At 39.9% G+C, this 57671-nt stretch carries 42 protein-coding genes and 1 pseudogene (2 of these 43 running past the window's edge); 21 read left to right on the top strand and 22 right to left on the bottom strand.

Annotation, left to right across the window (positions count from 1 at the left end; all coding sequences use genetic code 11):
- From neuB to BLT41_RS06060, 8 genes are all read left to right on the top strand, one after another.
- Positions 1–648 carry the 3' portion of an N-acetylneuraminate synthase gene (neuB, locus tag BLT41_RS06095; RefSeq protein WP_092159331.1) on the top strand. 405 nt of this gene lie to the left of the window's left edge, so only the last 648 of its 1053 coding nucleotides appear in the window; the start codon falls outside the window, past its left edge; the stop codon is at positions 646–648.
- A gap of 51 nt (positions 649–699) precedes the next feature.
- Complete coding sequence (locus tag BLT41_RS06090) at positions 700–1581, top strand: sugar phosphate isomerase/epimerase family protein (RefSeq protein WP_092159330.1); 882 nt, start codon at positions 700–702, stop codon at positions 1579–1581.
- Positions 1582–1586: 5 nt separating this feature from the next.
- Complete coding sequence (locus BLT41_RS06085; RefSeq protein ID WP_092159329.1) at positions 1587–3044, top strand: aminotransferase class I/II-fold pyridoxal phosphate-dependent enzyme; 1458 nt, start codon at positions 1587–1589, stop codon at positions 3042–3044.
- Between the two features lie 16 nt (positions 3045–3060).
- A complete protein-coding gene (locus BLT41_RS06080; protein WP_092159328.1) occupies positions 3061–3783 on the top strand; it encodes an acylneuraminate cytidylyltransferase family protein in 723 nt (240 codons plus the stop codon).
- The gene (locus BLT41_RS06075; protein ID WP_092159327.1) at positions 3776–4711 is read left to right on the top strand and encodes a dihydrodipicolinate synthase family protein; all 936 of its coding nucleotides are present in this window, start codon (positions 3776–3778) and stop codon (positions 4709–4711) included. The genes BLT41_RS06080 and BLT41_RS06075 overlap by 8 nt, the downstream gene beginning before the upstream one ends.
- Entirely contained in the window at positions 4701–5738 is a 1038-nt protein-coding gene (locus BLT41_RS06070; protein WP_170830315.1) for an N-acetylneuraminate synthase family protein, read from the top strand. The genes BLT41_RS06075 and BLT41_RS06070 overlap by 11 nt, the downstream gene beginning before the upstream one ends.
- Before the next feature lie 26 nt (positions 5739–5764).
- Positions 5765–7240: a hypothetical protein gene (locus BLT41_RS06065; protein ID WP_092159325.1), complete on the top strand. Its 1476-nt coding sequence runs from the start codon at positions 5765–5767 to the stop codon at positions 7238–7240.
- Between the two features lie 117 nt (positions 7241–7357).
- On the top strand, positions 7358–9373 hold the full coding sequence (locus BLT41_RS06060; RefSeq protein WP_092159324.1) for a glycosyltransferase family 2 protein: 2016 nt from the start codon (positions 7358–7360) through the stop codon (positions 9371–9373).
- A 120-nt stretch (positions 9374–9493) separates the two neighbouring features.
- On the opposite strand, the gene BLT41_RS06055 is transcribed toward BLT41_RS06060, so the two are convergent.
- The 3 genes from BLT41_RS06055 to BLT41_RS06045 all read right to left on the bottom strand — a co-directional run bounded on the left by BLT41_RS06055 (position 9494) and on the right by BLT41_RS06045 (position 13832).
- Positions 9494–10678: an NAD-dependent epimerase/dehydratase family protein gene (locus BLT41_RS06055; RefSeq protein ID WP_092159323.1), complete on the bottom strand. Its 1185-nt coding sequence runs from the start codon at positions 10676–10678 to the stop codon at positions 9494–9496.
- Between the two features lie 19 nt (positions 10679–10697).
- Positions 10698–11771, bottom strand: coding sequence for a polysaccharide biosynthesis protein (locus tag BLT41_RS06050; RefSeq protein WP_092159321.1), 1074 nt, complete (start codon positions 11769–11771; stop codon positions 10698–10700).
- A 138-nt stretch (positions 11772–11909) separates the two neighbouring features.
- Positions 11910–13832, bottom strand: coding sequence for a glycosyltransferase family 2 protein (locus tag BLT41_RS06045; protein ID WP_092159319.1), 1923 nt, complete (start codon positions 13830–13832; stop codon positions 11910–11912).
- Between the two features lie 1487 nt (positions 13833–15319).
- Between BLT41_RS06045 and BLT41_RS06040 the strand changes: the two genes are divergently transcribed.
- On the top strand, positions 15320–16507 hold the full coding sequence (locus BLT41_RS06040; RefSeq protein ID WP_092159317.1) for a tyrosine-type recombinase/integrase: 1188 nt from the start codon (positions 15320–15322) through the stop codon (positions 16505–16507).
- On the opposite strand, the gene BLT41_RS06035 is transcribed toward BLT41_RS06040, so the two are convergent.
- The 3 genes from BLT41_RS06035 to BLT41_RS06025 form a co-directional block, all read right to left on the bottom strand.
- The gene (locus BLT41_RS06035; RefSeq protein ID WP_092159315.1) at positions 16504–16734 is read right to left on the bottom strand and encodes a hypothetical protein; all 231 of its coding nucleotides are present in this window, start codon (positions 16732–16734) and stop codon (positions 16504–16506) included. The genes BLT41_RS06040 and BLT41_RS06035 overlap by 4 nt on opposite strands.
- A gap of 39 nt (positions 16735–16773) precedes the next feature.
- Positions 16774–17214: a phage regulatory CII family protein gene (locus tag BLT41_RS06030; RefSeq protein WP_092159313.1), complete on the bottom strand. Its 441-nt coding sequence runs from the start codon at positions 17212–17214 to the stop codon at positions 16774–16776.
- Between the two features lie 81 nt (positions 17215–17295).
- Complete coding sequence (locus BLT41_RS06025; protein WP_092159311.1) at positions 17296–17574, bottom strand: helix-turn-helix domain-containing protein; 279 nt, start codon at positions 17572–17574, stop codon at positions 17296–17298.
- 113 nt (positions 17575–17687) lie between these two features.
- On the opposite strand from BLT41_RS06025, the pseudogene BLT41_RS17820 reads away from it, so the two are divergent.
- From BLT41_RS17820 to BLT41_RS06000, 6 genes and pseudogenes are all read left to right on the top strand, one after another.
- Positions 17688–17891: pseudogene (locus BLT41_RS17820) on the top strand (helix-turn-helix domain-containing protein); the annotation flags it as partial.
- A gap of 6 nt (positions 17892–17897) precedes the next feature.
- Positions 17898–18095 (top strand): hypothetical protein, encoded by a 198-nt coding sequence (locus BLT41_RS17630; RefSeq protein ID WP_244512204.1) that lies wholly within the window; start codon positions 17898–17900, stop codon positions 18093–18095.
- A 202-nt stretch (positions 18096–18297) separates the two neighbouring features.
- Positions 18298–19272, top strand: coding sequence for a DUF6694 family lipoprotein (locus BLT41_RS06015; RefSeq protein ID WP_092159307.1), 975 nt, complete (start codon positions 18298–18300; stop codon positions 19270–19272).
- Positions 19273–19413: 141 nt separating this feature from the next.
- Entirely contained in the window at positions 19414–20262 is an 849-nt protein-coding gene (locus BLT41_RS06010; RefSeq protein ID WP_092159305.1) for a hypothetical protein, read from the top strand.
- Between the two features lie 478 nt (positions 20263–20740).
- Entirely contained in the window at positions 20741–21307 is a 567-nt protein-coding gene (locus BLT41_RS06005; RefSeq protein ID WP_092159303.1) for a GIY-YIG nuclease family protein, read from the top strand.
- Between the two features lie 8 nt (positions 21308–21315).
- A complete protein-coding gene (locus BLT41_RS06000) occupies positions 21316–22587 on the top strand; it encodes a DNA sulfur modification protein DndB (RefSeq protein ID WP_170830314.1) in 1272 nt (423 codons plus the stop codon).
- A 51-nt stretch (positions 22588–22638) separates the two neighbouring features.
- Here BLT41_RS06000 and BLT41_RS05995 read toward each other — a convergent pair whose 3' ends face one another.
- Genes BLT41_RS05995 through BLT41_RS05985 form a run of 3 tightly spaced genes read right to left on the bottom strand, consistent with a single transcriptional unit; the run spans position 22639 to position 27863 of the window.
- A complete protein-coding gene (locus BLT41_RS05995; RefSeq protein WP_092159299.1) occupies positions 22639–23451 on the bottom strand; it encodes a phosphoadenosine phosphosulfate reductase family protein in 813 nt (270 codons plus the stop codon).
- 1 nt (position 23452) lies between these two features.
- Positions 23453–26848 (bottom strand): hypothetical protein, encoded by a 3396-nt coding sequence (locus BLT41_RS05990; protein ID WP_139167333.1) that lies wholly within the window; start codon positions 26846–26848, stop codon positions 23453–23455.
- Between the two features lie 7 nt (positions 26849–26855).
- Positions 26856–27863, bottom strand: a complete 1008-nt coding sequence (locus tag BLT41_RS05985) for a DUF4007 family protein (RefSeq protein ID WP_092159295.1) — start codon at positions 27861–27863, stop codon at positions 26856–26858.
- 332 nt (positions 27864–28195) lie between these two features.
- On the opposite strand from BLT41_RS05985, the gene BLT41_RS05980 reads away from it, so the two are divergent.
- The gene (locus BLT41_RS05980) at positions 28196–29062 is read left to right on the top strand and encodes a GIY-YIG nuclease family protein (protein WP_092159293.1); all 867 of its coding nucleotides are present in this window, start codon (positions 28196–28198) and stop codon (positions 29060–29062) included.
- Between the two features lie 634 nt (positions 29063–29696).
- On the opposite strand, the gene BLT41_RS05970 is transcribed toward BLT41_RS05980, so the two are convergent.
- On the bottom strand, positions 29697–31223 hold the full coding sequence (locus BLT41_RS05970; protein ID WP_092159289.1) for a metallophosphoesterase family protein: 1527 nt from the start codon (positions 31221–31223) through the stop codon (positions 29697–29699).
- A 2-nt stretch (positions 31224–31225) separates the two neighbouring features.
- Entirely contained in the window at positions 31226–36382 is a 5157-nt protein-coding gene (locus BLT41_RS05965) for a hypothetical protein (protein ID WP_092159287.1), read from the bottom strand.
- Between the two features lie 698 nt (positions 36383–37080).
- Here BLT41_RS05965 and BLT41_RS05960 point away from each other — a divergent pair.
- The 5 genes from BLT41_RS05960 to BLT41_RS05935 all read left to right on the top strand — a co-directional run bounded on the left by BLT41_RS05960 (position 37081) and on the right by BLT41_RS05935 (position 45277).
- Positions 37081–37896, top strand: coding sequence for a Rha family transcriptional regulator (locus BLT41_RS05960; RefSeq protein WP_092159285.1), 816 nt, complete (start codon positions 37081–37083; stop codon positions 37894–37896).
- Positions 37871–38188, top strand: coding sequence for a plasmid mobilization protein (locus BLT41_RS05955; RefSeq protein ID WP_092159283.1), 318 nt, complete (start codon positions 37871–37873; stop codon positions 38186–38188). The genes BLT41_RS05960 and BLT41_RS05955 overlap by 26 nt, the downstream gene beginning before the upstream one ends.
- Positions 38185–39864, top strand: a complete 1680-nt coding sequence (traI, locus tag BLT41_RS17625; RefSeq protein ID WP_244512203.1) for a TraI/MobA(P) family conjugative relaxase — start codon at positions 38185–38187, stop codon at positions 39862–39864. Before BLT41_RS05955 ends, traI begins: the two co-directional genes overlap by 4 nt.
- A 221-nt stretch (positions 39865–40085) precedes the next feature.
- Positions 40086–41798, top strand: a complete 1713-nt coding sequence (locus BLT41_RS05940) for a ShlB/FhaC/HecB family hemolysin secretion/activation protein (protein ID WP_092159281.1) — start codon at positions 40086–40088, stop codon at positions 41796–41798.
- Between the two features lie 11 nt (positions 41799–41809).
- On the top strand, positions 41810–45277 hold the full coding sequence (locus tag BLT41_RS05935) for a two-partner secretion domain-containing protein (RefSeq protein WP_092159279.1): 3468 nt from the start codon (positions 41810–41812) through the stop codon (positions 45275–45277).
- Positions 45278–45568: 291 nt separating this feature from the next.
- Here BLT41_RS05935 and BLT41_RS05930 read toward each other — a convergent pair whose 3' ends face one another.
- The 11 genes in view from BLT41_RS05930 to pilV are tightly spaced (at most 11 nt apart) and all read right to left on the bottom strand, a layout consistent with a single transcriptional unit that may run on beyond the window.
- Positions 45569–47896, bottom strand: coding sequence for a zincin-like metallopeptidase domain-containing protein (locus BLT41_RS05930; RefSeq protein ID WP_092159277.1), 2328 nt, complete (start codon positions 47894–47896; stop codon positions 45569–45571).
- Between the two features lie 4 nt (positions 47897–47900).
- On the bottom strand, positions 47901–48116 hold the full coding sequence (locus tag BLT41_RS05925) for a hypothetical protein (protein WP_092159275.1): 216 nt from the start codon (positions 48114–48116) through the stop codon (positions 47901–47903).
- 5 nt (positions 48117–48121) lie between these two features.
- Positions 48122–50320 carry a DNA topoisomerase gene (locus BLT41_RS05920; RefSeq protein WP_092159273.1) on the bottom strand — a complete coding sequence of 733 codons (2199 nt, stop codon included), beginning with the start codon at positions 50318–50320 and terminating at the stop codon, positions 48122–48124.
- Positions 50321–50322: 2 nt separating this feature from the next.
- A complete protein-coding gene (gene traF, locus BLT41_RS05915; protein ID WP_092159271.1) occupies positions 50323–51012 on the bottom strand; it encodes a conjugative transfer signal peptidase TraF in 690 nt (229 codons plus the stop codon).
- The gene (locus BLT41_RS05910) at positions 51009–52700 is read right to left on the bottom strand and encodes a hypothetical protein (protein ID WP_244512202.1); all 1692 of its coding nucleotides are present in this window, start codon (positions 52698–52700) and stop codon (positions 51009–51011) included. The genes traF and BLT41_RS05910 overlap by 4 nt, the downstream gene beginning before the upstream one ends.
- The gene (locus BLT41_RS05905; protein ID WP_092159267.1) at positions 52663–53058 is read right to left on the bottom strand and encodes a DUF1937 family protein; all 396 of its coding nucleotides are present in this window, start codon (positions 53056–53058) and stop codon (positions 52663–52665) included. The genes BLT41_RS05910 and BLT41_RS05905 overlap by 38 nt, the downstream gene beginning before the upstream one ends.
- Positions 53027–53449 (bottom strand): hypothetical protein, encoded by a 423-nt coding sequence (locus tag BLT41_RS05900; RefSeq protein WP_092159265.1) that lies wholly within the window; start codon positions 53447–53449, stop codon positions 53027–53029. Before BLT41_RS05900 ends, BLT41_RS05905 begins: the two co-directional genes overlap by 32 nt.
- Positions 53436–55388, bottom strand: a complete 1953-nt coding sequence (locus BLT41_RS05895) for a type IV secretory system conjugative DNA transfer family protein (RefSeq protein ID WP_092159263.1) — start codon at positions 55386–55388, stop codon at positions 53436–53438. Before BLT41_RS05895 ends, BLT41_RS05900 begins: the two co-directional genes overlap by 14 nt.
- A 2-nt stretch (positions 55389–55390) precedes the next feature.
- Positions 55391–56611, bottom strand: a complete 1221-nt coding sequence (locus tag BLT41_RS05890; protein WP_092159261.1) for a TrbI/VirB10 family protein — start codon at positions 56609–56611, stop codon at positions 55391–55393.
- Between the two features lie 9 nt (positions 56612–56620).
- The gene (locus BLT41_RS05885; protein WP_092159259.1) at positions 56621–57211 is read right to left on the bottom strand and encodes a phage tail protein; all 591 of its coding nucleotides are present in this window, start codon (positions 57209–57211) and stop codon (positions 56621–56623) included.
- Between the two features lie 11 nt (positions 57212–57222).
- A protein-coding gene (gene pilV / locus BLT41_RS05880; protein ID WP_092159257.1) for a shufflon system plasmid conjugative transfer pilus tip adhesin PilV crosses the window boundary here: on the bottom strand, positions 57223–57671 show its final stretch. Its footprint extends 700 nt past the window's final position; 449 of the gene's 1149 nt are visible here — the last part of the coding sequence; its start codon lies off the right edge, out of view; it ends in the stop codon at positions 57223–57225.

Here is a 57671-nt window from a genome sequence, read left to right as displayed (position 1 = left end):
TTGGCTGTGGAACCATTTTTTTTAGAAAAGCTTGCCAAAACAGGTAAGCCTATATTGCTGTCTACAGGTATGTGCTCGCTTGCAGAGGTGGAAGAAGCTGTGCAAACTCTGCGTAATGCTGGTAATGATCAGATTGTCGTGCTCCAGTGTACAACGAACTATCCCTCCCGTAATGAAGATTGTAATTTGCGTGCAATGCAGCGTATGGGCCAAGGGTTGGATGTTTTGGTTGGGTATTCTGACCACACACAAGGATGCATTGCCGCAACTCTGTCTGTGGGATTGGGGGCATGTGTGGTGGAACGTCATTTCTCTCTCGACAAGAGGTTACCGGGCCCAGATCATTCTAGTTCTTCTGACCCGGAAGAGTTAGCTTTGCTGGTAAATATGATAAGGGAAGCTGAAAAAGTTCTTGGTAGTGGACATAAAAGTCCATGCAAAGCAGAACTCGATAACCGGGAAGCTATGAGGAGGAGCATCGTTGCTGCTTGTGATATAGAATCGGGGACAGTTCTGGATGAAAAACATATTGCTTTTAAGCGTCCTGCGTTAGGGATAAGTCCGAAACATTTTCCGCACATACTTGGCCGGAAAGCCACTTCCGATATTCATGAGGATTCTTTTATTTATTTCCGATTTCTTGTATAGTTATATTATATAGTGAGGCAGAAAATATGTATACAGGAGGCTTCATGTTTTATGTCTAAAGCTATAGATAGGCTTTTCCTTTCGAGCAGTTGCTTCAACGATAAAACGGTTTTTCAGATGATGGATATTGTCTCTTCATTTGGAATGGCTGGCTTGGAGTTGGGTTCTTTTAGCGGACGGGTTCCTCCCTGTGATGAAATACTGCAGGCTTCTAGGGAAAAAGGCGTTCGCTTGCTGGTTCATAATTATTTCCCTCCCGCATTTTCTCCATTTGTTATGAATCTTGGGGCTGAAGATAAAGCTGTGCGTGAAAAAAGTTTGTTGCTGGCAGAGAAAGCCATTTTGTTTTGTGAGCTTGCCGGGATTCCTTTTTACAGTGTTCATGCTGGTTTTTCCTGCCATGCTGAGCCAGAAGATTTAGGTTGTCCTTTGACTTCTCTGCCGCGTTTTTCAAAAGATCAAGCCGTTGATAATTTCATTCTCAGTATCCGTAGATTATGTTCTTTCGCCGTAGCTCGTGGAGTGTCGATTGCTGTCGAAAACCACGTTGTTGCACAATTTAACCTTGTCGACGGGTATAATGTTTTGTTACCGGGGGCCACCCCCGAAGAACTTCTTTATATTTTAAATGAATCCCGGGCAGAAAACATTGGTTTATTGGTAGATTTTGGGCACTTGAAGGTTACTTCGAATACTTTAGGGTTTGATGCCTGTGTGGCATTAAAAAAACTTCTTCCTTATACTTTCGGTGTGCATATCCATGACAATGATGGTTGCAGCGATATACATCTTCCTATCCATGAAAAAGCTTGGTTTATGGATTTGCTTAGAGATAGTAGTTATTCTAATTTTTTGCTGGTTCTGGAAATGCCGGGTTTGTCCTTAGACTCTCTCGATAAACAGATCGCCCTGTTCAATAAGGATGGACGGTAATTTTTATGACAAAAATAAATAAAAGTCTTTGCCCTCTAGAATCAACTTTGCGTCAAGTTATGGAGCACCTTAACAAGGGTACTAATGGAATGGCCTTGTTTGAAGATAGTGCAGGAGTCCTTAAAGGACTAATGACTGATGGCGATATTAGGCGTGCAATTTTAAGTGGAGCAAGCTTGGATGATCTTGCTGTAGATTATTTAAATAGGGATTTTGTTCACTCCATGGCGGGGCGTCCTCAAAGTGAGTATAGGAAAATGCTGAGTAGTAAAATTCAGCATCTTCCTATTGTTGATGAAGAAGGGCGGCTTATCGATATTTTTTCATTTAAAAAGGAAGCATTGTTACCCGTAGCCTCTCCTTCCCTTTCCGGAAATGAATTGAAATATGTTACCGATTGCATTGTTTCAAACTGGATTTCATCTCAAGGCGAATATGTTAAGAAATTTGAAAAGAGTTTTAGTGATTTTCATGGAGGTTGCTTTGCTTTAACAACAAGTAGCGGAACGACAGCCTTGCATCTTGCTCTTATTGCATGTGGTATCGGTCCGGGGGATGAGGTAATTGTGCCTGACAGTACCTTTGCCGCAAGTGCTAATGTAGTCGTTCATACCGGGGCTTGTCCTGTTTTTGTAGATGTTTCTCCTGATCACTGGACAATCGAGCCAAGTCTTATCCGTAAGGCACTTACTCCAAGAACAAAAGCCATTTTACCTGTGCATCTTTATGGACATCCTGCCTGTATGGATGAAATCATGAATATTGCCGCTGAGTATAAACTTTATGTTATCGAAGATTGTGCGGAATCTCTCGGTGCGCGGATAAATGGTAGATTGACTGGAACTATGGGGACAGTAGGGTGTTATAGTTTTTTCTCTAATAAGGTTATCACAACCGGAGAAGGAGGAATGGTAGTAACTTCAGATGAAGCTCTATATCACAAAATGCAGCAGCTCAGGGATCATGGTTTGTCAAAAACTAGACGTTACTGGCATGATTATGCAGGGTTTAATTATCGATTAACAAATCTTCAGGCTGCCGTGGGCCTTGCTCAGATGGAACAGATTGAATTTTTCTTAAGTTCCCGCAAAGAAGTTGTCAGAGAATATCAGAAAGGTTTAACAGGTATTCCTGGATTAGTTCTTCCTGAAGAGCAGTCTGGAATTGAAAGTATTTTTTGGCTTTACACTGTCCTTGTAGACAAAGATGAATTCGGACTCGATCGAGATTCTTTGATATCCCGTTTAAATGAGGTTGGTATTGATTCCCGTCCGTTTTTCCCCGCGCTACATAGTCAGCCTGCTTATAAGAGATGTCATGTGTCGGGCTGCTTTCCTGTGGCTCAGAAATTGCAAGAAGTTGGTATCAGCCTACCTACAGGGAACACCTTGCCGCTTGAAGAGGTTAGGAAGGTCTGCAAATGTATCAAGGCGTTTAGTAAAGGCGGCAAGGGTATAAAGTAGTTAACGGGGAAATTGGATGAAAAAAAGAAAAGTTTGTTTGATACCTGCCAGGGGGGGGTCAAAACGTCTTCCCCGAAAGAATGTCAGAAGACTTGCTGGCCATCCTCTTGTTGCACATACAATTATGGCTGCTGTTAATTCTGGATGTTTTGATGATGTGATTGTGTCCTCAGATGATCTGGAAATTCTTGATATTGCCGTTAGATATTCGGCCTCAGTTGATGCTCGTCCCAAGAATCTTGCCGGGGATACAATTAAAGCTACAGAAGTTGTTAATGAGTTTCTTATGCGCCCGGAAAACAAAGCAAAATGGGATGTAGTCTGTATGTGTCTCCCGACTTGCCCTTTGCGGACTCCGCAACATTTGCAAGATGCTATGGATATTTTTGACAAAAATTATCATAAGACTCCGTTTTTGATCGGGGTTACGCAATATGAGTTTCCCCCGCAGCTTGCACTAGATCTTGACAGCGATGGCGTTATGTCCACTCCTGTTGAAATAGATGCTTATTTGAATACACGCAGTCAGGATATCAAACCATATTATCACCCTAACGGGGCTGTATATATTGCGACTGTTCCCGCTTATCTTGAAAGAAAGACTTTTTTCGCCCCTCAAATGCTGTCATCGATTCTTCCGCAGGAGGCTTCTTTGGATATCGATTATGAGTACCAGTTTGTTTTAATTGAAAGTTTTCTTAAACATTTTGAAAAAAAACAGGCGGTCGTAAATGGTTAATTGTAAAGAAAAAGCTGCGTCTATAAAGGGTCCCGTTTTTCCTATTCTTACTGCTTTTGACGAATCCGGTGATGTTGATTTTCTCTCGATTGAAAAATATGTGGAGTTTTTGATTTCATCAGGATGTAAAAATTTGATGGTTACAGTTGGTACAAGTCGTTTTAATCTCTTGACTGAGCAGGAAATGCTGGATGTTAATTCATGTGTTGTTCATGCCGCGGCAGGAAAAGCCTTTACTATTGTGACAACAGGCCCGTTAGGTTCTGAGCGATCTGCAATAAAATTTGCGCGTCATGCTGAAGATATAGGGGCGGATGCGATTCTTGGTGTATATCCTGAGCGATATTATGGCGATGATGCTATAGCCGGTTTTTTTGAGAATATATGTAAAAGCACTTCTGTTGGGGTTATGGTACACATGGCTCAAATGAATAGTGGTGCAGCAAGGTTTCCTGCAACGCTTCCATATAGTGTTGATTTGCTTGAAAGGCTTTGCGAGCAAGAGAATTTTGTAGGAATGAAGGAAGAAAGTAATTCACCTGCGTTGATTTATGAATATAATCGCAGGTTGAAGGATAAAATGACGATTATTGGTGGAGCTGGAGGTATGCGAGCCTATTTGACTGCATGGAATTGGGGGCAGCCTGCTTACCTTGTCGGTATCGGAAATTTTTTACCGCAAATTGAAATAGATTTTTATAAACATTTGTGCAGTGGAAATATTGAAGCGGCAAAAGAAATCGTGTTCAATTATGAAGGGCCTTTTTTTTCTGAAGCAATCAAAGCAGGATGGCATCCAGCTTTGAAAGAGGCTCTTGATTACATGGGGCTTATGTCGGCCTGTGAGCGCGAACCATTGCAAAGACTTGAAGGGGATGCCCGGGAAAGAGTTAGATCTGTTATTTCTGGAGAAGGATATGCCGTCTGAAATTGAAATTAATGGTCGCAGGGTTGGGGGTGGACATCCTGTTTATATAATTGCTGAGATGGCTTGCGCCCACCACGGCAGCTTTGAAAAGGCTATACAGCTGCTTAAGGTTGCAGTTGAAGCAGGCGTTGACGCGGTTCAGCTACAGTTCTTTTCCCGCGAACATCTGATGAGCCCTGCGCACCCTGCTTATACTCTTTTGGGGCAATTAGCCTTTACTTCTGAAGAGTGGGGTAAAATATATGATGAAGCCCGCCATTCAGGACTTGATGTTTTTGTCTGCACGTATGATGTCCCTAGTGTCGAACTGGCTTTAAGGCTGGGAGTTGACGGCATTAAGTTGAATTCATCAGATCTCTCCAATTTGGAGTTACTTAAAATTGTGGCCCGATCTGGATTGCCTTTTACTATCGGAACCGGAGCTTCTACCATTGAAGAAATTACAGAATCGGTCACTTTTGTTAAGAAGCATGGCGGAAGCAATGCAATTCTTATGCATGGTATGCAGGCCTTTCCCACTGAGATTTCTGACGCGCATATAAATAAAATAAATTTTTTTAGATCATTATTTGATCTTCCGGTAGGCTATCAGGATCATACCAATGCCGATAATCCATTCTCACAGGTTATTGATCTGCTCGCCATTGGAGCTGGGGCTTGCCTAGTTGAAAAGCATTACACGCTGGATCGATCTTTGAAGGAAACAGATTATCAGGCTGCTCTTAATCCAGATGAATTGGCTACTTACGTGAAGACTGTTAAAGCTGCATGGGAGGCAATGGGGTCACTTTCCCTGCAACCTTTGTCAAAAGCTGAGCATAATTATCGTTTGTTTCAGAAGAAGAAAATTGTCGCCTCCCATGATCTGAGTGCTGGTCATGAGTTGGTTTCGGCAGATTTTTCTTTTTTGCGCACAGGAAGCGTAAATGGCTTTTCTCCTAACCAGGCACAATCCATCGTGGGCATGCTGCTTACAAAGGAGATTAAAAAACTGGAAACTTTGCTTCCTGAAGTTCTGGAAGATTAATTTGTTTTATATTTTCAGGAAGGTGCATGGCTGTGGAAAAGTATAATATAAAGTTGGCGACACTTAAAATCGCGGCCGTTGAAAAAGCCTTTAATGTCAATAGGGTGATCTTGAACGGATTGAAAGTGTGGCCTTTAGTCAGGCTTCATTTGTACAGAATCCTTTTCTGGAATAAAAATGATTTCATTCCTCAAGAAATAGTTTGTTTTAATATACCCAACTATAGTAAAGATTTTCCAGAGTTGGCTCGAAATGTTTCTAGGACTGAGTTGTTGTGGTTTTCAGATCCTGAGTATCATAGTGATATGGTAGGCGGTAAATATTACTCTCGTTTTGAAGATCCGTTTATTGAAATGTTCGGGAAGTATGATATAAGAAAAGTTGAGTTTCAAAGTGCGCAGTCGCAGCAAAAACGTCCTCGGTTGCATGAACCCTATTATTTATGCCCAGTGATTGAGTCTGCAGCCGTTGCAGCGCAAAATATCCCTGAGATTGAAAATTTTGAAGAACTAGCTATTATTATTGAGAGCATTTGTGGTGTGAAGTTGGATACGCAGCAGATCTTTAGAAGCTCTGCTATTGTCTTTTTTTATACGGATTATTTTTTAGATTTGTTGAAGAAAGTCAGCCCGAAAGCTGTCTTTTTAGCTTGTTATTATTCCGAAGTTAAGATGGCTTTGATCAGGGCTTGTAACATGTTGGGGATTCCAACCGTTGAGTATCAACACGGAAAGCAGGGCAAATATCATTGCATGTATACCCACTGGACAACTATTCCTCAGGGGGGATACGAACTTTTACCCCGTTTTTTTTGGAATTGGGGAAAGGAGTCTGCTGATAATATATCTATCTGGTTGGATGATGACGAGGTCAATCATACGACTCTGGTTGGGGGCAATCCGTGGCTTGGGTTGTGGGTGAATAAGATGTGGCCTGAAGATTTGGAAATTGTCAGCAGTATAGAGCAAGTCATTCAAGGTAAAAAAGCAATTCTTGTCACTTTACAGCCGTTAGCTGAGATCCTTCCGGATATTTTAATTACTGCTATGCGTAAAAGCCCTGAAGATTGGGTTTGGTTTTTAAGGGTACCGCCAGCGCGTAAGTCTAGAATGGATGAAGTTTTGGCGGTCTTAAAAGCTAATGGCATTGAAAATTATGAGATTGAAATATCTAATAAGGCCAGTCTTTATAGCTTGCTGAAGAGGGTTGATCAGCACGTTACTTGTTATTCAAGTGTCTGCTATGAAGCGCTCAGTTTTGGAATTAATTCAGTACTTATTCATCCTGTGGCAAAGGACCTTTATCCAGAGTATATTGAGCAAAAAATATTTATATATGAATCTGACGGTGAAGCCCTTGTTAGGACTCTAGAAGGCAAAATAAATAGCAAATTTATACCTGAAATGAATCCATATATTGTCACAGAACTTAAGGCTGCACAAAAGAGTGTTGGGGTTATCCTTGCGCAGGACAGATTGAATAAAATAAACATAAGTGAGTAAGGTTATAATTAATATGTTGTTATTCGACTGAACCTGAATGCCTTACCCTGGGTAACTTTATGGTAATGTTTTAGATTCGTTAGACCCTTTTAACCGCACAGTCTTAGGCCTTATTTTATGTCCAAATTAAAAACTCCTCTCGTAACTGCAATTGTTTCAACTTATGCTTCAGAGTGTTTTATGGAAGGGTGTCTTGCCAACCTTGTGGGGCAAACGATCTTTGATGACATGGAAATTATTGTTATTGATGCGGCTTCTCCAGAGAATGAAGGGGATATCGTTCGCTCTTATCAGGAGCGTTATTCTAATATTCGCTACATACGCACACCTGAAAGGATTGGTCTTTATCCCGCATGGAATATTGGTATACGCGAGGCTAAGGGCAAGTATTTGACTAATGCAAATACTGACGACAGGAAGCATCCTCAGTGTATTGAAAAGCTTGTTAAAGCTCTTGAAGAAGACCATGAATTTGTTCTTGCATACAGCGATTGTGTCATTACTGACGAAGCAAATTGTGAGTTTAGTGAAGGGCGTGAAATCGGCCGTTTTGACTGGCTTGATCACGATCATTTGAACCTGATTCGAAGGTGTGAAATTGGCCCGATGCCTTTGTGGCGGGCTTCTTTGCATGAAGAAATAGGTTTGTTTGATGAGTATTTTATCGGAGCAGGAGATTACGAATTTTGGCTTAGGGCTTCGCAAAAACATCGTTTTATTCATTTGAAAGAAGATCTGGGGCTGTATTTACAGCACGATAATAATTTGGAAACGCGCAATATGCGGCGCAAGCTGAATGAAGAGTATTATATAAAATCCACTTATATAAAGTCATTTCTTAAAGATTCTTCTTCATCAAAATTGCCGGCCCTTTTAACGCTTCATACTGATGCTGTTAAGTCTTTTGTACGAAATCAGAAGTCGGTAACAGCAGAACAATTGAATTTATTTGAGTATCATTATTACGCCAGTGCTCTGCTTCTGGCCAAGGTCGGCATGGTGGATGATGCCATCAAAATGCTTGATGACTGGCTCCATTCGGTCAATGTATCGAAAAATATTGGTCATCTTCTTTATGCTCTTCTTCTCTGGCAGAATGAGGAAGTTGATACTTCAGCCAAAATGGTTAGCTTTGTTGTCAGCGACAATGCTCATCCTGAACTTCTGGCGAGGACTCTTGAAAGTATTTTTAAACAGCAACATGAAAACTGGGAGTTAATTGTTCTCTCATCTGATGAAGAGTTAGGTGGACAATTAGAAAAAACTTTTTTTGACAAGTTGTCTGCTCTTGCTAAATATCCAAATTTAAAGGGCCGAATCGAAGCTCTGCAAGATGATAAATTTCATCTACTTTCGTACGGTCACTCAGATGATAACGGTATTTCAAATACTGATGAAGCGTTGCAACAGGTCTTGAATCGTGTTTCAGGTGATTATGTCTGCACACTTTGCTCGGGGGAAGTTCTCACTCCTTCTTATATTTTAAAGGCTGTTTTGAAACTGGGACAGGACAGTGAAGCCGGGTGGGTTTCTCCAAAGGCTTTGTTTTTTGGGACGAGTGCTGCTCCTGCATGGGGAGTGCCTTTTTCATTGAAACAGTCCCTTGCTGAACCTCCTGCTCCAGGCGCAAGTCTTTTTCGGTATAATGCGTGGAAGGATTTGCAAAACTCTTCTTCTGTTTTTTCAACATTTGAAAAATGGGGACTATGGCTTGCCCTTGCTGAGCATGGGTGGAAAGGATTATCCCTTGCTGACTTTGGCGTAATAATAAATATAGTTCATATAAATGATTTATTGGCTGAGAAGCAAAGAGCACTTCATACAGTTATTACTGAACATCCGTGGTGGTATTCAGTGAAGGGAGCCGGGGAAGTTGCAGTTAAAAGTGAGGCTGTAGCTCAGTATGATAATGCCGTAGATAAAAGACAACGAGCAGAAGTTGTTAGAACTTTAATGAGTGAATCCGGCAACAACTCTTCCGTTGATTCAGGGAAATTTCGTTTGGCCTTGCACTATTGGAAAAAGAAAAAAACAGATAAAGCCCTCGAACTGCTTGAGCAAATTCTTTCTGATAATTCAGATAATTCTGAAGCCGCAGAGCTTAAAAAGATTATTATTGCAGCATCAGTGTAAACGTTATTCAACTGATATCTGATTTATATATTGAACATGAAAGAAGAACTGTTAACAGTTCGACTTTTGGAGATCTAATCTCGTTAAGGTTTGTTACTGCTGGAAAAAATAAAATTTACATTACCATTTGATGCCTTTAAATATTACATCCTTGCGGATGTTCTTTTCGAATTTGGCGACCAGTTTAAAAATTGAAGCCATCACTTCTTCAGTTAGATAATGAGGAGTAACTCCGACCTCAAGCAATCCTTGATAGATCGGGTTATAGTAGTGATCTTCTGCTTCTTTTCTTGGGTTTTCCAGCTGTTGAATGTTTACATCATAGCCAAGGTTATTCCCGACTTTTTGCACCAGAGCTGCAATTTCATTGACAGAAAACAGTTCCATGATCTGATTAAATATTTTTAGCTCTCCAGATTTTGCAGGAGAAAGAGCGGCTTTTTCAATACATTGCAGAGTGTCATTAATGTTTATGTACCCTCTGGTCTGCCCGCCTTTTCCGTAAACTGTTAAGGGATATCCGGTCACAGCCTGAACAATAAATCTGTTTATTACAGTTCCGAAAATTTCATCATAATTAAAGATCGTGCCTAGACGTTCGTCAAGGGCTGACTCTTCAGTTTCAAGCCCGTAAACAGGACCTTGCATCAAATCAGTAACTTTTAAGCCCCACGTACGTACACAGAACCACATCAAGTCTGTGTCCATGATTTTGGTCGTATGGTAGAGCGAAGAAGCTTGTCGTGGGAAAAGAAATTTATCTTTGCGGCCTTTGTGTTCTACATCAAGCCAGCCTTCTTCTATATCAATGTTTGGCGTGCCGTATTCTCCCATCGTTCCTATATGAACAACATGTGTTTTCGGACTTAAATCACGAAGTGCAAACATCAAGTTGTTTGTAACCAGAAGATTGTTGGAAAGAGTTTTGTTGGCATATTTGTAGTTCAGCAGAGAATACGGTGCTGATGGCTGCTCCGCATAATGGAAAACAGTGTCAGGGATTTCGCTGTAAGAATAATCCTCGGCCCATTGGTATTCCACTGTTCCATTGAATAGTGATCGCATGATTTCCGGACAGGTCAGATCTCCGATAACGACTTTGATTTCAAAGCCCGTTTTTTCATACCATATTTTTGCTCGCTCCTGTAAGGTCGGGAGAGAATACAACATGCCTACATCGAGTTCTGTGCAGGCGTTGCGGCGCATATAGTTATCAACAACGGTTACCTGATGTCCGCGTTTAGACAGATACATTGCGGTCGGCCAGCCTAGGTATCCGTCTCCTCCGAGGATTAATGCGTTCATGCTATGTTTCCTTTTCAGGTTAGTCTTTGGAATATGGGTTGATTGTGGTTTTCTTGGGTTCTTCAAGGAGACCGTAGTTCAATAGAAAATGTTTTAATTCTGTGGGCGTTAAAGCAATTTCGTTGGCCGAATTGTATGGCCGATCAATAGTTGTGGAAATAGTGCCGGGGTATTTGTAGGAAATGTTTTTATAAAGATCTCTGAAAGCGGGAAGAATCGCAAAATAATTTTCAAGCTCAACGGTTCGACGCGTTTCTTCAAAATTCATAAGCTCTTCATAAAGTTTTTCGCCGGGTTTTGATCCAACAATGTCGATTTCTATGTCTTCAGGATTATGCCCATATCTAGGAGCAAGCTCCTCTATCATTACTTTTGCCAGATCGCAGATGCGGATAATCGGCATTTTTGTGACAAATACTTCTCCGCCTTTTGCATATTGAACCGAGTCAATAACCTGACTCGTAGCCTGACTTATGCTCATAATGAAGCGGGTCATCTCTGGGTCGGTCAATGTGACTGTTTTGCCTTCTTTAATCTGCTCCCGGAAGATGGGGATAACAGAACCTCTTGAACCCAAAACATTTCCAAAGCGGGTTGACGCAAATACCGGCCCTTTTCGTGTTGAGCTATTTGCCGCTGTGATAAGTCTTTCACCCATTAGTTTAGAGGTACCCATGACGTTTGTAGGGTTGACCGCCTTGTCTGAACTGGTAAAAATTACTTTTTCAACTTTGCATTCACTTGCCGCATCGATTATATTTTTGACCCCTAAAATATTAGTTTGAACAGCCTCGAAAGGGGATTTTTCACAAAGAACAACATGTTTATATGCTGCCGCATGAAACAATATATCTATTCCAAGGCATTTTCTGCTTAATTCGTCCTTGTCTCTGACATCTGTAAGAAAGAAATTTGCATTTGGATAGTTTTTGTAGCGTTGTTCCATGAAAAAAAGCTCAGACTCGTTGTTGTCCAAGCCGACAAGTTCACCGACTTCATATACATTTAGCAACTGGTTTATAAGTTCTGAGCCGATAGTTCCGCATGCCCCTGTAACAAGTATGATTTTATCTTTTAAGTAGGAAAGGGCCACGTTTCGTCTCCTGTAAATTCTTATGTCGCGCTAATGTTTATGATTAAGTGCTAAACCTACCAGATTGTTATACCATGCGGCAAGTCCTCTTCGAAGCCGGTAATAATAGAAAATTAAGGTGGCCGGTCATTTTTTACTTCATTTTTGTGATCTCACCCCGTAAAGAGCTTCGCGTATGTCAAGGTAACAGTCATCGTTGTCACTGTTCCACCGGCATGGTTTGTTTATTGGCGGATATGATTCTTTAAGTTTCTGCATGGCTGCAAGAAACTTTTCCTGATTATTAAATAGGGGAACGATTTTATTAATATTATCCCAGTTTAAAAACCAGTCAGGAAAACGGTAAAATGGGAAGCTTGTGAAGGCTTTTTCTCGTATCTCGCGATTCAGATCAAGGCGGAACCACCAAGGGTGAAGGGATGTAATTTCTTCTTTGCTGGAAATATTTGAGATATCGCTTAATCCTGGGCGACGGCAGGCGTGCCGGTATATGAAAAGAGGTATGTCCGTAGTTACGGAGGTCCAACCGTTTTCAACCAGACTTATCCATATCTCAGCATCTTCTCTGTTGGTGAGGTCTTCACGGTATAGTCCTAGCTGTTCTAGGGCACAACGTCGAAGCAAAGAAGAACTGGGAGATGGGCACGCTATAATTGTGTTAATTGGGGCGTATTCATCGCCCCATGCAACGTGGTTGTCTTTTCCAAAAACAAGGGTTTTAGGTGTAATCCATGCGGCCCTTGGATTTTTTTTCATGAGGCTTATACCCACGGCAAAATAATCTGGAGTAATCATGTCATCTGAGTCAAGGGTAACCACAAATTCGCCACTGCTCTCTTTTATGCCTCTGTTGCGGGTTCCGCCTTTGCCTCTATTTTCCTGTGTGATCAGTTTAATTCTGCTGTCATCCAGTCTTTCGAGGAGCTCCTTGGCGGTATCATAAGAATTATCAGTTGACCCGTCATTGATGATAATTACTTCCCAGTTAGTCCAAGTTTGTCTGACGACTGAAGTTACAGCCTCTTCGAGGTAATGTCCCTGATTAAATAGCGGAATTACAACACTTACTTTTTCAGGTCCGGAAATCGGTTGATTTTGTAATGAGAAATTCAGGACTATTTGCTTGTACAGCCTCATCAGCGCAGGGCGTTCACCCACCACACTGAAGCTTGTTTCCATCATCTGACGGGCATTTTCTGTTTCTCCTGAGAATATGGCAAGCAGGCAGTAGCGGAAAATATGTTGGTCATAATCTTCAACTGATTCCAGAATTCCATTTTGCAGTTTTTTAAAAAGTTCCATTGTCTGCGTAATATGGTGCTGATAAATATCGGTCAGTTCTCTGACGGGAAGAGTTGTGAATTTTCGTTCAAAGATTTTTTTTTGATACTTTTCAAGGACGCTGTTTTCTTCGTCCATGATTCGTTGTTCATTTTCTTTTTGAGTTCTTTTGGAGCTGGCTGGAAATTTTTGTATATATGTAGAAGGCAGAATTTTAAATTTTGTTTGTAAAGATAGTCTGAGCAGTAGTTCCGGCAGAGCGAAAAAAAATAAATTCTCACGGAGAATGGATGTATGCGGTTTAAGCAGCTCATTTCGTAAAATTGTTAGAAGCGGGTAAAAAGGATTTTGTAGCATATCCAGAACAAAAGAGCTTGATGAAGGATTCTTTCCGGGAGTATGACTAACAACCGCAAGTCCGCAGTTGGGGCTGTTTTTTATATCCGCAATGGCTGACGGGAAGGCATTTTCGGAAAGATCAGCTCCTCCATTAATAATAATAGTTAGCCCTGTTGGATGGTGTGCAAGTTCTTCCTGTAGGGCTTTTTCTAGGAATACTGTGGAGGATGAAAGCTCGGGGGCAAGAAAAAGGTCTAAGCGGTTTGTTTCTTTTGCAAGTTTTTGTAGCATTAAAACTGTCCGCTCAGGGACACCGGCAGCAGAAATTGCCAGACGGTTGTTTTCAATTCTCTCAAGTATGGTTCTGATGCGTGGTTCTGGAAGATAGGTTCCGGGAGGACAGGTCAATATATACGCGACCGGAGTTGTTTTATTTGTCATTTCCTATGTGTTCCCTTTTTATTGGAATAGTCTGACTGTAAACCTCCCCAAGTTCGTGCCATCCGAAAGTAGCGTTTTCTTGGGGCGAATGTGTTTGGACATATTCGACTGGCGTCATGTCTCCGAGTGGCTCATGTAACCATTCTTTATCATATTCTCTAATTCAGTCTTCGGCAATTATTATGATACGGGCTCTTTACCCAAAGGAGTCGTCATCAAGATTCCCTCCAAGAAATTTATTAATATATCCTTCTGCGTCATAATCTCTTGCAGATGCTTATTCTCAAATGTTTAGCAATTTGAAGTGTTGTTTTGCCTACTGCTATTAACTTTTGTTTGTCTATATTAAATTCATATAGCGTTCTTATTATTTTTTTGTTCGTCAATGTTGCGGATTGCGGATTCATATATCAGTTTAAGTGGTTGAGAATTTGATCATATATAACTGTATGCATATTTTATATCCAACTGTCTGGAAATACAATTAATCATTACTCTTAAGTATAATTGCAATCAAGTTGATAAATTAAAAAAGTTTACAGAATATACAGAGCAAACTTTAATCTACTTAAAATGAGCCGTTGAGATGTGAATATGAATTTATCAGTGTATGATAACTATTTAAAATGATAAGTTTTAATAGATAGAGTCTGGTCTACGTGATAAACTGCGTAGCTTGACTTATTTTAATCATTATTAGTTTGATAAAGTAAAATCGACCACTTAATTTGTTAAATAAAATAGTTGAATTGATATTTAAGGTGAATGCATGCTAACATTCAATTGTTTTTGATGATGACTATGCTATTGGCCAAGAAGCAGGGGAAAGTGGACGAAAAAGCATTACAAATTAACGACAGCACCTTTTAATATTTTTAGCATAAATAAAAGAAGAATATTGTTAATATATAAGGACCTTTATGATGTTTTAACATGGTTGAAATTTTCATCTTCAAAAAAATGTTACAATCGCTTGCTAGCCCTATTGGTAGGCTGATTGACATGGCAAATGTTCCCAAAATAACATTTTTAGATTCCAAGTCGTTTGTTTGGTGTCACCCCGCATAACAGTATGAAATTTGATGAGATCGCCAAGGTTTCCTTGGCGATCTTTTTTATTATGATCCATTAATCACCAATGTCCACATATTCTCCTTATCCATCTTTTCAATCTCTCTGCACGGTTCAGCCGTAAAAGTGGGGACAGAGTGGGGACAAAATTAACTTTCGCCATAAAAAAAGGGTCCACAAGCAATCGTTAAATTGCATGTAAACCCTTGATTTAACCGTGGTACCCAGAGCGGGACTTGAACCCGCACAAGCCGAAGCTCGAGGGATTTTAAGCCCGTTGAAATAATAACTGCCATCTGTGATTTAACGTTCCTAACCGCTTTGAATCCAAAAGATTCATAGTGTAATATCCTGTCTTCACGGTCACTAGTGTTTATTAGTGTATCTATAAAAAGTGGGACAGGAGTGGGACAGAAATGAGCACCAAGAGTTTTGAAGCAACTAAGTATACCGGAGTCAGATTTCGCAGTCATAAAACACGCAGGCATGGAGTTCATCTCGATAAGTATTTTGTGATCCGGTACAAGGTTAATGGCAAGCTGCGTGAAGAAGGACTCGGATGGGCTTCCCAAGGCTGGTCTCCGGCCAAAGCTCATAAGATCAGATCCGAAGTCACTGCGAACATCAAACTTGGTGTCGGCCCCCAATCTCTCGGAGAATTCAGAGAGATCAAAGCCGAAGAGCAGAGAGTTAAAATCGTTGCCAGCAAAGCTCGGAAACCTTTCTCCGAAGCAGGGGAAACATACATTGAAGAGTACGCCAGAAACAATAAGAAGAGTTGGAAGCATGACCGCACCCGCTTCAAACTTCACCTCGTGCCGGTCATTGGAAAAATCAGCCTTGATGATCTGACCTTCCAGCATATTGAACTTCTCAAAAGTTCTGTGACAGGGAAGGGGCTTGCCAAGGCAACGGTTGTGCAGTGTCTCGCGCTTACGCGGCAGATTTGCAATTACTCCATTCAAAGAGGATGGCTGAATGGGGCTAATCCGGTCAAAGGCGTTAAGTTTCCCAGAGTCAATAACCAGAGACTCCGCTACTGTTCTCTTGACGAGGAGACTGCTTTCTTTGAGATGGCTGTTCAAAGGAGATACCTTGATTGCCACGATATCAGCTTGCTCAGTCTTTATACCGGCATGCGGATGGGAGAAATTTTTGCTCTTACCAGACAGGATATTGATCTTGTTGAGAACAGAATCATTATTAAAGGCGAATCCGGTGCTGACGATGGACCCAAGTCCGGAAGAAGCAGAGTTGCGTACATCACTGAAAAGATACTGCCGATGCTGGCAACTAGAATCCCCGATTTGCTTAGTATGGAGTCCTTGCTGTTCCCCGGTCCTTCCGGTGATATGCGGAAAGAAATCGGAGAAAACTTCGCAACTCTGATGAAGCATCTTGGATGGAATAAAGGCGTTACTGATCGCCGGTTGCGTTTTTGTGCTCATTGTTTTCGTCATACTTTTGCTTCCCGTCTTGTCGCCAAGGGTGTTCCTCTTCCTGTTGTTCAAAAAATGATGGGCCATGCTACTATTCAGACCACTATGCGCTACACTCATACTCATGATGATCAGTGCCGGAATGCCGCTCAACTGCTGGTTTAAACCAGCGGGTTAGATTCCTCTATGAACCAGTCAACAAACGGTTCGCGGGTGTAGAAAACTTTACGATTACGTTTAAATCGTCCTTCTAAAGGTCCAGTTCCTTCGCAATCCATCCTGCGCATTGTTTGGGCCTTGATGAGTCCGCCTGTATATTTTTCCACGCCCTGTCTGCATAGAACTGGGGGTAATGTGTTTAACAGGTGTTCTTTGAGTTCTTCTTTTGTCATGTGGCTACTCCATTAGAAGCTAGTTTCTGCTGTTGCACACTAAACATGAGAATTATGCTCAGTAGTTCCATCTAATCCGCATAGAAGTTCTTGAATTGCTGTCAAAGCTTCTTGACCTTCTTTGCGGATTCTTTTTTTGTCATGACTGCTTAACTTACCTTCTTCAATTGCTTGCCCGTAAACAGCTATGAGTTCACCGAATTCTTTGACGGCTTTAACCAGACTTATATTGGAGCAGTTCTCTTCAGGTATTCTTATGAAAAGTCCGCCCATGCTTGCGGCAAGATGGTGTATAGGAGAATCGGAACGGCAAGCCTTCATCAATGGTTCAAGAAGGTCGGCTCCAAGCTTGTGGCTAGTATTCTCAGAGTTTAGTTCATTCATGAGAACATGATATTTTTTGCCAACCATTTCCGCTACAGCTCGTGCTCCGATATCTGAGTCAAGAACCATTTTTCGAACTATATCTATGAAGCTCATGTGATTACTCCTGAAATTTACGCCGCTATTAACGTGACCATGAACCAAAGAGAACGTATTCTACATCCGACTACTTTCTATTTATTTAGTTTTAGGCTTAGGTCCGGTTTTTTCTCTGCTGCGGTCTGGAAGAATATTTGTCGGCATTTCGTATTCATCACGGAGGATATCAATATATTTTTGAGGACATTCTCCACCACGGATAATCGAAGATACCCTCGCAGGGGTTAGATCAAATCGTTTTGCAAGCATAACATTTGTAATCCCAATCTTTTCCATCCATGCACGCCTCAAGAAGTGTGTTGGAATAGTTTCAGTAGTAAAGGATGCTTGCGCTGAGTCGCCAGTTTGGTTAATCATCAATGTAACCTCAATCAGTTGAAGGTTTATTTATTAACTGTGTGTTGTTGAGTTAATATATATTGTAAAAATGAAAACTAAGTCAACAAAAATAACAAAAAGTTTGCAATTTAATGAATAAAAATAATTTTAAGTCTAGATTACAGGATGTTATCTATCATCTTAGGGTCGAAGATCAGGAATTTGCTAAGGCAGGTGGCATCTCTAAGGCTACTCTTTCTGGGTATTTTGGGAGTGATCGCCAACCTAAACAAGATACAATTGCAAATTGGATTAACAAATACGATATTGACGCAAATTGGTTGCTGACTGGCGAAGGGCATATGTTCCGGAGACAAGATGAGATTTCAGTGGTTAATCTACCGCTAATAACCAAGAAGTTGATGGTCGTTGAAAGATCAATGGATAAGGCCGCAAGTCTCGCCAAGCTGGAGGCTATGAAAGCAGTCATTGAAGGCGAAATTCTGGCCGAAAAAACACAACAATCCAGAACCGATGCCGATCAAGTCGCGAATGGATAGAGCGTAAATCTAACTGGCCTGCATACTTTAAAGGTATGTGGGTCAATTTTTTTGACTAAAAATAGGATTATTTTGGTTATTGGTTTTTGTTAATAATTGTAAGAATATTTTGGCAAGGTGAGTGTCTTACCAAAAGTACTGATTGGTAAATGTCTTAAATCGTAAATAATTTAGTTGTATATAGAGTCGACAGGTGATCATAATGATGAAAAATATAGTCTTTTTGTTGATTGTTGCTTTTATTTTGACTGGGTGCGGGAACACTACGCTTGATACGTCATCCGAAGCAAAGTTTAAAGCTTCAGTTGAAACTTTAGTTAAAGAAATTAGTGACTCCGAAAAAGAGACTTTGCGTAATTCCTTTGCCGTGATTATTTCAGGTGGAGAAATAACAAGTTTAACCTCAGATGTGCGTGTTTCTGATCTTTATGCTCTTGGGGAGCAACGGATAAAATGGGGTAACCCTCTTTTCTCTAGTCGATTGAAGGGGATTGATGGCTATACTGCAAAAGATATTAATGAACATGCCGCTGTGGTCCTAAAAGAATACGAAGAGCGTGAACGTAAAGCAGAGATTAGCAGGCTCCAAAAAAGGTTAACAGAGTATAAATCAGAGCTTGCAGAGCTACAAAAATGTAATGCCGCCCGTGAGCAGGCAAAAGAAATTTTACCATTACTTGTCGTTAAGAGTGAATACTACTTGAATGAGTTAATGGATACTTTGGGAAGGCCAATGGGCAGAATTGAGTCGGCTGACGTAACTGCAGTAGTACAAAATGATAGTTCTTATGATGTCAGCTTTATTCAGTTTAGATTTGCTATAAAGTCTGGTGAGCGACAGGTCTATCTTGATAAAAAAATTTCGTTTGCTCCTTCTATTAAGTCGGGGGAATCTAAGACTGTTGAGCAGAAGATGGGGATAGAATATGATTGTTTGAAGTTCAACCCTAAGCAAGTAAAAGTGACAGTTACTCCAATTAAATCTGAAACAACTGAGTCTGCTCTGTTTGCAAGTAAGCATTTTTATAAGACTGAGAGTGAGTATTTAGGGTTGATTCGGGATGTTGAGGGGCGGATTGGAGCGTTGGATGCTACGAAGACTGTCAGTGAAGGTAATAGTCATAACGAAAAAATACAGCAATCCAGAAGCGAGAACGATCAAATAGTGAACGGATAGAGCGTAGGTCTGATTGCCCATATGTCCTGAAGGTGTGTGTGGCAATTTTTTTTGAGTAAAAATGGTGTTATTTTTGTTATTTGATTTAGTTTAAAATTTTAAAGATAGGTATGGTGTAGCGTGAATAACGAGGGCAAGACGATGGAGAGTTCTCGAGGGGATGGAGAAAAGTCACCGAAGAAGACATTTATTTCAACAGGTTTTCAAACTTGGGCAAATGAATTGGTGTCACTAGGTAAAAATTTTTATTGGATTGTACTAACTATAGGTATTCTTATTCTTTGGGGCTACTACTTCTCTATTCATTATTATCCGGTCGGGATTTCTGTGGATGAAGTGTTTTTATTTTTAGGTGTTTCCTTTGGATTTGGTGCACTGTATCTTTTTGGAGTAGCTTATTCATATATAGCATGTATGTGGCTATTTAGAGCTTTTGTTTCTTTTTCACATAATAAAAAGTTAAAAGATAATTACAAGAACTTTTATCAAGGGTGGTTTATAGGTAAGGTTTTTATTTTAATAAGTATTTTGTTGAGTTGTCTTCTTGGTGCTATATTATTATCTTTAAATGGTAATAATAGTGTATCCATTGGGTTGTTTGTTGTTCAAGGTTGTTTTTTAAATCATTATTTTGTTCATGATGTAAAAGAACTTGCTAGGGATTTTAGTAGGAAATATCTGCTTTTGCTAATTTCTCTTCCGCTTTTAGCTTTGCCCGTTTCTGGGGTATTTATAGACAGTACTTTTAGTTTGTTAGGTATTAGAAAAGAGAATGTAAGTGTTTATGTTGATGCTAAATATAACTCCGTATTAGACGCTCAGAGAATTGCTTTTTCTAAAACAAGTTCTCCTAATAATGTGTACATCGAAAAGTGCGTAGTCCATTCAACTGGAGTTGGAACAAAGTCTTATTTAGAGTTTTGGACTAAAGACAACGTGTCTAAAAAGATAGCTCTTCCAACCAAAGATTTAATTTTTGTAGATGGATAGTTTTTGTTAATGAGTCTAGTTTTATTTTTTTGTTTTTCATAATAGCTGAGCAGTCTGGTTTTATTAAGCACAATGTTTGAATCATTTTTCTATCTGAAGCTTCAGTCGGAGCAGGTTGATATGATAGTGTAAACCTCCCCAAGTTAGTGTTACCCGAAAGTAGAGTTTTCCTGGATGTTGACGTCTTCCCTTATTCTGTACCGTCAAGGTCAAGTAGTTAGTGGAGTTTTGAAACAAAATACCTATTAATTCTGTGATAATATTGCTTTTATAATGGTGTTTGGTTAATCTTCAAATTCACATTATGATTAATCGATATACTAGATTTTTTTGGTGATTTTAGGGGCGATGAGGCCTATTTGATCTATTTTATGTTTTAAGAATAGTTTTTTCAGCAGTGAAAGCAAAAAAATGAAAATGAGACAGAAAAAAAGTATTTCACAGTTGAGTTTTAACAGGTAGATGCGGAAAAAATATTATGGATTTTGATAACGAACGACTTAGACAAATGATTCAACATTACTCAGATTTTGCAGCTCCGACGTTGCCTATGTCATGTTCAATCGATAAATTAATTAATTTTGACCTTTGTAAAACGCTCTCTAGTACTTTAATTGACCAGTGTACTACATGGAAAACTGAAAAGGCTACAAGTTGCCTTCATAATCTTCTTCCAAATGCTCCCGGGTTGTATATGTTTGTATGGAGCCCATTAGTTCAATTGAAGTTTGAGGATAATATAGAGCGGACCAAAGTGATCTTGTATGTTGGCAAAGCAGAGAAATCTCTTTCTTCTCGCTATAATCAGGAATACAAGAAATATTTTAATGATAAGTTTGAGTTGTTATGGGATGATAATCCCGACAATAGGCGCGATAAGCTTAATAAGTATATGCAGTTAAGACCTATGTTTTATTGGTATACAGTTGTTAAAGATGTTAAGGCAATAGAGTATTTAGAAAGTAGGTTGATTGACCTTCTCTCTCCCCCCCTAAATTCGCAATGTCCAAAGGTGCGATTAAAACCTCCAGTTCCAGCTTTTTAGGAGAAATTATGGCTAATAAAACATTCATTCCAGCATTTAAGGCAAAAGTCGGAGACTGGAATTATTACATATGTCAGATGAAATATGCTGAGGTTGCACGGCAGGTAAACTTTGCACATGAGTTAAACGGAAATAGTGAGCTCAACAAATTGCTTCAAAGGGGCCTAACTAGCAGGACGGCAGATATTAAAGACTATTTACTTAAATCTGACCATCGTTTTCTAGGATCTCTCATTATTGCTGCCTGGGGAGGAGATCCTCAATATATGGCTGTACAAATTGAAGATAGAGAAAATGCTTTAGAGGGGTTAGATAGAAATTTTGGAATACTTACTTTTGATGGTACGCAGAATTATTTTGCGTTAGATGGCCAACATAGATTGAAGGCTATTAAAGATGCTGTAATGCTTAATCCAGAGCTCGGGCGTGAAGATATTTGTGTTTTGCTTGTTTCTCATATGGAATCAACAGAAGGAAGAGTCCGAACGAGAAGGCTTTTTACTAATATCAATCGTAACGCCAAAATTACAAGTAAATCTGAAAACATAGTCTTGGATGAAGATGATGGTATTGCTATTATTACGAGAAGATTTCTCGAAGAACATCCTTTTTTTAAAGAATCCCAACGAGTTAAAGTTATTACAAAATCTGGGAGTGACGGGGAGTTGAAGATTGCCCCTCCTGGTGTTTCCCCAAGTGATAAATTTTCTTTTACCTCTATCATGACATTATATAAATGTTTAAAGAGTTTAGCATTTGATTTACCTGTAACAGTCAAGAATGATTCTCAAAGACCTTCACCCGAAGTTTTAGAAAACGCATATTCCAAGCTATCGATAAAAATTGATGATTTAATGAAGAATTGTGGAGATGTTGCTAATCTTTTTATGAATGTTTCGTCTGCAAAAGAATTACGTGCCCCTAAAGATAAGGAATACGAGGGGCATGCGTTTACGCGGCCAGTAGTCCAGAATGCAGTCTGTGAAGTCTTAGCTCACGCAGTAGGAGGAGGCGATATTTCATGGGAAGATGCAATGCAAAAGTTGAATCTTTTAGAGTGGAGAATTGGACAAGCCCCATGGATTTCGGTTTTTGCTCCTCCGAAAAAAATGCTGTCTGGAAAAGATAACTCGAACCTACTTTTTAAAATATTATTGGCTCATATTGCCCCAAGAAGTAAGCAGAGTATTAAGGATGCGAGAAAAGAGTTTCAAGAAGTTAGGGGGCAGCAATATCCTATTGCTTATGATGATTTGGTTAAAGATAACTTCGATAATTAAGCAACTTTTGTCAGCGGGCAAGCTTTGCAATATTGCTCGCTGACAAATAAATTACAAACTACAAATCATGCAAGCTTGATCGTCATATTCATCATTGTCAATATCTTCGATTATAGCCTCTTGCCAGGAAATATTTGGATTATGTTCTGGTTTTTTTGCTAAAATTTCATCTTTACGAGCAAGGAGCTCTTTCAAAGTTTCGCCTTCAACCCAAGTATATTTTTTACCTGTTTCTGGATCAATTTTTTCAAAGGCCATAGCTTGTTTAAATAAGCCAGGATGATGCTCGTGCAATCCTATCCATTCATCTCGTCTTTGAAAAAAACAGAAGTAACATCCAGAGCGGCTACGCCATTTGTAGTATTCAGGTATTCCAACTGTTTCTCTTAATATTCTGAAAACATCATCTCTCACGATTCCATCTTCCTTAAATGGATAGACTGGAGTTACATTACTTCCTTGTTTAGCCACATATCCAATACGTTTTTCATCCGCACGAATGCCTATGTAGCTAACAACGTTGTCATTCCCCATGAATTTTTCTAGAGGCTGTATTTTCATCACTTTAGTGCACCATCTAGCTATCGGTGACGGAAGAAAGTTTTCATGCTGGAACATTTTAACTTGCATCTTTAGGTGATCTTCAAAGCTATTTTCACTGCCAAGTTTTATGATTTCAGCATCTAAGTAAGCTTCCATTTTATCTATAAAGGTGTAAACCTCTGGTAGCTCCACTCCTGTGTCTAAAAAGAAGTATTCAATATTGGGGTTAATCCCTTTTTCTTTTAGGTAGATAGCTAAAGCTGCACTATCTTTCCCTCCAGAAATTCCTAGTATATGTCTAACAGCTTTTTCCGAAGTCATTTTATTCTTCTCCGCATTGTTTTAACAGATCATTTACTAGATCAGTTAATACCGCTAATTTCAGTGAATCTGAAGATAAGCTTGATAGTGCGTTGTTGAGAGATTTTTTCACTAGTTCAATCGATCTTTCAGTATCGGAATCAATGCAAATAACTTGATCAAGTTCGTTTTGTCCTGGTTCGACCGTTTTAAGTAAAATTGTCCGAATATTTTTATCTTTATTTTGAGCTTGTTTAAAACAGAGTTTTTCAAGATCTAAAAGTTTTGTAGAATATTTAGACAATTCGAAACTAGCTTTGCTTACATCCGAATCTATCCATTTGGCACACGGTTTTTGCGCAACTAAGGAGAACACGCTTTCAATCCATTGTTCATTTGTGTTCTTTTTTGCAATCAAACATTTTATAAATGTTTTAATGCTATTAGTGTTAACTGTGTTGCGTTCAACATGCTGAAATCTATTCTGAAATTCATGTCGAATGTCTTCCGGTTCTGTCTGCTTTATTTTAAAAGCTTGGCAAAGGGATGCTTGAAGATCTTTAAGTAGATCTTGGTATACATACTTTAGGGCTCGTAGTGCTTCAATTAGTTCTTTGGTGAAAAAGCTTAATTGATCAGGGGTAGTGGTTAAGTTCTCATATCCACAGGCGATTGGTAGTCTCTTGAAGAATAATTCTTCTGGAGATGGGGCTTCAAAGTATGCTTTTCGTATTTGAATTGCCTTTTGAGGTAGTGATTCTGTTTTTTTTGAATATTCCGGTAAATTATGCATAAGCATTGCAAAGGGCCTAGCAATTGCCTGCAGGTCCGTGGGAGAGTTGCCGTTAAAAAATGCTTTGCCATACTGTCTGAATAAAGATTCATTTGCCCCTGAAAGCTTGAAGAGTTGAACGGAAAATAGATCCATTCTTTTTATAAAGAGTTCGTAACGGCTTGGCTGTAGCAATGGCAGGTATTTACCATCTTCATACAAAGCTATTTCCGATCTATTATATAAGTACGCAGCGGCGTATAAGATAGGCAGAACCCCTTCTTTTATTCCAAAGGGAGGTGCTGATAATTCGAAGTTAAGATCTGTAAAAGGTCTGGGTTTATCTTCAGTTTCTTCTAAGAAGTGTTGGATTTTATTCCAAACTGGAAGGATGTTGTACCGGTCATTTTTTTTTGATGGCGGTCCAAATTCCCAGGAGTCACCCGCTTTTTTGTGCAAGCCAGTTGCTTTTAAGACTGCATCATAAATACTTCTTTCGGAGGGGTATTTGATAATTCCTAAGTTTTCTTGGTTTTCATTTTTAAACATGGCTGCAATGAGCCTATTGCGACCAGTGGAAGCCTGAGCAGATGGATTTTGTTTGTTAATTAATTCATTCTTAATGGTTGGGGATAAATTATAAACTTCAGAAAGAATGTTTGAAAGTTTTTTTTGAAAATCTGTTGTCGTTGCGATCAATAATTTTTTATTTTTCCATGTCCAACGGTATTGCTCAGGATTTTTAATCAGCTGGATGAGAAGAGAATCTTCATAGTCCCTTGCTGCAATTAGGCTGTCTTTAAATTCACGCAAAGATACGGGGTCTGAGTTTAATTCATTTCTATTATCGCGTACTCGCCTTAGGGCGATGACTCTACTTACTGCTTTATGAATATCATCATAATTATCGCATAAAGCTAAAACTGTCATATCATCGAGTTTAGCAGCTAGTTTTGTAAACTCCTTTGAACTTGATTCTTTATCAGACGTAAGAAAATAGATGATTTTAGGGGAATTATCATTGTTAATTTTTGAAGCAGAGTGTTTGTCTGCAAAGTAGACCGAATAGAATCTAAAGGTTCCTGTTGTGATTGAATGTCTGTTCGCAACAATTGCTGGTAGCACATTGCGAGAGTTTAGATTCGCAGGAAGATCGAATCCTTTAATTTGGCTTAGTTCCTCATCTACTGCTGTTTCTATATCAAAATCGCTTCCCTGCCAGACTCGATATTCTTCATTAAATTTTCTAAATTGTATTAGTGATTTTCCCTGTAGCGCCGTGATGTCTTGTCCGTAGTTCAGAGTATTATGAGGGGAAGCTGCACGCAGTAAATTGTCTGAAGCTTTGATAGCTCCGTGCGCTCCAATTATATTAATCAGACCAATAGTCTTAAGTAAGTTTATTTCTGAAGGTCGAGCATCCCCGAGCCTTTCAAGGGCTGATACGACCTCTGCCCAACGACGGTGTGTTAAGTGGTCAAATATTGTGGCAGATTGATTTGCAATAAAATAATCATAGATTGCCCAAGGATATATAAATCCTTCAGTTTCTAGATGGTTTTGGAGGTTGTATTTAAATCCAAAAGGCTCATCGCTGCCAAGAAAACTGAATAGGGTTCGTTCATTTTGAGCTACCTTTTGACAAAGCAGAGGAAGTAATATGGCTGTAAGAGGATGAAGTGGATAGCAGCTCTCAAAAAGTTTGTTTGCAGCCTCGTGATCAAGCCCTATAGGGAGCGCCTTGATTTCAGAAATTGCAGAAACCGCTGAGTTTATTTCGTTTGTAAGCTCACTATTAAGGTCTGCTGTAGACTGTATTGCTTTGGCCACAATTTTGAGAGTTTGGTCGACAGGTTCAATGTAGGGAATGTTTTCATATCTACCTTGAATTTTGGCCCATTCTTCCTGTTGACTTTTATTCCCACTGGATACGTATTGATCAAAAGCTTGATGAGTGAGTGTTATAATGTAGGTATTAACTTCAGAGCCTTTATGCGCATATTCAGCTAGTTCTTGCAGAAGATAAATGTCATTATCCGTTTTGTGACGGGCTTCGTATTCAAGAAATTTACCCAATTCATCAACTAGAATTAGTATTCCTTTACTTCCTTTTTGAGATAGTTCAATTTTCAATTGTTCTAAAAAATAGATTATTTTAGACGAGGTCGGTGTGGTTTTTGTTTCTAAAATACTTTTATATATTTGGGGTCTTGGGCCAGTGATTGGAGCCCAATAGTTTTTCACGCTTTGCTGCATGGAGCGAAAAAAATTATTTGAAAAAGGTTCAGAGCTTCCTGTTATAATTATTGTTAGGAACCCCTTTCCACTTGTCGTTTTATCCAGAAAAGCCGAGCTATGTTCTGGGGAAACGGAGACGAGCTGTTTTCTTGCTTCAACGGAAACCCGGGCTTCAGAATTTCCAAGTAATGATGCCAAGAATAACCCAAAGGAAGATTTTCCTGCTCCATAGGGACCAACTAGTGTCCATGATCGTGGTGTATCTTCAAAGGAAATTGTTTTCGCTATGCGGTCAAGCGTGTATAATGATCTAGCTGTCGGGATGTATTCACGGGATAGACAGCTTGATTCTGCATCACGGCTAATATTTACAGATCTGGTATAGTTTCTATCGATATTTATATTCATCGTCATTTTACTGGTCAAAATGCCATTTTAGGAGGTCGTATTTAGAAATTTTCTCATCTAAAAGATAGAGCTGTCGTAGCCCTGAGGACTCACTGTATTCAAAAACATTTGGCATGGCCGCCATTAATTTTTCAACGTGATAAATAAATCCATTTTCAGATAAGCGAAAAATTGAACCAATGGTAGCGTAACCATCTTGGTTATAGATGAGCTTTTCTAAAGGTATTTCTTTGAAATTCATCGCAGAGAATACATCTAGCAACGCATATCCAAATATACCTAAAGGAATATGATCCCTTTTTTCTATTTTTGATTGGTAAGATTTAGCGTCTTTATAGTAGGCTATAAGTTGTAGGCTAGAAAGAGGACAATCTAGCTCTTTTAAATGCTCATTATTGCCACTTTCCCTAGTATGAGAGTACATCCTTAAAAGTATTTGTATATCTTGTTTAAGAGTATTATGAGAGTAGTTTGCTTTTAAATCACTTTCAACAAATTGTTCTAAGGACTTTAGAATGTCATCATTTTTAAACTCAGTCCTATGGAATAGGTTAAAAAACCAATAGAATACAGTAGAAGATTCAGCATTTGTCGCTAAAAGCCAATGCAGTAACCAAATAGTGCCTTCATTTTCTAAATAGTGATCATATCCTTTTTTTCCAAAAAGAAGTTTTCCAATATCAGTTGCACAAATTCCATTCACTTCTCTAGAAATCAAATTTGCAGAGAAAAGCCAATTTTTGATGGACTTAACCATGTTTTTACCGACTCCAAGGATAACCGTGGCGTCCTCGTTCTCAAAAACACTAGGGTCTTCTTGGAATGCATTAAATCCTTTAGTCAGCCATCCGTATCTTAATCCAAAAGATTCATGTCGACCAAAAGCCGACTTGTCAAAATTAAATCTCATATTATGTGCCATTAATTGGTTAAATTTATGATTCTTAAAAATATATAGAACTGTTGAGCAAAAAAATAAGAAATGCCATTCTGGTGAATCTTTCAGAGTTTTCACCAGATTCAAAATGCCTACACTGAACCTAGTGCTTAATCAACGTTAAATTTATATTTTTTTAGCCTTTTATCCGGATTATTGTCGTTAAGTTCTTAAAATTATAGATTTTATTCATTAAAGGCGTGTTTAGTTTAGATAAACATTAATCCAATTGCGAGTTGAAAAAAGATTGTTAGCACTTCTTTTTTTGTTACTTGCAAATAATGTTGAATTCGTTAATTTTTTGCGGGTCGATTTATTGTATATTTCGGGCAATTTTCATATATTACTGCTTATTGAGATCCTTCATGAAATGTTTAGTCCTTTTATAACTTTTACATCCGATTATGACAATGAAAGCAGAACGTTCTAATATTGATTTTCCTTTGTGGCGAAAAAAGGTCGATTCTTCCTTGTTTGAACATCGTGGAACGGCAATTCCGGGCTGGGTTTGCGATTTGTGGTGTATTGAGGAACAGTTTGGAACTGTAAGGTCGATAAAGTCTTCTGACTCAGTAGTAAAAATTAAATTTAAAGAGAAATATTATCTTGGGAATGTAACTTACCGCAAGGCTGGCCTTAAGCGTCTTGTTCCCGCTCTTTGGTTTGGCGATGAGTTGGCTACGGAATTAAAGAAAACTTATCTTATGTCATACATGCGCGATATAGAAAGAAGATTGCGCGGGGAAGGGGGAAAGAGTGAAATAGAATCTGAGATACCATTCTGGGAATTTTTAGATATCGAATTCGATTGTGATTTAAAAATGTTCATTTTCACTGAGCATTATTCTCAAAAACCTATTTTCCCTGAGTTGTTCAAGCGGATTGTTTCTTCTCCAAAAGTCAAAGAAATAGATGATGAAGTTCGTGGGAAACTGTCAAGAATATATGGTTGCAAATGGAAGCCTAAGTGTGAATTGGATACCGAGCTTATTGTTCAAAATGTAATATATTTCTTGTTGGATTCCATGAGTAAAAAAATTTACGTTGGGAAGGCAGATAACCTTGTGATACGACTTAGGGCTGATCGGAAAAATATACCCGGCTGGGATTTTTATAGGTATGAGCAGCTTCCAGGTGAGTTAGCTCAGTTCACTGTGCAAATTGAAGAAATGATGATTAGAAGTATGGCTTACCTATTGCCTAGTTCTGCTGATTGCCGCGATGTGCTAGGATCTGATTTTGAGTTTGTTAACCAAATTATTCTGGTAACAGATTAAGGGTCTGTACCAGATGACTAGACCATAGGTAGGTTGATCTATTTTCAACTGTTAAACGGACTTAGCGGATTACAGTTGTTAAAACATTATCTTATTTTCGTTAAAAATATAGGATTTTTTTTGAATGGGGTCTCATGTGGTGCTCTACCTTGTTCCAGACGTTTTCGATGCCATTGATGTGGTTGTTCCTGTCTGCGAATAGTTTTTAATGGGGATTCAAAATCTTGAATTCAGAAACATTCAAACATTGTATTCCCACCAGCAGCCAGAGAACGATGCTATCAGGTTGATTTTTTACCTGATTAATTAGCAATAAAGTTTTGTTCTTTGCATTAGTCATCACCGATGTATACCCTTTCGTACTTTTTTAATGGTTCCCCAATAGGAGCTTTGTTTGCTACTACATGTCCTCTCTTGTCTTTTTGTAAATATCTAAAATAGCTCTCATTTACCCTTAATTCACCCGAAATAAAGTTCTTATTCTTGGACTCTTGAGTGATTATTTCTAGGAGCCTGTGAAAATAGTAAGTGGCAGTTTTAATGTTCATATCTATAAGATCCACAACACAATTAGCTGTGGTCACCCCCATAATGTTCTATAAACTAGAGGGATTCTCTGGGACAGATTTATAATTTAATTTGTTATGTTATATGGTTCCATTTCCTTTGTTATGAATCCATCCTGACTTGTAGAGATGTGTTGCGTTATTGTTACTTTGACAGGAATTCCTTTATCTCTTTCTATCAAGATAGAGTTAAATCCTGCTGGGACGTGTGCTTCACGATATTTGGGGTCAAGTGTGAGAGTTGGAGCACACGAATATATAAATCCTTCTGCTCCTTGATCTGGAATATTAATACCCTGTATGTTTTCGTGTCTATGTCCAAAAAGGAAAATATTTTTTGTTCCTTCAGGTAATTGTTCACAAATTGTTTTATTTGTTGAGTGCTTAATTATTGGGTGGTGTGAAATTATTACGTTAAGATTTTCTGGGTATGATTCTTTGTATCTTTTTAGTTGTTTTTTAAAGAGTTTAGCGGGGTACCCAAGTATCTCTCCTTTTTTGAAATCACTAGTTTGGTAACTAATCTCATTTGCAGTGTTTAGTCCAAATATATTGAGTCCATAAAAAGAAAATAAAGGACTATGAAAGAAAGTATTTCCTTCCTCTTGATCTAAGTTAGAAAAATCGAGTGACCACTCTCTCTTTCGTGTTAATGAATAAGCAAACTGACGAAAGTTCAATAAACCACGGTTTATTTCTGGGGCACTGCCATCTACCTTTTCCTTAAGCAGTTCTAATCTAGTGTTTTGATCATCATCGCTTGGAGGAGTGAATTTTAAGTACGGTTCTCCTGTAGATGGTATATGCACATCGTGGTTTCCTGGGCAAATAAAGCATGAGTCTTGCGGGATGTTTATTTCTTTTAGCAATTCTTTTATAAAGTTTGTTGCGGCTATATATTCTTCTAGAGATCCCGTTTGGGCAATATCTCCTGAAATAATAAGAGCATTAGGAAGAGGAGCCCCTCTGTGAATATGTCGTTCAATTTCAGTGCAAAGATTTAGTCGTACATCCTCTTGAACTTTGGTTTTTAAAGAGTCTCCACCGGTCCACTTTCCTCCAAATTGTAAATCACTTAAATGAATTATTTTAAGCGGGGCATTTTGTGAAATATCAATGTAATGACCTCCTTTACTTCGGATAATAGCATTCGTTATATTTGTAGAGCATTGGTCCAAATATTTTGCATCTGATATTACAGATTCTCTTACATTGATAGACCCTTGTACATGTCTATTAATTAAACTTGATTTATAGTTACGTAATTGATCCTTACCCCACATTTCAGATACAATAAAAATTGGAGCAATTATCTCTTTTTGCCCAAGTTTATCCAAGATATTAATATATTTATCTTTCTGTTTTATTTGAAAGGGCTCATCACTATTGTCAGAGAGAAACATGTCTAATAGTATAAGGTCCGCTGATTGTGCGCGGTCTAAAATGGGCTGCACGGGTGAAGATGTTTCATCTACAATATTATATTCAATGTCATAATTATTTGATAGCAGCGAAGAGTTATCAATTATTTTTTTAAATAAAGACGCGCGTTCTGTGTACGAATCATCAATTATAAATATTTTATATCGTCCCATGGTTAGCCTCGTTGAATAGAGTTTAGAGTCGGAAGAATTATTTTTACAGTGTATAAATCTGCTATGGGCTGCTCTGGTATAATAACTTTCCCTCCCTGTTCTTCAAATTTCAAATGATGAACTGTTGCTATATATTCTTTTTTTACTTTTTCGTTATGTATATAAGTGTTTGTGATCTCTATGGCTACGAACTTTCCCATTGTGGACTTTGGAATTTCGAGAAGTTGGACAAAGATATTAATTTTGTGCTCATCAGTGAGTGAGTTGTTTTTGTAATGTCTTCGAGCATTACATATGAATTCGTTTATAAGACTTTCGGTATTTTTTGTCATTAATCCCTGGACCTTAGTAATTTCTTGGGCGCTATCTCTATTTTTAATAACTATGGTTGGCTGTTTAGAAACTGGACATTTATCGTTTTTGGTTGATTTTGGTGTTGAATTTATCTCATTGTTGTTTAATTTTTCAGAAAAAGATTTGTTTGTACTTGATAAGATAAAAGTTTCAAACGCAAAATAGTTGAAGCAAAAGTAATCTTTAAGTTTCTTAAATAAACTGTTCCCGTTGTTTTCGTAAATAATGTTAAAGCATTCCTCACTATTATTGTCCTCAACACATTTCCTAATTGATTCTAGTATGTTTTTAAAGAACACTGCATCAAAGGTGTGTGGGAGATCTGTTGGCATTTTTTTAATGTTTTCCATTGTCGCTATTATTTTTTGCAAAATGATAGCAGCATGCGGTGGAATGCTAGTTATTTCACTCTCTAATAATGTTTGAAGGTAAGACTTGTGCATTATGCCCACTCGGTAACCAATCTCTTCAAATAATATCCGTAAATTATCTATATATGTACTGCTGTGCTTTGCGGTTAAATTAAGAAGAGAATATAAGCGTGGCATCACTCCTGGTATGTCTTTCGAGAATACTTTATCTTTATTACTTCTTTTAATTATGATCGAAACCCCAAGGTGAAAGTCAACATTAGATGACTCTTTTAATATTAGAGTTCCAGTATAATTGCGATTTTCGGAATGATCGTCAGTTTGTTCTGTCGACTTGCTAAAGTTGTTTGGTCTTTCAGAAAGGTAGTAAACTAGTTCTGTAGATATATATGAATCTAAGGTTGAGAGTAATGCTACAGCAAAAGCTGTTGCACGTGACGGTCTGTAAGCTTGGTGCAATGCCGTCAAAAGATTTTTTAACAAATGAATTTTTCTGTTGTTTTTCATGTCTAGCCGTAAGTACATGAGTATCGTTACAAGTGTGATAATAATGGTGTCTACTAGGTTTGCATATTCTGGAGAGTTTGTCTCATGATTTATCATTTCTTTACGAATTTCAGCAATCCTTTTGTCTGGAAGGGTGTAATCTCCCGATATTGTAATTAGCTCGGTAAGAATTGCTGCTAGCCCTACAGGGGTTATGATTTTGATTTTTTCAGTATATTTTTTAAAATTATTATCTTTGGGCTTTTTTAAGAAAAGTCTTAGCTCTTTATTCCAACTTAGTGGTTCTTTTGAAATATAATGATCTTGGTATGCATTAATTCCATTTATTCTGCGAGGTTCTACATGACTAATCCATTTCTTAATTTGTTTTTTTACCTTAATATTGTCTACGACAGATAATAAAGTTGTAAAATATTCATATGCATTGCATAAGGGGCAGTCTTCAGAGTATTCACTACTGCCTGAATCTGGGGCTAAACAATCAATATCAAGTCGCCATAAGCGGGAGTGTTGTACGTGTCTTGGTTCACTTTTTGATTCTTGGGATTGTGAATTTGGCATGCGGGATCGATCTAGTAATGAAAAACTAGAGATAGATTTAATTAATTTTTCAGACGAAGAGTTTATCGCTTCAGTTAGCTCAAGATAAGATCTGATCGAGGTTATAACAGGCATGAATAGCAGTATATTTACTTGCTTTCCACCTTTAGACGTTGAAATGAGGTCAACCTTATCCGTGAACTCTTTTAGGTCCATCGGGTTGATTCTTAGTCTTGTAGCAGACCTATGCCCTTGAATTGTAGAAAGTGTAGCAATTCTTGTTTCGTTTAATAAATTGTTTGTTAGTTCAAAATCGCGAAATTGTTTTCGCCTGTGTATTTGTTTTAGTACAAATTGGCTGATTTCACCTGAAAGACACACAAGCATGTCACATTTAGAAAATTTTTTACAATCTTTGTTACTAAAAACTCTATCAAGATGAGATTCGATATATTCCCAAGAGTGACCTACTTGTTGGACCGAGTCCATTTGTACTGCGTCTAAGACGTTAACACCAATACAATCGTGGTGTCCTCCTGATTGCCAGTGTCCGAATTTAAGGTAGCCATTAGTTTGCCAATATCGGTAAACCTGGCGCGGTCCTACGCCTTGTGGGGTCTCTGGTGAATTTCCATAAGCATAGTTGAATTTGTTTTTATGGGGTTGGTTTTCACAGCAACTATTTGTAGTTTCACTCTGTTGAGTAGGTGAAATGGCGCGGGCAAGACACCATTCTTTGTTTCCAATGGGGCTAATAGCAGGGCTGTCAATAACTCTATAATAAGGTTCATCGTCACGGGTTTTAATTAAATAATCAGTTCTATCTTGTGACCAGCATAGCAAGTAGTATGGTCCTTCATCTGGATGTGATATTTCACGCGGATTGTCAGATTTAAAGAAAACGCATGAAAGAATATTCCGTTTGTTTTTTTGATTAGACATAATCCTGTTGTTGACTGTCCCACCTGTAATTACAATACTGCTTAAAATTATCTTTAAATCGCTATTCTCAGGGTTAGAATTGTTGATAGTGTCATTGTTGTAAAAACTATAATTGTGAACTAGCTTGTCAATATAATGATCTGTTGGGTGAGGTCTAGAGTTGGTCGAACAGTATGCTAAAAATCTTGACAAGCTTCTTCTGTATACCCATTGACAGATTCTATTATTAAGTGTTGCGTTGAAGTCTATGTAGCGCTTAAGTTCAGTGTCTTTTTGGTCTACAGAAGACCATTTAACAGGACCTACCCAATAATTTTGAATATGCTCCTTTGATGTGTTTTTTGTGGCTGTTTCTAACATCAACAAGTGAGTGTCAAATCTTTTTAAGGCGTTTACTATATGGGCAATAGTTAATTCTGGTAAATTCTTTAATAAACAATTTCTTTTTTTATTGATTTCAAGAGTGCAGCTGTTTTTAATATCTGAAAGGTTCAGCTCTATATGGCAATAGTTGCTTGATAAAATGACTAAATTTTTTATGTTGCCTATAGATTCTTTTTTTATTGATTCAAAAACGGTTAAAGTCATCAAGCTGTGTGATAAATCTTGATCTGCGATAAGTAAATTTGAGCAATTGTATTTTTGTGTTAAATAAACTGAACGTGAAAGAAGTTCGCGCCTGCTGATATTTTTTTTGGGTCTCCACATGATGACTCTATGGGGGGTATCGCATGACACTGTATAGTTAGGTTCAAAATCGCTAGATTCTGTGATTCCTTCAGCTAAATCATCAATGCACAGAATGTTTATTTCTTCCAAGGGGGGGGTGTCGGGAGGGAGTTGTATCTCTTTAAGACTGTTTGCGTGATACGCTTTCATTATTAAGGAATTGCCAATATTTTCTTTGTCTAGTTTTTCAATCTTCCAAGTTTTACTATTAAGATTAATTGGTGTTCCATGAGATTTCCACTTACTAATACGAAGGGTTATGTGTGCCCCTTTTGGTGGAAAATAGTTTGCAGTGGATATTCCCGTTTCAGACGTTAAGTTGTTAAAGTTAAGCCCTGCGAAAAGTCCATCACTAAAAATTCGTATTTCTCCGCATCTATATCCTAGCATAGTTGCTATGTAGCTTAGGCCTCTTTTTGATGGAGAACCTGCTCGCGCACTATTCTGTTTATCTTTAGTTATTTTTTTAAAATATTGAAGAAAAATATTTTTACGACCACAGTCTGAGTTGTTTTTCTTTTTTAAACTTTCACAGAAAGCACGACCTGTGTCAGAAACAAAAACCTCTAAAAAACCTGTTTGTTCTATTTCACCTTTTTGAAATCCAACCTTGGCTTGTAGTTCTTTTTTGTATAGGTTTTTAAGGCGGTTAATGTCTTGATTAGGACTTTCAATTATCCCATATCTTAGTCGAGCGTATACTGCTCCATAGTTTGGTGTTCCATATTTTTGAGGGTATGCATGGTCTTTAACGTTGTCTAAAAGCTCAGCTAAAGCTTGTCTGAATTCTTGAACAATGAATTGAGAGTTAGCAAGGTAGGGCGTTTTAGAGTTGCTGGCTAAACATTTTTCTAATCCTCTGTTTTTAGCTTCGCTTATCAGTCTATCTGTTATTTCTTGTGTGTTAAAAGGAAGTAGAATTATTTCAACAGGAATGCAGGTCTGATTGTGAAACGATAATTTATCTTTGTTTTTTCGTGCGCTATTTGTGTATGATTTTATATCGATAGGGCAATTGTTTTTGTCTTTTGTTTTATTTTTTCTTTCACTAGGATGTGATATTAATTGTTGAAGAAATCCTTCTTGAGTTATGTACGCAGCAAATTGCGTGTGACAATCTGGTAATACTATAGTGATTTCTTTGTTTTTGTGGGTCCATTCTTTGACTTTGAGTATGAGTGAAAGAAATGGGTGAGGGTCAGTCCATGTACATTTAGCCAAGTTAATTGTTATTTGAGTATTATTATCTATAATAGATATTGCATTTTCAAAGTATTCCGCCCAATCCTTATCTCTATATTCATGACCTAAATATAATGAATTTCTTTTATAGCATGAATAAACACCTGTTTTTTCTATTACTGAATATATATATTCGTGATTAACTATCTTTTTGTTAATATATATTTTGCCATTTGATTGTTTTTGAGTGAGATGATTTTTATAAAAATCACTGTAGTACAGAAAAGGAACAGCTTCTTTTGAATTAGAAATTGTAAATTCATATTTTTCTATTTTTTTTGTACTTAGTAAAGAATATAATATGTCGGCTGCCGATAGAGTTGCAGACGGTACAGTTGAGTTTATTTTTATTGTTGAGAACTTTTTTGAATTTAATATAGCAATTAGTTCTGACTGTTCTTTGCTTATAAGATTTCTTGTTATTGTAATAACTGCCTGGTCATTTGTGATGTTGTATTTTACCCCTTTAATCATTTTATTGCTTCATCCTTTATTTTAATTTTTATATTTAAATTTTAATGTCATTTCAAAAAAGTATTATGCTTTTTAATTATAAATTAAAGCTGCACATACTCGTAAACCTATTAATTTTAGATTTAGAAGGTGTATTGTTATTACTGATTTAATCTGTAGCGTTGATTTATAGTTTTTTGCAATAAAAAAAGTAATGTTTATTTATGATGGTCTTAATTTCTTTTGGTTTTTTAAGGGTTTTCCAAAATTCAACACGAACTAACGAGACTTTTCAAGACTTTCCAAGACTTTTCACGACTTTCCAAGAAACTACGAGAAACTACGAGAATAATTAAATAAATTGCAAAAATCTCTATAAATCGCTTATACTCTTGCGGAGTCCGGAGGCAGGACAGGTAAGGTAGGCCCACTTTTTCAAAGTGGACGACCTTACGCCCTGCCCAGCCTATGGGCTGAGGTTGTCTTATTCGCCTGCTGCTCAACGTAATAAGCCACTGAAATTAAAGATAATTCATGTTCTTTAGTCTATAAATGAGCTGGATATTCTAGATGAGTTCAACGGGCTCAAAATTGAGCCCGTTGAATATGAGGACGGCTCAAAATTGAGCCGTCCTCATAAATTGTCTTTAATTTTAGTCGGTTAACGTGGTCTAAATTTTGAGCCCACGTTAAACTGCAAACTATATGGAGTATATGTGATGAACAAAAAGAGTAGTGAAAACAAAGACGTAAGAGTGGTTGTCGAATTGGTGATGGAAAACAATCAGCCTATGGTTTCCTCTATTGTAGTGGCTGAACTTTTTGGAAAGCTGCACAAGAATGTACTTAGAGATATAAGTGATTTGGAAATTCCAGATGATTTTAGATTCCTTAATTTTCAGGAGTCCTCGTATGTAAATTTGCAGAACAAAGAGCAACTTTCTTTCAACATGACACGTGACGGTTTTTCCCTGCTCGCCATGGGATTTACCGGCAAGAAGGCCATGGAGTGGAAAATCAAATTTCTTGAAGCCTTCAATGCTATGGAGGCCAAGCTGACGATTCCGCCGGTAGAGGGGAAGATTCAGTACAAAAAGGCGACACCGGAAGCCGTAAAGTCTTTTGAGGGTATGGCCCGCTACTGGTGTTATCTTGAAGGTTTTAGCTGGGAGCAGGGCAAACGGCAGATCGAAGGGGCAATCAGAGTCCCAGATATTTATGACATGGATATGTTGGCCTTGAAAAGTGCATGGACCTATCTCAATATCTGCATATGTGTGGTTCCTCCCAAAATGCGGGGCGTGAATGTCTGCTCAGCGGATGAGCTGGCCCCCGTTAATGGACTGCTTGATTACTGGGCTTATTGCGGTCAAAACTCTCGTGAAGAGCTACTTGCTGACACATGCAAAAAAATGTGCATTGAATCGCTGGAAGATATTCCAAAGTCCTATCTTTCCCATGCTGTGAGCTTGGTTTGGGAAGGAATAAATTCTGAATCCGGGAAGTACAATGCCTTCCAAAAAGAAAGTTCTTAAATCATATGTTTCAGAGGCAGAATACTGCGAGATTAAGGCTAAAGCCCAACAATGCAGTCTTTCTGCCTCTGAACTTATAAAACGTCTGACACTAGGCCATGAAATTAAGAGCCGTGAGGATCAGCAGGCACGCCGGGAATTGTTAAAAATAAATGCAGACCTTGCTCGTTTGGGTGGGCTGCTTAAGATGTGGATTCTTGATGATGACAAACACCGGCTTGATGTTGAGAAGTTGCTTAAAGATCTACGGCAGCGACAGAAGGAATTGTGCGAGAAGGTGATGAGTTTATGATTAGCCGAAGGATATCCTGTAAACCTCAGAATGATAATTATCGGCGATTGGCCGATTATATTGCTGATGCCAAGAACAAAGGGGAGAAGACTCTTTATTCTTGGAATGATGGCTGTTGGGCAGGGGATAACTATCAGTTGGCTGTTCAGGAAGTCTTGGATACTCAGGATCTGAACCAACGCACCAGAAAGGAAAAGACTTATCACCTGATTGTGTCCTTTAGGCCGGAAGATGAGGCTTTATTAACTCCAGAGAAGTGTAAGGAAATTGAAAAGGAATTTGCCAAGGTTCTAGGATTCGAAGAACACCAGCGCCATTGTGGAGTTCATAAAAATACTAACAATCTTCACATGCATATTGCTTACAATATGATTCATCCTGAAACTCTCACCAGGCATGAGCCTTATCGGGACTATTTCAAGCGTGACCGGTTGCATCGTGAGCTGGAACTGAAATTCGGTTTGAAGTTTGATAATGGCCGACAAAAAAATCTGGAGCCAAAACGTAATAATGATAGGGCTGAAACATATGAAGCGCATTCCGGTCAGCAGTCTTTTGATTCTTATGTGAAGGAGCGAAAAGACTTCATTTTTAAGTCACTGGATAACGCGCAGAGCTGGCAGGACTTCCACAACTCTCTGGCGCAAATCGGAATTGAGGTTAAAGCTCGAGGTAATGGTTGTATCATCAAAGATAAGCATTCCAACACTGCTGTTAAAGCCAGTAGATTGGATCGAAATTTTACCAAGGGAAAGCTCGAAGCTAAGCTCGGTCAATATCAAAAGCCTATTGCAGCTGTGCAGAGTAAAGATGAGCAGGAAAGGTATGTGTCGCGTCCGCTTCATAAAAAGCGGGGAGAGCTTTATTCCCTGTACCGTGAGGCCATAGATGGCCGGAAGAAGGCCTATGAGGAAATCAAAGCTGAGCAAGATGAACGGTGGAATAAAGCCACTGCTTTCTGGGGAAGTAAGATCAAGGAAATTAAACGTGATCGTAAACTTAGTCCGAAAGATCGTAGTCGATTGCTTGCTTTAGCAACCGGTAAGAAAACTGAAACTATTGAAGCAATAAAGGCGGATGTTGCGAGTAGAAGGGCAGAGGTACGAAAGCAAAGTCCTTTTAACCGCTGGAATGACTTTCTTAAATGGAAAGCTGAAAACGGAGAGGAAATTGCTTTGCAGGTTTTACGCTCTAAGAAGGAACCTATTGAAAGCAAGCCGCAAGCTGAGTTTGTAAAAGCAGATCCTTCAGCTCCAAATTGGAAGTTGAAACAAAGTCAGTTCCGTGTGGATTCCAGTCTAGCTTGGAAGGATAAGCGTAAGTTGATTTCTATAGCCAAGATGCTTCAGCTTCAAGCTGAAGAAAAAAAACGTTATAATATTAGCCAAAGAATTGAGCGCCGAGAGAAGGATAAAGATGGCGAGTTCAAGTCTGAAAAGCCGATGTTAAACAAGCTTAGTTGGCGTGTCGATTCATCTGGGAATATTCTTTATACGCTGGAAAGTGGTGGCATGGTCAAAGATAACGGGGATAAGATCTTTTTTAGTATGAGTGATCCGAAAGCTGGGCTTGTGGCTGAGAAGCTGGCGAAGAGGGTGTTCGGGCCGAATGTTGTGATGAAGGGGAATGAGATTTGTAGGAAGGGCAAACGCAAGTTACGGACAATGACAAGATAGCTGTAATCGGAATCACTCATTATATTAGAACAACATGCTTTTATCGTTGATAATTAGTGATTTTATATTGACTTTTTATTGATTGAAAATATAACAACATGGCTTGTATTGAGTTGAATTGATTATGGGTTAAGGAAACTGGTGGATAATTGCTATTGCATTTGGATCATCAATGTTTCTAAATAAAAACAAATCTTGCTAGTTTATATAGGTTGGTTGCTGTGATTTTTAAGGCTAAATTGTATCTTTTCTTTTTTGTTTTTATTTTGTTTGTGTCTACTTCTTTCAGTTATGCAGAAATGATTCCGATTCCTTCGCAAGACCGTATTGACAACTTAGATAGGGTTTTTGAAGTTCCAGATCCGAAGTCCAGCCCTGAGCTTGTTTTTCCAGAAATGCGCGGAACCGAGGCGCCTCCGTCAGTAGAAGGGATGATTATTTTCCTGAATCGCATTGAGATTACGGGAAATACGGTGTTCACAACTGAAGAGTTGCTTGCCCCCTACAAACATTTATTCAATACGAAAGTTCCGGCCAAGCGAATATTTGAGATTTCCCAAGAGCTTACAGTTAAGTATGGTAAGGCAGGATATGTCCTATCCAATGTTGTGGTACCACGTCAGGACGTTGATGAAGAAGATGCAGTCGTCAAGCTCATAGTTACCGAAGGGTATGTCGATAATGTAGACTACGACGGAGATAAAGATTTACTCGAAAAAATGAAGGACAGGTTGGAGTCTGCTGAGAACGAAATTATATCCAGTAAACCTGCTAGTGTCCGTAAGGTTATCAGAGCTCTCTTGATTTTAAGAGATATTCCTGGGCTGAAACTCTCCTCAACTCTCGCTGCTTCGAAGAGCAATTCCGGCGCAGCCAATCTCACAATTAGAATTGAGCAAAAGAGCATTGGCGGATCAGCTAAAGTTGATAACCGTGGTACTGATTCTGCCGGACCTGTCCAGTATACTGCATCTTTCAATGTCAATGGTCTTACAGGCGTAGGTAGTCAGGATAGACTAACGTACAGGCAGGCGGATGAAGCGAAGGAATATCTTAATGTTTTCTATGAACACTCACATCTGCTCGAAAGTGGGTTAAGACTTTATGGCTCATTTGCATATGGTTTAAGTGATGAACTCGACAATGAATTTACAAGAGTTTTCAAATATAACAGTAATAGTGAAACTCTTAAACTCGGGTTAAGTTATCCTATCCTTAGGCAGAGAGAAGAGAATCTCTCGTTTGAATTTGATTTTGAATCCCGTAATAGCTACTCCTACATTTTATCCGAAACAAACAGTAAAGACAGAGTGCGTAAACTTCGCGCAGGTTTTAACTGGGATATGATCGATTCCAGTGGCGGAATGAATCAGGTCCTAGGAGGGCTGACCACTGGGATTGATGCATTCGGTGCCACAAATTATTCTTCCAGTTCTTCCCGAAGTAATGTTTCAGCCAATTTTTTTAAGTTCAATCTTTATGCTTCGCGCACACAAAGCCTTCCTTATAATTTTTCAATATATGCGGCTGTCGATTCGCAGTGGGCAGAATCTCCTTTGTATTCAGGGGAGGAATTTGCTGTGGGAGGGGTTGGATTTGGCCGGGCTTATGACTCTGGAGCCATAACCGGTGAGGTTGGCTGTTCAGCCATCTCTGAGATTCGCAAAAATTTTCAACTACATAAAACGATAACAATTCAGCCTTATACTTTTGTGGACTGGGGCTGGGTGAAAAATGTCCAGCCATCGGCCGGAACACCAAAGGAAGCTGATTTGTCTTCATTTGGTGCTGGTATGCGTTTTTATCCATCTATCCCGTCAATGCTCGGAGATGACAGGATTTACGTTGATATCCAGTGGGCCCGCCCAACTGCTTCTGTTCAAGGATCTCACCTTGTGGACAAGCTCTTCTTCAATTTCACTTATTCATTTTAATAGGTTGTCATATGCTTAAACTAATATTTTCAAGCTCTTATTGTGCAGTCTTTTTGTTGTTACTTTCGCTCTTTTGCGTGCCGCTTTCAGTGTCAGCTAATCCTCAAGGGGGGCAAGTTGTAGGAGGTGATGCAAGTGTAAGCAGCTCAGGAAACACTATGAATGTTCAGCAAAATTCAGACAGGGCAATTATCAATTGGAATTTTTTTGATATTGGAAAGCATGAATCAGTAATATTCAACCAACCTTCATCTTCTTCTGCAATACTTAACAGGATTAGAAGTGGTTCTCCTTCGGAGATTCTGGGGAATCTCAAGGCAAACGGTCAGGTTTATCTTGTGAATCCAGATGGTTTTGTTTTCGGAGACACTGCCAGAATAGATACCTCCGGCTTTATGGCTACCACCAGCGATATAATGAATGATAAATTTATGAAGGGGAATATGGATTTCAATATCCCTGGAACCGCAGGTGCACAAATCATTAATAAAGGAATGATCAATGTTGCTGACTGTGGTTTTGCTGCTCTTGTTGCCCCTATAGTAAGAAACGAGGGAATCATTGCTGGCAGATATTCGAGAATAGCACTGGCCTCTGGAGAGAATTTTCAGTTTGATGGTTACGGTGACAATCTAATCAACTTTGCGGTTTCAGAAGCGACTCTCAGTGAGCTATATGACACCGAAGGAAATATCTTAAAGGAAACCGGAGTTTATAACGAAGGACATATTCAGGCAGATGGTGGGCTGGTTCTTTTGAAAGCCCAACAACTGAGCAGAATAGTTAAAGGCGTTGTGAGTAGTACGGGCGTTATTGAGGCAAGGACCGTTGAGCGTCATAACGGGCGTGTTATTTTCGGGGGAGAAAGGGATCAGGATATCAAGATTTCCGTGAGCGGTAAGGTGGATGTGTCCGGCGAGACTGAAAGTGACGATGCTGGTTTTGTTGAGATAGAAGGGAAGCAAGTTGAAGTTTCTGCCAATATTGACGCTACAGGTAAAACAGGTGGTCGTGTTCATATCATGGGGGATTACCTCTGGCTTGAGAATGCTCTGATTGATGCATCTGGTTATGGGGATGGCGGAACGGTTCTCATCGGTGGAGATTATTTGGGTGGCAGGGCTTCGGATGAGACATATGAAAGACTTGGAATAAGCCGAGAGTTATATGAATTCGATACCGCAACTAATGTCGCCATGATGGATTCCTCTGTGATTAAATCCGATTCACTGTTTGACGGTGATGGCGGAAAGATAGTGCTCTGGGCGGATAACAATATGTTTGCCTATGGAGATGTTTCGTCGTCTGCTCATGATGGAAATGGCGGGTTTATTGAGGTTTCCGGGGTTAAATATTTGGATATTGATGGTTTGGATGTTGAGGCTAGTTCACTCAGTGGTGAGCGTGGAACTGTTTTGTTTGATCCAGCTATAGTGGAAATAGTAAGCGATAGCATTTATTCTAAAATTTCAGGGATGCTGGTTCCCTATCCAATTCCTTATGAAGTGAGTTCTCCTATAATAAATATGCCCTCTAGCTTCTTACATAGTGTTATTAAACGTTCGCAGGTAACAAATTTTCTGAACAATGGGCTAAACGTTGTGATAGAATGTGGAGGTCCTGATGGAGGAGGAATTACAGTTTATGAATCTATTGTAAAAGGTAGGGGGGGGGATGCTAGTCTAACACTTTCCGCATCAGTTGTGTATTTAGGAAAGTATTCTGCAACGTCTACTCGCAATTTAATTGCATCTAACAGCGGTAAATTGGATATTATCTTTAATAGTAAAAAAGTTATCTTTGATGATTTTAATATAAAAACTAATGGCGGATTAATTTCAAGTAGTGCTGACTTTTACCTTAGATATCCAAGTGGATCTGTTTTGGCGAAAGATTACTTAATCTCAGATATATATGCAAAGAATTCTTATTATGATGTAGATGTAAGTGTCAAAAATATAGACAGTAATTCAGATAAAACAAATACAGATTCCACCTCAAGTAAACCATCAGGAACAGTAGATCCTGTAAAGGATGCTGGTGATACTTCGGCTTATAATGGAGGGGGGGCTCAAGCTGATAACTCTGGGAATCAAAATAACTACGTTGCTAATACTGATGACTTTAAAATTTCAAAATCTACAAATTTTGATAAAAATTCTTATGTCTTCAATATTTTAAAGTATGCTAAAAATGAAGATATTGATCAAAACAAAATTAATGAAGCTATGGTTGTTTTGATGGTTAAAGAGGGGATGCTTAATAAACAAGATGATCCTTTGTGGAAAGAAATGCGTGAGTCTGATAAAACAACTGATGGTAAGGTGCAAGTTCCTCAATTTCTGAAGGATGCAAATGAGTATGTCAGTAAGCATAAAGACGAAATTGATCACTTAAAACGTGTAATTCCGAATGGTGATTTTGATTCGAATATTTTTGTTCAAGAGTTCATTATGAATGAACTCCAGTTGGATGGAAACGACTTTGTGTGGAATGCATTAAAAATATTTAATAATGGCGAAGCTAATACTGCGCAAAAAGTGATAAACCGTTTATTCGGTGGAGCAAAAAGTGAAATTTTAGACAGATTTAAGTTTACTGAAGGAACAGGACGTAAATTATTTTTTACCAACAAAGAAATTAAAAGTATTTTTTCTGCGGAGACAATTGTTAAGCGCGTAAATGCTGTAGTCAAAGACATTAAGGTTTGGGATACCAATTCTAAGGCAAAAGTAGACAATCTAAAAAAAGAGATAGAGTCAATTATTGATAGCAATGAATTGTTAGACGATAGTTATTCTAAATTAGTAAAGGTGAAGGATTGGGACGGTACGATACGTGATGTGTATTTAAAGAAAACCGGCCAGATTTCTAAATCTGATTTTGAGAGTATTTATGGGAAAAAAATAGATAGTGATTTTATGGCTGTAACGTCATATGTGAAGAATGTTTATAATGCAAAGGATGGTGATTATAAAACGGCAACATGGAAGGATGTTAGTGAATACGTAGCTCCAACTCAATGTGTTGGATTAGTCAAAAAGCTCGTTACAGAATTAACAGGTAGTCCCTGTAAGGAATTGAAAAATGGTGAATTTGTTGCAACATCTGATGAATTAAAGAATGAATTTGCAGGGTCAAATTATGATATTGAAGTCTTTACGCCTAGCATGGATATTCCTGATAATATAAAGATTCCGACTAAAGGTTCTATTATGTCCTTTAAGACTAATTCTGTCGACGTAGGTCATGTTGCTATTGTAAAAAACGTGACACCAATTGGTAAAGATGGCTATTCTATAGAGCTTATTGAACAGAATTTGCGTAAATCATTTACTGTTTCTTTGAAAAAAATGTATGTCCAAAAAAATATTGACGGAAAAATGGTAAAAGTGTTTTCTGGTTATAAGGGTAAACATGCTGGAATAGTTCGCAAGAATAATGTCGTTGGATGGGCTAATATTATCAAAAAATCATAAATTTAATTTTCATATTTCTTAATATCAATTTTTTAATGCTATTCAAAAAAGACAAAGAAATAAAAAGAACTATTGATGATCTCAAGTGCTCTTATCACATAACTGAAAATGACATTTCGAGCCTGAGAGATTAGGTGTAATCTCCTGAAAATTATGAACTGGGCAAAGATCCGGTCGGTCAGATTGTTCCTTACCGAGCTGAATCATATATTGAATTCAGGTGTTGATGAAATTTTTCAGCAGAGATCAGTGAAAATACGTAGACGGTTCCCCCTCAGAGACCGTCATTCCTTACATTGCCATAGCTCTCCCTTCGACTTTCTTAATTGCAGATTTTTTAACCACCTTCATAATCCCTGCGAGTTGTTTCTTTACAGCATCCAACCCACTGGATTTATGTAGATCATTAAAGTCAGTTAGCTTTTGGCTGCGCTCCTGCTCCGAGAACTTTGGAATCAAGACTATTCCGTCTACTTCTTTTGCTGCGGCTTCAGCTTTTTTCACACCTACATTTTCCATAAGATGGTAATCATTGTCCGCCATGAGCATAATTTTACTTTGCGGATATTTCTCATGCAGTGCTTTTGCGACCGGCTCAAGATTTGATGCATCAAAGGCGGAAGCTACGGGATGCTCCGTTGCCATATGAACGCTGGCGGCGGTGGCATAGCCTTCGGCTATGAGAATCGGGCTACCATTTTTGAGCTTATTTTCTGGATCAATGATATGGAATGTTCCGGCTTTCTGCGCATTCTTTTCAAAGAATTTACCGTTGGGTGAGATAGTTTGAAGAGTGCGGATATTTCCGTCCACATCTTTTCCGGGAATAACTAGATTGCCGAATTTATCTTCTTTGAGTCCGTAGCCCGGAACTCCTTTTTTGCTGAGGTAAGGATGCTCCTTATTTGCCGGTTTAATAATTCCCTCCCATTTATCTTTTGAAAGAGTGGCGGCGTTTGCATATTGCTCTTTAATTGCTTTTTCTCTTTCCAACCTTGTCTGAGCGGCTTGAGCCTTTAACTCTGCTTTTTGTTCATCGGTAAGAGTATGACCTTCAGCTTTCCAGTTCATCTTAAGACCTGTCTTGTGGTTTTGGATGAATCCGGCAGGGTGGCCGTCAAGATATCCTTTGTAGGTTCCATCCTTGGAGTTGAGTTTTCCGTCAATTACCGGCAAGCGGTGCAAAGCTCCGTCCATGATGGGCAGCTCTCCCTGAAGATCAAGGCCGGCTTCCTGAATAGCCTTTGCAAATTCCTGCTCAGCGTTTGTTGCCGGCACAATGGCTTTGTCTTTTGGCATCCATTTGGACAGTTGTTCCAGATCGGTTCCGGTGGCTGCAAACCAAAGTTTTGCAGATTTGTCCCAGCGTGCGCCGAGTTTCTTGGCCTGCCATTTTTCCTTGTAGGGCACATTAAGATAAGTTTTTTCCGTGGCAAGATTCTTTGTTGAATCTGTATTTTGCTCCTGTTTTGCGTTTTCTTTTTGCGGAGCAATGGTCTTGCTATCGGGAATCCATTTGGACAATTTTTCAAGATCGTTTCCTTTCGGAGCAAACCACATTTTTTTGTCTTTATCCCATTTAGCCCCGTGCTTTTTTATTTCTTCTTTTTTTGAGAAGGGGACTTCAAGGTATGTTTTTCCGTCTTTCGGAATTCCAGACATTGATTCCCGCTGTTCAATTTTTGCTTTGTCAGGTGCGGACATGTTCATGCCTTGCTCCTTGGTTTTTTCCATGCTGCGCTCTTTTTCAAAGTCCAAAGTATAGTTCTTGATTTTATCCGCACTCTGGCAGGCCCGGACAATTTCAAAGGGATCTTTTTCAAGAACTTTTACCCAGTTCTCCACGTAACTGAGGTGCTGATCCGGATCATGGCCCAGCCCAAGCTCTGAGCTGAGCATCCAGCTTGCTATTTCCGCGCGTAACTCTTCTTTGGCATATATTTCTGATCCGAATGGGCCGAATTCACGGTCCAGTCTTGACTCGTGGCCTGTCCAGTGTCCGAGTTCGTGCAAAGCAGTGCTGTAATATCTATCGGAGTTTTCAAAGGCCGCATGCGGAGGGAGGTGAATCTCGTCGGTTGATAGCCCGTAAAAGGCCCGGTTGCGCTGGTCATGAGTGATACTCGCACCGGAATTTTGCAGAATGGATTCAGCTCGTTCATCTGGATTCCATGATATTTCCCGGCCTTCCCATTCTGGTATTCCTTCAATCTGGCTGGCGTGGAATACATTGGAAAAGCGCAGGATCGGTTTTGACAACTGAACTTGTTCAGTCAGAACTTTTCCTTCTTCGTCACGAACCGGTTTGTTTTTATCATCCTTAACCACGTTGATTTGCGACATTTGCCAGAAGACAATGGTTCGAGACTTTGAACCCTTACTGACTTGCCAACCCTGAGATTCCGCTTGTTTGTAAGTCATGAATCTTGGGTCATTTAATCCGTCTGTTCCAAGCATTACCTGATTAATGCCGCGATAGACGGTTCCGGAAACAGGGTTGAAGGCCGGCTGATACTCGCCTGGCTTCCATGGACGCTGCCAGGGCGCAGTTCCTTCTTTCAGTTTTTCAATGATATCTTCGGCGAACTTTTGGTAGTATGGTTTTTTAGCTTTTGTCATGGCTTCAATCCTCCGGTTCAGGGTCTTCTTCAGCGTCAAATGGATCAAAGGAGGCGTCTTCGGCTTCTTCAAGGGAAATGGCATCTTCCTCAAAGGCTCCCATGTGTTCCGCAAGCTCCGGGTCAATTTCAAGCGCCGCACCGGAATTTTCAGTTAAATCCCTGTCGATTTGATGCGCCTGTTCGTCTAGACGTTTTTTGATTTCGTCTTTGTCGGACATGTTTTTTACTCCGTGGTTAGAGGGTTTTGTTCTTCCAATTTAGGTTTACCTTTCTCGTCAAAAGCCTTGAATTTACACTCGGGAAATCCGCTGCACGACCACCAATAAACTCCTTTTCGTTTAGCCGGCCTGCGTATGAGTCCTTTGCCGCATTCAGGGCAAAGGTGCTCTGATGATGCGGTAAATTTTTTAGCAGGCTTAGCAGTGATGTTGGGTTTGCCGGATTTGTCGGGAATAATTGCATTGCATTCCGGATATGCAGAACAGCCCCAGAATTTTCCTTTCGGGCCTTTTCTGAGTTTAAGGATTCCTTTCTTGCATTTGGGGCATTGAACAGCATCATTTTTAATGTCGAGGTTTAGACCGTTTTTCAGAACGCGCTCAATCTCGACAGCCACGGATTTATCCACCTCGGCAATCAGTTCTTTGTAGTCCAGTTTTCCGGCTTCAATCATTTTTTGCTTTTCATGCCAGAGGGCGGTCATGTCCGGCTTGACTGCGAAACCGGGCAGCGAGTCATGGAAGCTGCGCCCGATCTCAGTGCTGATGATATGCTTGCCTTTCTCTGCGAGAAAAGAACGTTTAAAAAGGGTGTCTATGTGTGAATCTCTTGTGGCCGGTGTTCCGATTCCGCCGGCTTCATCCTGTTTGTCGCTGTCCTTGTCTAGGAGCAGTTTTTTGATTTCAGGGTCTGTCACATATTTGGCCACTCCAGTCAGATCCTTAAGCAAGGTTTTCATGGAATAGAGTGCTGGTGGTTTGGTGAAAGTTTTTATGCTTTCAGCATATTCTACTGTGCCGGAATCCGATTTTTGCAGTTTATGCAGTTCTTGTTGTTTTTCAGCCTTTTCAAACTCTTTGAGGTCTGCCTCATTTAGAACTCTCCATCCTGAAGATATGTTGAATCTACCTTCAGCTAGAAAGTTATGACCGGCGATTTTCAGTTGTGTTTTGGTCGTTGTAAATTCTGCCGGAGGATAAAATTGGGCAATATAGAGTTTTGTTATCAGTTCATAAATTCGGCGCTCATCTTCGGATAATTTCTTAAGGTCTGGCACGTTCATTGTGGGAATGATGGCGTGATGCGCTCCGACTTTTTTTGAATTAAAAGCTTTACTTTTTATATTTGGATTAGCGTATTCCGCCATTTCTCCAAATGCGGACGAAAGAGCTTTCAGTAAGCCGGGAGCTTCAGAATGTCGTTCGTCATTTAAGAAGCGGCAGTCACTGCGATTGTATGTAATAGCCTTGTAGCGATCGCGAAGCCTTTGTGTAATTTCAAGTACTTTCTTAGGTTTGTAGTTCCATAACCCTGCGGCATCAGCTTGGAGAGCCAGCAAGTTATATGGTTGTGGTGGTTCGTTTTTACGATTAACCGATTCTACAGACAAGATTGAAACGGGCTGACCTTGAATGTCATTCACAATTTTTCTGGCAAAGACGCTATCAATTATGCGTCCTTTTTCATCTACAGGATCACTTTCGGCCGGCAAATAATCAGCCGTTATGGACATGCTGCTGCTGTCCTGCATTTCAATCTGGGCTTTGATATTGTGAAAGGCTTGTTTTTGATGCGCATCGTGAGCACGATCTCGCGCTACCACAAGTCCAAGAATGGGAGTCTGAACACGTCCTACAGAAAGCACACCGTCATAACCTTTTTCACGAGCCTTGAGGGTGTAGCAGCGCGTAAGGTTATATCCATAACGCTGGTCGCACACTGCTCGCGCCAGTGCTGACATGGACAGCCCTCTGTATTTCTCGTTGTCCTCAATGTTCTCAATAGCTTTGAGAATTGCAGGGCCGTTGTTGTCATTAATCAGAATTCTTTTAATCGGTTTCCCTTCAAGTCCTGCGTATTCGATGACTTCATCAACCAGCCTCTGACCTTCAGGATCTGGATCACCTGCGTTGACCAGTTCAGTGGCTTGGGTGGCCAGTTCAATTACTTTTTTGAGGTGACCGATATGTCTGTCTTCCGGCGCATAGCTGATAGGCCAGTCCATTGGCAGTACTCTGAGGGACCATTTCTTGAACTGTTCGTTATGTTCTTCCGGGTCAGTTAATCGGAGAACATGGCCCCATAACCAAGTAATATGATCTCCATTTATAAAAAATGAAGCTCCGGAAGGTCTTGACGGACCACCTAAAGCTATCGAGATTGCCTCAGCTACGTCTTTTTTTTCTGCGATAAATAAGCGCATGATTATTCCTTTGTTTGTGCGACATCAGTGAAGTCATCAACTTTATCTTCCGGTGTTGATGTCCAATAGTCACAAGCTGGATAGCCGTTACAAATCCAGCGGGATTTTTTTTCATTGGTTGGCGATAAGTGGGCTAACTTGCATCCACATTTCGGGCAGGAGTATTCAGTGATAGTTTTATCCTCCGGAGTAAAGATTAAAACGGGAATGACCCTCTGCATTTGGTTCACGTCCACCAGTCCGAAGTAACGGCCATCGAAGCTGTTCTCGTTATGAGTGGACATGACTAGACCTTTTGCAGTGGGGATAATTGTAGAATGGAGTAGCACTGGAAGTTTTTTTCCGTAGTTGTCAGATCGTTTCTGTCTGCTGCGTGGAAGCAACATGTTATTCACAGACACGCCCGTGCTTGAAATTTTTATATTGTCGCCTGCGGTTCCAATCAGGATTTTTAGGAGAGGACTGTTTGTGTTTAGCCCTAGATATTTACGATTAAGCGAAATTTGAAAATATGGATTGTCTTCACGGAGACTGAAAGTAACCAGATCTCCCTTAGCCGGCTTACCGGGAATAATCTGGTAAATGCCACGGGGCATGGATTCAGTGAAGTTGACGCGGTAGCCAACTTCGTGAATGAGAAAAATGATTGCCACGCTATGGCAGAAGAAAAGAGTCAGGACGAGACTTTTCACGCTGCGACCTCTTGAACATTCTTGGTCCAGTAAGTCTTACGCCAACTGCGTTTTGCCGTTTCACTGCTGGTATTCAGGGGGCATTTTAAATCAATGGATTCAATTTCCGAATCATCCAGCGAGTTAAGCCAGCTTTCAAAGTCCTGATTTTGTAGATCTTGTTCAGCCTTTTCAATTTTCTGCTTTTCAATATTTTTCAGTTCAGCGCGGGTGTTATCGGCTTTCTTTGCATTTGCAAGAGCTTGTTCATTCGGGGTTAAAAATCCAACAGGCCTGCGCCATGTTCCCTTTGATTTCAGTGTTGCGAATAGATAATTGCAGATTCCTTTGCGGGCTTCAGGGAAGGTTCCCTTTTCAAGTTCCCAGTGCGCTGCGTGCAGAGATTCTTCGATGTCGAGGATTGTTTCACCGAAAGAAAGCCGGTGTTCGACGATCTGGCGGATCTGATCTGGACCAAATCTTTCACTGTGCAGTCTTGGCCAGAGGATTTGAAAATCATCGCGGCTGATTGATAACAACCGGCGCGTCCATTTTTCCTCTTCAGATTCTTCAGAATTAGATAGATTTTTTATCTGTCTATCTAAGAAGGGTGGATTTTGATACCGATCACCTTTGGTATCAAAAGAGTGATTCTGATTTGTGTTAAGGCTTGAACTACAAGGGATAACGGGTTGTTTTGCTAATGAATCAGCATTGGTAACATGATACCGATCACCTTTGGTATCAAGATTGGTATCATTGCGGTCATGATACCGGTCATGACTGGTAACACCTGATTGATACCGATCAGTATTGGTATCAATTTGTGGTGGGAACGTATTTAACAGTTCCTGAATACGAGCAATAGGCTCATTATTCAATTGTAGAATAATACCAAAACGGGGGCCGCGTTCGTGAATTCTTTTAGAATAAATCCCAGCTTCATGGCCGTGTTTGATTACCCTGCGAGCTGTGACTTCGCTGCATGCCGCGTCTCTGGCAATTGATTGAATTACAAGACCTATTTCGTTTTGCGCCGCTTCTTTTGAGTATGAGCAGATGATACCAAACACTCGCTTACCCTGATCGGATAGACGAGAAAACAGAGCATCAATTCTGTCAGAATAATTCAATATAGCCAGTGCGGAACCCTTACTTTTGGAACTTTGTTTTTGGCTGTTACCAATGTTAGGTTGATACCGATCACCTTTGGTAACATTTTGCCCTTGATACCAATCATGATCGGTATCAGCGAGCAGGCCGTATTCATGTTTGAACAGGCTAATGAAGTATTCGCAGCGTTCTTTATAAAGAGTGATTATTGTCCCGTGCCTGCGTCCAGAGCTGTTTATTTCTCTACAGAAAAGTCCAGCTTCTTCACCTTTAGGAAAGGTTCTTAGCACGCTTAATTTACTGCATCTTGCCGCATATTGAAGACGGGAAATGACAATAGAATAAGGCGCATCCATTGCCGGAGCAGACTTAATAAGGGCGGCAAGTATCCTTCTGGCTGTTCCGGAGAGCCCATTGTAAAAGGTGGCTATGTCACGGCGCATAAGCTTTTTCAGGTGATCGGTATCAGCATGTTTCTGATGTCGATCACCATTGGTATCAGAACCATTTGGTGGGTAGTATTCCCGTGCCGTTGAAGTCATGTCAGAACCTGATTCCTTAGAAAGAGGATACGTTGCAATGTTCTGGAGAAACAAATCTGACTACCTTGAGTTCATTTGCGGCTAATTCAAGTTCAGCCCCAATCCCGTGCGATTGTTCCCAACCTTCGAGTTTAAGAATCCAGACCTGATCCGCCCAGCGTATAAATTCCTGATCAATGCGTTTCCAAAAAGTCCAATCCATGGGCAATCCTGTATTTGTTATTCCGTGTGAATGAGAAATTGGCGAATAAACAATATGACCAGCGACAATGATTTTTGCGGCGGCAATATTTACAGCTTCATAGCGGCTCGTTCGTACTTCCGGATCAGGGTGTGTGTACGGGCACGCCAGATAAATTTTCAGAGGTGCTTTTGCCAGATCAGAGAGCGGTTTTGAGGGAATAAAATTCATGGCTCCTCCTTTTTTTACTAAGGTCAGTTGTAATCAAATCGCCGGCCTGAATATTGTCAGGCATTACGCAAAGGTCATCGCAGCCAGGGCAGCGGACTTGTGAGCCCATTTTCATAGCTCTATGTTTTCCCGGTTCTTTGCACTCTCCGAACAGAGGCATAAGTACGGGGGTGTTTCCTTGCTCAATCACGGTAAGCTGCCGTCCGGAGACTCGTTCAGGAGGCAGGTACATATACGGAACCCGTCCGTCTCCATGACAGAGTGGGCAACCGGGGCGGCCTGTTTTTCTGGAACCGTGACTGGCCATCCAAGTGGCGCAGTTAGGGCAAGTCCTGCACGCTTCACGCGGGAAGCGCACCGGGAGTAATTTTGTAATGTCAGCATTCTTCATGGACTTCTGTCTCTTCAATGAGGTCGTCGAGTTCTTTGCGGTCGGCTTCGGTTTTAGTTTGAGTCTCTGTCTTTGCAGGTTTTTCTTTGCAGGGGACAATTTCTGCGAGAATGTCTGACTTGTCAGGGGCTGTAATCTTGGCCCTTTTAAGAAATTCAGGATCAAGAAAGAAAAGAATCTGTTTGCCGTAGATGGGCGCAAATCCGGCGGGAAAGATGAGCATAGCTCCGGGCCGTACTATATTTCCGTCACGGTTTTTTTCCGCCCCTGGAAGGCGCATACATTCATCGGGAGTAAGCAGTGGCCGTGCAACCTCAGAAATGCTGACACTTGCGCGTCCAAGGTGGCCTGATCTGCTTCCGGAAAGAGAAGTCTTATTTTGGATGACAGTTCTTTTACCTGTCATTTCGGAGAGAGTTTTTGCTGTTTCGATTTTGTTAGGGGCGTATGCAATCCTTAAATGGCAGTTGCTCATTATTGATTCATCCCTGCCGTAAGCAGATTGAAGCTGTGTGAGATCTTGAACTATTATGTAGGCTTTGATTCCGTAGCCGGCCATGAATGCCAAGGCCCGCTCAAATATTTCCATTTTGCCTAATGAGGTGAACTCATCGAGCATGAGTAGAAGGCGGTGCTTGTAACTTTCCTTAACACTGCCGTTTTGAAATTCCATATTTTCAGTAAGCCGGCGCAGGACCATATTTAAAATGAGTCTGATCAGTGGGCGTAAGCGGTCAATGTCTGAGGGACGGATTACGAGATAAAGAGAAATAGGAGATTCATTATTCATTAGGTCTGTGATTCTAAAATCGCATCCGGAAGTGGAGCGTGCAACAACCGGATCTCTATAAAGAGCCATGTTCGCTACCGCAGTTGAGACAACTCCGGAAAGCTCAGCGCCAGATTTGTTGAGCATTTCTCTTGCGGCAGCTGAAATAAATTTTTTGATAGCAACGGCTGATTCTGTGATTTCAGGGCCGAAAAGTTCAATCAATAAGTTGTCATGTTCGATATGGAGCATCTCATCGAAAAGTTCAGTCATTTCCTTGTCTTCATCAGCAAGCATCAGGGAAAGATCATTAAGTGTAGCGTGCTGTCCGGATGTGATACGAAGCAGTATCATGCAATGAAGAATAGCTCCTCCTAGAAAGCCGAATGCCGCCTTGTTCCAGTAATCCTTGAGACCTTTACCATCCGGATCAACAATCATGTTGGCAATATTCTGGGCATCAGGAATAGCCTGCGGGCCGTCCAGCCTTACTTCGGAAAGAGGGTTGTATCTTGCAGATTTTCCGGAAGTATTAGTCGGGTCAAATTTAAGAACTTTGTGCCCCTGAGATTTTCTCCAGCCGGAAGTTAAAGCCCAGTTTTCACCTTTGATATCGAGAACAATTGAGCTTTCATCCCATGAGAGCAGAGTGGGTAGAACAAGGCCTACTCCTTTACCTGAACGTGTAGGAGCAAAAACCATAATGTGTTCAGGTCCGTTATGGCGCAGATAGTTGAGAACGTTCTTGTTTTGCCACCCACCCACATAAACTCCTGTGCTTTCGAGCAGACCGGCCTTAGTAATTTCTTTTTTGCTGGCCCAGTGAGCTGTGCCGTGGATATCGCTGACTCCTTCGGGTTTCCTTAAGAAAAATTGAGAGAACCCAATAACTATAACTTGAGGAGCGATAAAAATTATTTGGGCCATCGCTATAATCCGGTCCAGAGGCTCATTAGGAGCAAGTTTTTGCATCCAGATTACAATCATCCACGGCCAGTAAAATTGTTTATATACAGGTTTACCTAGAGCCTGATGGTATCCGTAGAGTTCTGCTGTATTCTGAGTTGCATAGAGCATGGCCATAAGGGTGACTACAAACATAAACAGCAGATAAGGCAGCCATTTATGTTTCTTTTTTTTGCTTTCTCCGAGTCCGTATTGGTTGTTCATTTTTAACTCCTGTATGGTCTGTATGGACGGGCGAAGACGATATCTTTGGTAACAACCATATTGAACCTTTTGCCCGGTTCGGTGGAAATAGCCGGCTTCAGCTTCACATTCATTTGGAGTAACTGAAGGGTAGATTGTCCTAATTGACTGGCAACAGCTGATCCGAGTTCATCTTGTAGAGTTGGAGTCTGGTTTGAAGAAGAACTCTTGTTGAAAGAGTCCATGGCATAGGCCGTACCACCGCTTATCAAACTCATGATTGCCGCTGAACCGAATGTTTTCAGGTAATGGTTATCCACATCTCCTGAATAGCCGGCGTAGCCTCCGATATCCGTACCGGGCATAACCCCGAGAGTGATGGAAGACCCGTCAGGAAAGATTATGCGGTTCCATGCAACCAGCACTCGAGACTGTCCGACAGCTACCCGTGAATCATAGACTCCGACCATGCGGGAGCCTTGCGGAATAAGCATGTAGGTTCCAGTTGCAGTGTCATAAATATTTTTGCTCACCTGTCCTATGATCTGACCGGGGAGATCTGAATTAATGCCGGATATCATGATGCCTGTTATTACTGATCCTGTTTTCAGTTCACATCTTGCGCCCGGAACTCTTTCGTATGGCAATCGCCATGAATCTTTTTGTGCAGCGCGTGCGTTAAGGAATTCTTCCTTTTCCTTTCGTTCGTCAGGTTCTCCGTTGATTCCAGCGATTGTTCCAGAAGCTGTAAGAGGATGACGGGACCGAACATCATCGAAAGAAGTCTGCACAATTTGATTTTGTTTTTTGTTAGTACTAGATGTTTCCACCTTAAGCGGTGCCGTTAACGCCGCTCGCATTCTGTCGAATTTGAATGAACGAACTTCCTGCAATTCTTTTACTCTTTGCTTTTCAGCCTCAGATGGACCTTTGGGCCTCACAACTGTGACAAGAGGTTTTTCAGTCTCAATCTCTAGTGGTGCTTTTTCCTCTTCCTTCTTCTGAGGTAGGGACAGACCATTTGCATTTTCAGGTGCTGTAATTGGTTGCTTCATGTCCGTTTCAAATATGGGGTTAATAATATTCTGAGCTTGCTTTTCATTTTTGCTTGTGGAGGTGTTGACCGCATAGATCAGAATTATGACCAGCAAAACTCCGATTGCCACAGCAATATATAAAATTTTGCTGTCTAATTTAGTTATTTTTATCTTGGGGCGCGTTAGGCTGTTAGGAGAATCTGACATGATAAATTCCTACTCAGCCTTGATGATATACATCATGGAATAATTGCGTGGACGGTTCTCTGTTCCACTTCCGGCGGGAGTCGAGGTTCCGGTTCCTGAAGCGGAAAAAGATATAGCCTGATTTGCCGGGGTTCCCGCACCTGTCAGGAAACCTCCGGCACTAACCATCATACTTTTGGTTGCTCCCCGCACAATTCCACTACCTGAAACAGTAATTGTGGTTTGATGAGAATGGCTTTCCATGGCGGAGTTTTGGCTACTTTTAATAGCTCGGCCGCTATCAACTCCCTTGCCGTGATCCCAGCCTCGAATAAATTCACCCCGGAGATCAGGAACGGTACCACCTACTATTGCCGCGAGGTCCGTATATCCTGACGTGGATTGACCGTTACATTCAAGAAATCCTTCTGGAACAGTTCCAGATGTCCATGGAATAACTCCGCCGATTGGTACTCCGCTGATGGCTTTAGGTTCAACAGCTACACTTGTCGGATCAAAGCTTGTTGCGTCTCCTGCTATTGCGGAGGAATGCACGGAAACGAAGAGAAGAAGCAGAAAAAGGAAAAGATATTTAGATATAATGTTGTGTGTGAATTTCATGATTTTCTCCTTTAATTACAGGTTGTGAGGACCATGACTTTTCCGTATCCAGCAGGAGGAATTATCCATGTATCTCCTGTGTCAGCGGTGCGAATGCGTAAATGGACCTGCCAGTTGTCTCCAACGTCAGTGGCCCATGACTGGACAGCTACAATGGCTTTTGAAATCGGCCCTTCAGCAAAGATTGATGGAGCTACGAAAATCTGAGAATCTGAGGTAATGCCGGGCGGGCAGATTGGTTTGGGGATTAGTTCGCCATCAACCGCAATGGTTGCCCCTTTGAGAAACTGAGAATTGCCTGTGTCGGCTATGACTTCGGGCTGTCCGTTGCGGCAGATATAAAGACCTACTGCCGGATCAAGGAAAACACGCCCGTTTTTGTCTGCATCATTACAAAATCCTGTGGTGTCGATATCCGCAAGAGTGTGTTCTTCGAACTTAATTTCTTTCACACCTTCAA

This window comes from Maridesulfovibrio ferrireducens (assembly GCF_900101105.1).
Lineage (GTDB): Bacteria > Desulfobacterota > Desulfovibrionia > Desulfovibrionales > Desulfovibrionaceae > Maridesulfovibrio > Maridesulfovibrio ferrireducens.
Note: the sequence above shows the minus strand (reverse complement) of the source record. Positions and strands in the feature narration are given on the sequence as shown.

What these genes read in the sequence shown, in the direction of transcription:
- BLT41_RS06090 (WP_092159330.1), top strand. Translation starts at nt 700, where the DNA reads ATGTCTAAAGCTATAGATAGGCTTTTCCTTTCGAGCAGTTGCTTCAAC.
- BLT41_RS06085 (WP_092159329.1), top strand. Translation starts at nt 1,587, where the DNA reads ATGACAAAAATAAATAAAAGTCTTTGCCCTCTAGAATCAACTTTGCGT.
- BLT41_RS06080 (WP_092159328.1), top strand. Translation starts at nt 3,061, where the DNA reads ATGAAAAAAAGAAAAGTTTGTTTGATACCTGCCAGGGGGGGGTCAAAA.
- BLT41_RS06075 (WP_092159327.1), top strand. Translation starts at nt 3,776, where the DNA reads ATGGTTAATTGTAAAGAAAAAGCTGCGTCTATAAAGGGTCCCGTTTTT.
- BLT41_RS06070 (WP_170830315.1), top strand. Translation starts at nt 4,701, where the DNA reads ATGCCGTCTGAAATTGAAATTAATGGTCGCAGGGTTGGGGGTGGACAT.
- BLT41_RS06065 (WP_092159325.1), top strand. Translation starts at nt 5,765, where the DNA reads ATGGCTGTGGAAAAGTATAATATAAAGTTGGCGACACTTAAAATCGCG.
- BLT41_RS06060 (WP_092159324.1), top strand. Translation starts at nt 7,358, where the DNA reads ATGTCCAAATTAAAAACTCCTCTCGTAACTGCAATTGTTTCAACTTAT.
- BLT41_RS06055 (WP_092159323.1), bottom strand. Translation starts at nt 10,678, where the DNA reads ATGAACGCATTAATCCTCGGAGGAGACGGATACCTAGGCTGGCCGACC.
- BLT41_RS06045 (WP_092159319.1), bottom strand. Translation starts at nt 13,832, where the DNA reads ATGACAAATAAAACAACTCCGGTCGCGTATATATTGACCTGTCCTCCC.
- BLT41_RS06040 (WP_092159317.1), top strand. Translation starts at nt 15,320, where the DNA reads ATGAGCACCAAGAGTTTTGAAGCAACTAAGTATACCGGAGTCAGATTT.
- BLT41_RS06035 (WP_092159315.1), bottom strand. Translation starts at nt 16,734, where the DNA reads ATGACAAAAGAAGAACTCAAAGAACACCTGTTAAACACATTACCCCCA.
- BLT41_RS06030 (WP_092159313.1), bottom strand. Translation starts at nt 17,214, where the DNA reads ATGAGCTTCATAGATATAGTTCGAAAAATGGTTCTTGACTCAGATATC.
- BLT41_RS06025 (WP_092159311.1), bottom strand. Translation starts at nt 17,574, where the DNA reads ATGATTAACCAAACTGGCGACTCAGCGCAAGCATCCTTTACTACTGAA.
- BLT41_RS17630 (WP_244512204.1), top strand. Translation starts at nt 17,898, where the DNA reads ATGTTCCGGAGACAAGATGAGATTTCAGTGGTTAATCTACCGCTAATA.
- BLT41_RS06015 (WP_092159307.1), top strand. Translation starts at nt 18,298, where the DNA reads ATGATGAAAAATATAGTCTTTTTGTTGATTGTTGCTTTTATTTTGACT.
- BLT41_RS06010 (WP_092159305.1), top strand. Translation starts at nt 19,414, where the DNA reads ATGGAGAGTTCTCGAGGGGATGGAGAAAAGTCACCGAAGAAGACATTT.
- BLT41_RS06005 (WP_092159303.1), top strand. Translation starts at nt 20,741, where the DNA reads ATGGATTTTGATAACGAACGACTTAGACAAATGATTCAACATTACTCA.
- BLT41_RS06000 (WP_170830314.1), top strand. Translation starts at nt 21,316, where the DNA reads ATGGCTAATAAAACATTCATTCCAGCATTTAAGGCAAAAGTCGGAGAC.
- BLT41_RS05995 (WP_092159299.1), bottom strand. Translation starts at nt 23,451, where the DNA reads ATGACTTCGGAAAAAGCTGTTAGACATATACTAGGAATTTCTGGAGGG.
- BLT41_RS05990 (WP_139167333.1), bottom strand. Translation starts at nt 26,848, where the DNA reads ATGAATATAAATATCGATAGAAACTATACCAGATCTGTAAATATTAGC.
- BLT41_RS05980 (WP_092159293.1), top strand. Translation starts at nt 28,196, where the DNA reads ATGAAAGCAGAACGTTCTAATATTGATTTTCCTTTGTGGCGAAAAAAG.
- BLT41_RS05970 (WP_092159289.1), bottom strand. Translation starts at nt 31,223, where the DNA reads ATGGGACGATATAAAATATTTATAATTGATGATTCGTACACAGAACGC.
- BLT41_RS05965 (WP_092159287.1), bottom strand. Translation starts at nt 36,382, where the DNA reads ATGATTAAAGGGGTAAAATACAACATCACAAATGACCAGGCAGTTATT.
- BLT41_RS05960 (WP_092159285.1), top strand. Translation starts at nt 37,081, where the DNA reads ATGAACAAAAAGAGTAGTGAAAACAAAGACGTAAGAGTGGTTGTCGAA.
- BLT41_RS05955 (WP_092159283.1), top strand. Translation starts at nt 37,871, where the DNA reads ATGCCTTCCAAAAAGAAAGTTCTTAAATCATATGTTTCAGAGGCAGAA.
- traI (WP_244512203.1), top strand. Translation starts at nt 38,185, where the DNA reads ATGATTAGCCGAAGGATATCCTGTAAACCTCAGAATGATAATTATCGG.
- BLT41_RS05935 (WP_092159279.1), top strand. Translation starts at nt 41,810, where the DNA reads ATGCTTAAACTAATATTTTCAAGCTCTTATTGTGCAGTCTTTTTGTTG.
- BLT41_RS05930 (WP_092159277.1), bottom strand. Translation starts at nt 47,896, where the DNA reads ATGACAAAAGCTAAAAAACCATACTACCAAAAGTTCGCCGAAGATATC.
- BLT41_RS05925 (WP_092159275.1), bottom strand. Translation starts at nt 48,116, where the DNA reads ATGTCCGACAAAGACGAAATCAAAAAACGTCTAGACGAACAGGCGCAT.
- BLT41_RS05920 (WP_092159273.1), bottom strand. Translation starts at nt 50,320, where the DNA reads ATGCGCTTATTTATCGCAGAAAAAAAAGACGTAGCTGAGGCAATCTCG.
- BLT41_RS05905 (WP_092159267.1), bottom strand. Translation starts at nt 53,058, where the DNA reads ATGAATTTTATTCCCTCAAAACCGCTCTCTGATCTGGCAAAAGCACCT.
- BLT41_RS05900 (WP_092159265.1), bottom strand. Translation starts at nt 53,449, where the DNA reads ATGAAGAATGCTGACATTACAAAATTACTCCCGGTGCGCTTCCCGCGT.
- BLT41_RS05895 (WP_092159263.1), bottom strand. Translation starts at nt 55,388, where the DNA reads ATGAACAACCAATACGGACTCGGAGAAAGCAAAAAAAAGAAACATAAA.
- BLT41_RS05890 (WP_092159261.1), bottom strand. Translation starts at nt 56,611, where the DNA reads ATGTCAGATTCTCCTAACAGCCTAACGCGCCCCAAGATAAAAATAACT.
- BLT41_RS05885 (WP_092159259.1), bottom strand. Translation starts at nt 57,211, where the DNA reads ATGAAATTCACACACAACATTATATCTAAATATCTTTTCCTTTTTCTG.